Origin of the sequence: Pseudomonas sp. BF-RE-25 (assembly GCF_019956105.1) — a bacterium.
Lineage (GTDB): Bacteria > Pseudomonadota > Gammaproteobacteria > Pseudomonadales > Pseudomonadaceae > Aquipseudomonas > Aquipseudomonas migulae.
Genome location: NZ_JAHBDB010000032.1, coordinates 1 through 56,786 on the forward strand (window position 1 = coordinate 1; position 56,786 = coordinate 56,786).

The window sequence follows — 56,786 nt, forward strand, 5'->3', positions numbered from 1 at the left end:
ACTCGGCCTCTCGAGGGGGCGACTACCGCCACAGCCGCCGAGGCGGCCTGAAAGCCGACCTGGCTCTTTGGTGCGCGCGTTCCCTCATTCCGGATATGTACACCTATCCCCTGTAGGAGCCGGCTTGTTGCGGGCGGCGTTCCGACGATAGCGTCCCTCCAGCCAATACAAACGTCGACTGACCCACCGCCATCGCCAGCAAGCCGGCTCCTACAAGGGATTGGGTTCACACGATTCAAAACTGTAGGAGCCAGCTTGCTGGCGATGGACGTCAACGATAACGCGTACTGTCTGAATGAACGCGTTGTCCAAACGCTTTTCGCCGGCAAGCCGGCTCCTACAGGGGATCGCGTACGCTTTTGATTTCCACCACTCATCAGGTCGAGCGTTAGCTCGCCTTCCGCTTTTGATCTGAGCGCCCCCTCGAGAGGCCGAGAGGAGGTTCTGCGCAGTGGGCAACCCGGCATGGATGCCGGGTTAGCCGCCCCCGGCCATGGATGGCCGATGGCGGCGGGCCCACGGAGCAGGACCGGAGCGAGGGCATGCCGAGCCTTAGCGAGGCACCGAACGAAAGGGGCAAGAGCCCTTTGGTTACTTTGGGGCTTTTCCAAAGTGACTCGCCGTAAGGGCGAAACCAATAGCCGGCGTTACCGCAGAAAACGGATATTCACACCAACCGCAAAAACACCAAACCTCACTCACCCACCCGCCGCCCCGGAAAAAACAACTCAAAACACGTCACCCCCTCACTGCTGCTGACACTGTAAGCCCCGTTATGCAACTGCATGATCGTCGCCACGATCGACAGCCCCAAACCATTGGAATGAGCCGAACGCTCGCGGGATTCGTCAACCCGGTAAAAGCGCTCGAACAGCCGGGGCAGGTGCTCGGCAGGGATGGTCTGGCCATGGTTACGCACGACCACCCGGATACCCTCAGCCGAAGGTATGGCGCGAATGACCAGCTCAGAATGCGCCGCGCCATATTTGATGGCATTGGCGCACAGGTTGGCCAACGCACGGCGCAGCAGCATCGGCTCAGCCCAGATCACGCCGCTGCCCTGGGCATCGATGCTGATCCCGACATCCGCCGCCAGCCCTTCAAAATAGTCGGCCATACGTTCCATTTCGTCAGCGGCATCCAGCTCCTGGCGTTGGCTCAGGGCACTGGCCGGGTCGGTACGCGCCAGAAACAGCATGTTGTCGAGCATCCGCGCCAGACGCTCAAGCTCTTCGACGTTGGAGGCGAGCAGTTGCTGATAGGCCTCGACGCTGCGGTTCTGCTGCAACGCAACCTGGGTTTCGCCGAGCAGGTTGTTGATCGGCGTGCGCAGTTCATGGGCCATGTCGGTCGAGACCTGACCCAATTGCACGAAACCCTTGCCCAAACGGTCTAGCATTGCATTGAGCGCGTCGATCATCGGCAGCAGCTCCCGTGGCGAGCCCTGGCCATCGAGGCGCTCGGTGAGGTTGCCGACACCAATGCCGTGGGCATGCCGGGCCAGGCGTCGCACGGGCAGCAGGCCGCGATGCACCAGCAGATAGCCGGACAGCGCCAGCAGAATCGCCGCCACGCTGGCGAACAGGTACACGTTGAGGCGGTAGCGGGCGAGCACGGCGGTGCGCTCGGTCATCAGGCGTCCGGTGACCACCTGCAAGCTGCCCATATCGTCGGATTCGATGGTCGCCGCGGCGGCCGCGAAAGGGACGCCGTCCACGCCGGGATAGTGCTGCACATCGGCCAGGCTCAACGGATGGTCCATCGACACCGGTGCCAGCGATGGCAAGGCGAGGTTGCCGGGATTGACCACCAGCAGCGGTTTTTGTCCGGCGGCGCCAATGGTCAGCAGGGCTTCGCGATTGCCCAGCATGTTCTGGAACAACGCCGGTTTGGTTCGGATCAGCTCCAGCGTATTGCTGTCGTTGAGGAAGGTGCGCAGTTGATCGATGCGGTTCACCAGGGCCGCGTCGTCGCGGCGGATCAGCTCGCGCTCCAGGTCGCGGTACAGCGCCACGCCCAACAGGGTCAGCGAGACAAACGCGAGCAGGGCAAACACCAGCGCCAGGCGCAGTGTCAGGGAATGGCGAAGACGGCTCATGCCTGGGTGTCGAAGCGGTAGCCGATACCGCGCACGCTGTGGATCAGCTTGAGCTGGAACGGGTCATCGATTTTCAGGCGCAAGCGACGCACGGCGACGTCGACGACGTTGGTGTCACTGTCGAAATTCATGTCCCAGACCCGTGACGCGATCATCGAGCGCGACAAGACCTGGCCTTGATGCGTGGCAAACAAATGCAGCAGGGCGAATTCCTTGTTGGTCAGGGTGATCTTCACGCCTGCGCGGGTGATGCGGCGCTTGAGCACGTCGATCTGCAGGTCGTCCACCTGCAGCTGTTCTTCTTCGCGGGTGGGACCACGGCGGGTCAGGGTGCGCAGGCGCGCCACCAGTTCGGCGAAGGAAAAAGGCTTGATCAGGTAATCGTCGGCGCCCAGTTCCAGGCCCTTGATGCGGTCGGCGATGTCATCCCGCGCGGTGAGAAACAACACCGGCGTGTCGGCTTCCTTGCGCAAGCGGCGCAGAACCTCCCAGCCATCCATTTTCGGCATCATCACGTCCAGAACGATGACATCGAAATCGTGCTCCAGAGCCAGGTGCAGGCCATCGATGCCGTCCCGCGCCAGGCTGACGGAGTAACCGAGTTCCTGCAGGCCGTTGAGCAGGTAATTGCCTGCCTTGGGTTCGTCTTCGACTACCAGGATATTCATGGGGTTTGTGCCTCAGCCAATTGGCGCCAGTGTAGCCGGATCAATGATCGTTGGTGCAGCCCGTACCGTTGACCTGGTAATCGAGGACGTGCTCGCGACCCTGGTGGTCGAGGTAGTCGAGTCGCGCCGGGATCACGCCGCATTGCTGCGAGATGTCGGTACTGGCGAGGACTTTGGCGACGTCCATGTGCACGAAGAAACCGGTCTTGTCGTGGATCACCGGCGCAGTGGTCTGCGTATCGGCAAACGCCGAGCCGGTGGCGAGGAGGGCGGCGAAACCGAGGATTAACATTTTCATGAGGTGTCTCTCTATTCAGGTTGGCTGCCGGGAATGGCCTGACAGTGAGTTCAGGTTAACCAGCCGATCCGGACAGCCGACCAACAGTTCAATGACAAAGTTGTAATGAAACCGGGCCTGGCGTTATGGCTGGCGGCCGGAGGCTTCGAGGATCAGGTCGGCGATTTCTTTGGAATGGGAAACCAGCGACAAATGGCTCGACGGCAGCTCGATGGTGGTCGCGCCCATGCGTTTGGCGAGGAAGCGTTCGAGGTCCGGGTTGATGGTCTGGTCGAGGCTGGAGACCGCGTACCACGACGGTTTGCTGTGCCAGGCGGCTGCGGTGGTGCGATCAGTGAACAGGGTTTTGGCAATCGGTTGCTGCACGGCGAACAGTTGCATCGCCTTGTCGTGGGGCACGTCGCTGGCGAAATATTTGAGGAAGGCATCCTGTTTCAGGCTGACGAAACCGTCGTGTTCTTCGGTGCCCGCTCGCACGGGCATGGTCGGGTATTTGGCTGACAGGGCGACGAAATCTTCCCCGGCGTCCGGGGCGCGGGCCGCGACGTATACCAGCGAGCTGACCTTTGGATTGCCCCCGGCTTCACTGACCACGGTGCCGGCGTAGGAGTGGCCGACCAACACCGTCGGGCCGTCCTGTTGGTTGAGTACACGCTGCGTGGCGGCGACGTCATCGGCGACCGAGGTCAACGGGTTTTGAACGGCGGTGACGTGCAATCCGGCGGCCTGCAACCGCGAAATCACGTCCGCCCAGCTCGAGCCATCGGCCCAGGAGCCGTGTACCAGCACGACGTTGTCGGCCTTGACCGGCGCGATGTCGCCGGCCATGGCGGAGCCGGTGCCGAGCATCAGCAGGCTGGCGGCGATCAGGCAGAGTTTGTTCAGTGGTTTCATGGTATCGACCCTTGTCATCATCAGTGGGAGGCGTCACCCGGTGTGGGTGACTGACGACGCCACTTTAGGAAGCGAGGGTGCTGGCTACGCTGACAACTCGATGACAAGTTTGTAATGCACGGCTATCGGGTTTTTCGGTGATCTTGCGGCCGCCATCGCCGGCAAGCCGGCTCCTACAAGTACGTGGTGTTTGTACCGAATCCTTGTAGGAGCCGGCTTGCCGGCGATGGGGCCGGTGAGGGCAACTAACGCTCAAGCGCTTCCTTTTCAGCCTGCTGCGCAAACCATTGCAGGACCATCGCGCAAGCCGGATGAGCAACGGCTGAAGGCTGCAGATTCAACGCGTAAATACCGCGTGTTGCCAACGGCCGGCCAAACGGGATAACCAGCACCCCTCGCTCTATCGACTCTCCTGCCAGCGTCATATCCGTCATCGCCACACCCAATCCTCTCGCCGCCGCGTCCAGCGCCAGTTCATCGAGGTTGAAGGGGATGTGCCGGTAATCATCCAGCGATTTACCGCCATTGGCCGACAACCACTGAGCCCAATCATTGCGGTCCGCCGAGCGATGCAACAGCGGGAAACTCACCAGGTCTTCCACCGCTGCCAATGGCCGCGTCGAGGTGCCCAGTCCGGGCGCGCACACTGGCACCAACGCTTCCTTGAACAGGGTCAGGCTACCGGGATCAGCGGACGGCTCGGGCAGATAGAGAATGTACGCATCACTGTCGATGGCCGGCTCCACCACTTCTGTCGCCACGGTCTCGATCGACAGCGAAACCTGCGGATGACTTCGATAAAACTCGCTCAACTTCGGCAGCAACCAACGAACCGCCAGCGACACATGCATGCGGATGCGGAAGGGGCGTTCCTGTGGCGAGAGGCGGTCCTCCAGGGTTTTCAGTTGCGCCAGGATATTTCGTGCGGTTGCCAACACCTGTTCGCCTTCCGGCGTCAGTCGCACATGGCGGCTGTTCCGCGCAAACATCGGCACGCCGAAGTGGCTTTCCAACAGCTGAATCTTTCGGCTCACCGCACTTTGGGTCAGGCACAGCTTGGCCGCCGCTTGGGTGAAGCTGCCCGAGTCGGAGACTTCCACCAGCGCCTGCAAGGCCTGGAGCGAAGGAACGTGGCGAATTTTATCCATGCGTTTTTTGAATGGCTCGATGATTTTATAACGTTGGTTGTATCAGTACAGGCCTTATAGATTCTAGCTCTGGCGAGCGTTTTTCGGAAACGTCCATGCGATTACAGCATGTGCTCGCAGAATGACAGTCAATGAGGTGAGGCATGACCAATGAATGTGGCTGGATTGCGCAGGCGGGAAGTTCAGCCGCTCGCGGTCCTCTCAAAGGCACGGTAAAAGCCGACTGGCTGATTATCGGTGCCGGTATCACCGGGCTGAGTGCCGCGCACTCGCTCGCGCAATTGCACCCTCAGGCGCGGATCGTGATCGTCGACCGGCAGCGTGCGGCGCAGGGCGCTTCGGCGCGCAACTCAGGCTTCGTCGTAGGCCACGAACACCCGACCAGAGACGAGTTGATCGGCAACCACGGGTTTGCCGGTTATGAAGTGGACACCGCGATTTCACGGGCTGCCAGCGACGAAGTGCGCCAACGCATCGCCCGTCACGGTATCGAATGCGACTTCAGGGATTGCGGTTACTTCTTCGCGGTCAGCGACCCAGGCAAGTTGACCGATGTCGAGGGCAAACTGGCGACGCTACGCGCCGTCGGCGCCTCTGCTGAATTTCTGCAAGGTGAGCAACTGAGCGAAAAACTCGGCACCCGGCACTACCAGGCCGCGATCTGGTGCGGTCAGGGCAACGCGCTGCTGCAACCGGCGAAATACGTGAAGGGCTTGCTGGATGCACTGCCGGACAGCGTGACCGTGTTCGAGAACACCGACATCACTGGCCTGGAGCGTCTGGGCAAAGGGCGAATTCGCGCCAATGGCATCGCTGGCAGCATCGAGGCGACGCAAGTCATGGTGTGCCTGAATGCGTTCATTCCCCGGTCGGGCATAGAGGACAGCGGAACCTTCCCGATGGAACTCAGCGCCAGCCTTACCCGTCCGCTCAGCGATGAAGAATTTCAGTCCATCGGCGCCGTCGAGCCGTGGGGCGTGCTCTCCACCCGGCCGCTCGGCGCCACGGTGCGCCTGACCCCGGACCGTCGCGTGATGATCCGCAACACTGCGGAGTACCGCTCCCGTGACCTGACCGACAGTGAACTGCTGCACCGGCGCAAACACCATGTGCTCGGCTTGCAACGGCGCTTTCCGTTTTTAGGCGAGCAGGACATCCAGTACACCTGGACCGGACATTTGAGCGCCTCGCGCACCGGGCAACCCTATTTCGGCAAGGTCGAAGAGGGCGTGTTTGCGGTGGCCGGCTGCAATGGTTCGGGCGTTGCGCGCGGCACGCTGTGGGGGCGATTGCTCGCCGAAATGGCCTCGGGCACCTGCTCGCCAATCCTCGAATCGGTCATGCGCAGGGCGCAACCGGGCTGGCTGCCGCCAAAGCCCTTGCTCGATATCGGTGCCATGCTTCGCATGCGCGTGGAGGCGATCAGGGCCAGAACAGAAATCTAGAAACCCCGGCGATCAAAAAACAACAAAAGCTCATCAATAAGGTGATTGAACATGCGCGCGAACACAATTCCCCTGATGGTTGTACTGACCACGTTGTCGGCCGCCACGTACGCCGACGAAGTCGTCAATATTTCCAACTGGAACGGCTACATCGCCGACGACACCCTGACCAGCTTCACCCAGGCAACCGGGATCAAGGCGACATACGACATCCACGACAGCAACGAAGTGCTGGAATCCAAGCTGATGACCGGCAACACCGGCTACGACGTGGTCAGCCCTTCGAACCATTTCCTGTCGCGCCTGATCAAGGCCGGGGCCATTCAGAAACTCGACCGGAGCCAGCTGCCGAACTGGAAAAACCTGGACCCGGCGTTGATGAAAAAGCTCGAGGTCAATGACCCGGGCAACCAGTACGGCTATCCGTACATGTGGGGCACGGCGGGGATCGGTTACAACGTCGAGAAGATCAAGGCGATCTTCGGCAACACCGATGTCACCCATTCCTGGAAGCTGTTTTTTGAAGAAGAAAACATCAAGAAACTCAGCCAGTGCGGCGTGGCGATCATCGATAATCCGACGCAAATCCTGCCAATCACCCTCAATTACCTGGGCCTGCCGCCCCATAGCCACGAGCCGGCGGACTACAAGAAAGCCGAGCAGGCGCTGCTGAAAATCAGGCCGTACGTGCAGTACTTCCATGCGTCCAAGTACATCAGTGACCTGGCGAACGGCAATGTCTGCGCGGTGATCGGCTTCAACGGCGACATCGTTCAAGCTGCCGCCAGCGCCAAGGAAGCGAACAACGGCATCGACATCGCTTACTCGATTCCTGATGAAGGCTCGACCCTGTGGTTCGACATGGTGGTCATGCCCAAAAGCGCGCCGCACGAGAAAAACGGCTACGCCTACATGAACTACCTGCTGACGCCGCAAGTCATTGCCAACATCAGCAACAGCATCCACTACGCCAACCCCAACCTCGCCGCGGATCAATATGTGACCCCGGCCGTGAAGCAGGACCTGGCGATCTACCCGCCGAAGAGCGTGCTGGACAAGCTGTTTACCGTCGAGGAACTGCCGGCGGCGATTGCGCGGTTGAGCACGCGTCTGTGGACCAAGTTGAAAACCAATACTTGAGGGTGATTGCCCCTTCCTTGACTGTGCGAGTCAGGGAAGGGGCAGTGTCAGCGGGTCAATCCCGGTCAACGACGCTCAAAAGCCATCCCGCAACCCTGCAACTGCTCCCACCGCGACGGCCACCACTTTGAGTCCGTGCAACGCGTCGTGCACCCATGCAGGCGTCTTCCTGAAATGAACTGATTCACTGTTGTATGCCGCCATTCAAACCATGGCCTACGCTTATCCCGAGATGGCTGTTCAACGATCCGGATTTATGCCAGGACCGACGTTCAGCCGGCGCCCCATAAAAACAAAAGTCCCGGGAGAAAACGCATGTTCGCATCGTTACGTCGATCCACCCTTTGCCTCGCGGTTGTCGTCACTGCCGCTGTGCTCACAACGCCTGCCTTTGCGCTGGAAACCGTCAAGTTCATGGCCCCAGGTTCCGTGGGTGGCGGTTATGACCAGACCGCTCGCGTGCTGGGCAAAGCCTTGATTGAAGCCAACGTGGCCAAATCCGTCACCTTCGAAAACAAGGGCGGCGCAGGTGGCACGCTGGGGCTGGCGCAGTTTGCCAACAGCACCAAGGGCGATCCGGATGCGCTGCTTGTGATGGGCGCGATCATGGTTGCTGGCATTGAGCAGAACAACCCGCAGATTACCTTGAAGGATGTGACGCCGATTGCCCGGTTGTTCACTGAGTACAACGTAATTGCGGTGCGCAAGGAATCCGAATTCAAAACCCTGGACGACTTGCTGAAAGCCTTCAAGGAAAAACCGACCAGCATTGCCTGGGGCGGGGGCTCCAAGGGCTCGATCGATCACATCGGTATTGCTGAACTGGCCGCGAAAATGGGCGTCCCGGTCAACAAGGTCAATTACGTCGCCTTCGCCGGCGGAGGTGAAGTGGTTGCCCAGGCGTTGGGCGGGCAGATCAAAGTCATCACTGGCGGTTATGCCGAACTTGGCCAATACATCAGGAGCGATCAGTTCCGTGTACTCGCCATCGGCGCACCGGAGCGCGTTGCAGGCATCGACGCCCCGACGCTTAAAGAAAGCGGGTATGACGTGATCATCGGCAACTGGCGTGGTGTTTACGGTGCCGCGGGCCTCACGCCCGAGCAGCGCAAGGAAGTCACCGACGCCGTGGTGGCAGCCGCCAACAGCAAGGTCTGGAAAGACAACATCGAAACCAACAAATGGTCACCCAACATCCTCACTGGTGACGAGTTCGGCAAATTCGTCGATGCGGAGCACGTGCGGCTGCGGGCGATGCTGGTGGAAGTGGGGCTGGTCAAGCCATGAGTCAATCGCGTGCAATCGTACCGGTGCAACTGGCGATTGGCGTCGGTGTGCTCGCCATCAGCGCCATGCTGGGCTACGGCGCCTTCCTGTTTCCCGAGGAGATGGGGTTCGTCATCCTGGGGGCGTACGTCTATCCCTACGCCGTGGCGGTATTCCTCGCGGGCGTGGGGGTGGTTCTGTGCTTTCAAGCGGTCACCGGCGGTTTTCGCGAACTGGCCGATCACGATGACGAGTCCGCCAAAGTGGTGCCTGGCGGCAAAGCGGGGGTGGCCTGGGTGACGGGGGGGCTGCTAGGCGTTGCCGTGCTCATCAATCTCATTGGCTTTGTCCTGTCGGCCGCGCTGTTGTTTGCCTGTTCGGCGCGGGGTTTCGGCAGTCGTCATCCGCTGCGCGATCTCGCCATCGGCATTGCCCTGACGCTCCCGATTTACTGGCTGTTCAATGCAGGGCTGGGGGTTTCCCTTCCGCCGCTTGTCAACGCCTGGATCTGATTCAGGCCGCAGGAGATCAACAGGGTGGATATTCTCGCAAGCCTGGCAATGGGGTTTTCCTCGGCTCTGACGCCGATCAATCTGATGTGGGGGTTCATCGGTTGTCTGCTCGGCACCGCCATCGGCGTCTTGCCGGGCATCGGGCCGGCGCTGACCGTGGCGCTGTTGCTGCCCATTACCGCGAAGGTCGATCCTACCGGCGCGCTGATCATGTTCGCCGGTATCTACTACGGCGCGCAGTTCGGCGGTTCCACGACCTCCATTTTGCTCAATACCCCGGGGGAATCGTCTTCCATGGTCACGGCCCTGGAAGGCAACCTCATGGCCCGCAATGGCCGGGCGGGACCGGCCTTGGCCACGGCGGCCATCGGGTCCTTTGTGGCGGGCACTGTCGCCACGGTTCTACTGACCTTGTTTGCGCCCATTGTGGCGAAACTGGCACTGAAGTTCGGGCCTGCGGAGTATTTCGCGATTCTGGTGCTGTCGTTCACGACGGTGTCTGCGGTGCTCGGGGCGTCGATGTTGCGCGGCTTCGCATCCCTGGGGATTGGCTTGACCATCGGTTTGATCGGGCTGGACTCGACTTCGGGTATCGCTCGTTACACCTTGGGGGTCCCGGAGCTGGTCGATGGCATCGAAGTCGTGCTGGTCGCGGTCGGGTTGTTTGCGGTGGGCGAGGCGTTGTACAGCCTGCTGTATCAGAAAGAAGAGGCCTCCGGTCGACACCGCATGTCCTCGTTGTGGATGACGCGCGCCGACTGGAAGCGCTCGGTTCCGGCCTGGCTGCGAGGGACGCTGATCGGTTTTCCCTTCGGTTCGATTCCGGCTGGTGGTGCGGAGATCCCGACGTTCCTGTCCTATTCGACTGAGCGCAAACTCAGCAAGTATCCGAAAGAATTTGCCGCCAACAAAGGCGAGGGCGCCATCGAGGGCGTCGCCGGCCCTGAAGCGGCGAACAACGCAAGCGCCACAGGTTCGTTGGTGCCGTTGCTGACGCTTGGTATCCCGACTTCCGCCACGGCAGCCATCCTGTTGGCGGCGTTCCAGAACTACAACCTGCAACCGGGGCCGCTGCTGTTTGAAACCTCGGGTGCACTGGTCTGGACCCTGGTGGCCTCGCTGTACATCGGCAACGTCATCCTGCTGGTGCTGAACCTGCCGTTGGTGGGGCTCTGGGTCAAACTCCTGCAAATCCCCCGGCCTTATCTGAATGCCGGGATCCTGGTGTTCGCCACCATCGGCGTGTATGGCATGCGTCACTCATCTTTCGACCTGTTGCTGATGCTGGCGATCGGGTGGGGCGGGGTGTTGATGCGGCGCTTCGACTTCCCCGTCGCGCCGGTGATCGTGGGCATGCTGCTGGGACCGATGGCGGAGAAACAGCTGCGTAACGCGTTGTCGATCAGCGAGGGTGACTGGACGGTGTTTCTGACACAACCGATTTCCGCCGCGTTTCTGGCGTTGACGTTACTGGTGCTGGTGGTGCCGCATTTGCTGCATGCCAGAGGCATCAAGTTGCATGAGGATGATTGAGCCTGTGCGGTGGCGACCTGATTCTACGGATGTACTCGTTCCCCTGTAGGAGCCGGCTTGCTGGCGATGGCGGTGGGTCAGTCAACTATTTATTGACTGGACGGACGCCTTCGCCAGCAAGCCGGCTCCTACAGTTGATTTGTGTAATGGCTGAGTACCGCGTCTGCATGAAGTTGCCGCCCCCCGTTGTTTTTGCTGATGAATACATTCGCATCAACGTTATGTCCGTTAGGCGATATCTACTGGCTTGTTAGCGTTAGTCGGCAATCGGCAAGCGCGTTAGAGTCGACGCAACATTCCTCGCCCCCGCCGGATGACACCGATGACCCGCCCCCGATTCTTACCCGACAACTTCACCCTGACCCTGATCGGCGTGGTGATTCTCGCCAGCCTGCTGCCCGCCAGTGGTCAGGTCGCGGTCGGTTTTGGCTGGCTGACCAACATCGCCATTGCCCTGCTGTTTTTCCTGCATGGCGCCAAACTGTCGCGTGAATCGATCATCGCCGGGGCTGGCCACTGGCGCCTGCATTTACTGGTGTTCAGCCTGACGTTTGTCCTGTTCCCCTTGCTTGGGCTGGCGCTCAAACCCTTGCTGTCGCCGATGATCGGCGCCGACCTGTACATGGGCATGCTCTACCTCTGCGCGCTGCCCGCAACGGTGCAGTCAGCGATTGCGTTCACGTCCCTGGCGCGTGGAAATATTCCGGCGGCGATTTGCAGTGCGGCGGCCTCCAGCCTGTTCGGGATTTTCCTCACGCCGTTGCTGGTGACCTTACTGCTGAATGTGCACGGCGAAGGCGGCTCGACGCTCGATGCAATCCTGAAGATCAGCGTGCAACTGCTGCTGCCGTTCATTGCCGGGCAGATCGCTCGACGCTGGATCGGCGCCTGGGTTGCGCGCAACAAGAGCTGGCTGAAATTCGTCGACCAGGGCTCGATCCTGTTGGTGGTTTACGGCGCGTTCAGCGAGGCGGTGATCGAAGGGATCTGGCATCAGATACCACTCTGGGAACTGGCCGGACTGGTGGGCGCTTGCTGCATTTTGCTGGTGTTGGTCTTGCTGGCGTCCACCGTGCTGGGCAAGGCGTTCGGCTTCAATCAGGAAGACCGCATCACCATCCTGTTCTGTGGTTCGAAGAAGAGCCTGGCCACCGGCGTGCCAATGGCCCAGGTTCTGTTCGCCGGCAGCACCATGGGGGTGTTGATCCTGCCGTTGATGCTGTTCCACCAGATTCAACTGATGGTCTGCGCCGTGTTGGCGCAGCGCTATGCCAATCGCAAGGAAACCATCCCTGAACTCATGGCTCAGGTTGATCCTTGAGCGCCCCAAACAGTGAGCAGCTGAAGCAAATACCTCGACGCTGAAGCTGCGACTTGCCGATCCTCTCGATATCACTTGCCCGATTGAGCCTGGTAAACCAGCAGGTTCGTATAGACCAAGGCCAATATCGGCGCTTCCAGGCCTTTCGCATTGGCCCTTACCAGAAGGTCTCCAATGATCTGATCGGCCTCGATGCCTCGACCCGCCATCAGATCCCGGTACATCGACGATGTCTGTGGAGAGCCTTCCAGTGTGAGAAGACGATAAGCTTGCGTCAGGAACGGTTCGCTCGGTTCTTGACCCACGGCGCGGACAATCGACACCACCTCATCGATCGCACGCATCGCGAATGCATGACCTCCTTTGACGGATGCAACATCGCCAATGCTGCCTCTCATCAGGCAATTTATCGTTCCCATGGCGGCGAGCAGCGTCCATTTTTCCCACATGTCTCTCAAGATTGTCTTCGACGTTGTTGCGTCAAATCCGGCGTCCTGCATGAACGCGTGCACAAGAGTGATTCGCTCAGAGTCGCTGCCGTCCAACTCGCCATAGGCGATATCGTTAAACGTGCCCTGTTGGACGATGTGGCCATGCTCGTCAAGACTCGTCGCTACTTTGCAGACGCAGCCCAGCAGGCGGTCTGCACCGAATTGTTTTGCGATGACGTCCATATGCCGCATTCCGTTCAGCAACGGCAGGATAACGGTGTCAGGACCAACAGCAGCTTCCATGTCGCGTAAGGCCGAGTCGAGCGCATAGGCTTTCACCGCCAGCAGAACGATGTCGAAGGGGCCCTGGATTTGCGCCGATGTGATGAGCTGCGGTTGTATTTCGATGTCGCCGGCCGGGCTTTTTACGCAGAGGCCATGTTGCTCCAGCTGGCTCAGTCGCTGCGGTCGCACAAGGAACGTGACATCTCGACCGGCGCTGGCGAGCTTGGCGCCGAAAAATCCACCGGTCGATCCGGCTCCTACTATCAGAATACGCATGGGTGACTCCGTGGCGCAGCGTTGTGGGCCTGAGCTGAGTATGGGCTCAGTTCAGGAAGGCATTGGCTTGCTGCACGAAATCGTCGGCATATTGGAATAACGCACCGTGCCCCGAGTTTGGATAGATCAGCAGTTTGGCGTTCGGTATGTGCTGTTGCAGCGTGAACGAGTTCTGGGTGGGCACCATGATGTCCTTGCTGCCGTTAACCACCAGGGTTGGCTGGGTAATTTTGCTCAGTTGCGCAAAAGTGCCATCGCCAGGAGCGTTCCACTTGCCCAGCGCGGCCCCTTGGGCTGCGATGACCTTCATCGAATTGAGCTTGTCGAGGCCCTCTGTGCGTTGGTGGCGCCTTTCCCAGAATTCCCGTGCCGCCAATTGGCTGGACGGCGCTGGATCAAAGAACAGGTAAGCCGTTTCTTCCAGCGTGGCGATGGATTCGCGAAGCGCGATTTCGGGAACCCGAGGATCATTTCCTGCAATCCCGCCGCGCGGCGACGTTCCTGCCAGGATCAGCCGGCGCACCAACTGCGGATGACGCAACGCAACTTCCTGCGCCACCATGCCGCCGATTGAAAAGCCAAGTACGTCGACCTGCTTCAAGCCGCGTGCGCGGGCAAATGCGGCGACGTGGTCGGCCATGCCCTCGAACGAATCAGGCGTTTCGCCGCTACTGAGGCCCACCCCGGCATTGTCGAACAGGTAGACCGATCGCTGCTTCGCCAGGCCGTCGGTCACGGCCGGGTCCCAGTAATCCAGATTGCCGCGAAAGTGCTGGAGCAAGATAACGGGAACGCCCGTTTGCGCCCCGAATTGTCGATAGGCATAACGCACGCCGTCAGCCTCGACGAATTGATTGGGAGCGCTGTTGTGCGTGGCAGCCGGCGCCGCGAGGGCGCCGCTGACTGCGATGGCGAAGAATGAAGCCCCGAGGGCCAACCGCTGGAAGAGGTTCACTGTGTGCCCCTTACGCAACGGTCTGGGCGTTGAGGTAAGCCGCTTGCCCGGTAGACAGGCTGGCTTTGATGGCGCGTGTGCCTTCGTCTGCGAGCACTTCCTGTAGTCCCGCTTCCACTCCGTCCAGCGATTGGATCACGACGTCGGATGGCTGGACTTTCGGTACATCAAAACCGTGTGTCAGGTCGGTGTCGATGAAACCCACGTGCAGCCCTTGCACACTTGTGCCTTGGCCATGGAGTTCGATTCGCAGCGAATTGGTGAAGCTCCACGCCGCTGCTTTCGATGCTGCATAGGCGGACAGGAAAGGCGCGGCAATCCAGGTCGCGTCCGACAGTACGTTGACGATCGCGCCACCGCCGTTGGCTTTGAGGATGGGTGCGAAGGCGAGGCTGACGTGCATGACGCCGTAGTAATTGGTTTCGAAGATTTCGCGGGCAGCTTCCACCAGGCCAGGATCCAGCATGGAGGGCAGCACGCGGGCGATGCCGGCATTGTTTACCAAGAGTGTCACGTCGCCAGCCTGGGCCACCGCTGCAGCAACCGATGCCGGGTCGCTGACGTCGAGGCGAATGGCGATCACCCCCGGAATGTCGACGCCTTCAGGGTTGCGCACCCCTGCATAAACCTTGCTCGCGCCACGTGCCACGAGTTCTTTTGCGAAGGCGAGGCCAAGACCACGGTTGGCGCCGGTAACAAAAGCTACGGAATCTTTAATGTTCATGGTGGTGTGCTCTGGCTGGGCGAGCGACTTACGCTCATTGAGATTGCGGTCGCAATCAATGAATTTATAATGGTAGTCGTAATTATTAAAGTCAAGATGGAATGTGATCCTCTGCGACGACCGGTAATTACTGCCATTCTTGTTAATTGCGACTACAACGATAATGTGCGAGAGTGTGCGCGGAGGAGCCTCATTATGAAAATCTCGAAAGAAAAAGCTGAAGAAAATCGCGCGGCACTGATCGAGGCGGCGAGCCGTCTGTTTCGCCAGAAAGGAATCGACGGGGTGGGCGTTGCCGAAATCAGCAAGTCGGCCGGTTTGACCCACGGCGCGCTGTACGCGCACTTCGCGTCCAAGGAAGCACTGGCGGCCGAGGCGCTGGCGTGGAGCCTGGCGCAGGGCAATGCCAAGCTCTATTCGGGCACCGTCGATGGCGAGCCGGACCTGGATCGTTTCCTGTCTGACTATCTATCCGTCGACAAGCGCGACGACTACGCCGATCACTGCGCAATGGCCGCGTCCGCCAGCGAAATCGGCCGTCAGGATGTTGCGGCGAGCGCTACGTTTACCGAGGGTTACATGGTGCTGGTTCGGGCGTTTGAGCGCAGGGTTGCTGCCAACAACCCCGGCGTCGACGCGTTGGACACTGCCATGGCCATCGTTGCCGCCATGGTCGGTGCTCTTTCGGTTGCGCGCGCCACGGCGAAGGCCAGGCCAGAGGTGTCGGCGCAAGTGTTGCGGGGCGTTCGTCTGATGATCGACAACGCACTGGGCAAACCGGTCTAGCTGCAAAGACCGGCGTTTGAAAGCGCGCCATCGTGCTATCGATCGCGATTCTGGCCATTGACTCGCAAGACGTTCAGCGCTGGGTGGCGCCTACTGCCCGTCCACCAGCCGAGGCAGCCCCAGCGGGTTGAAATCACGCAGTGCCTCAGGCAACAGCGCATCCGGAAACCCCTGGTAAGCCACCGGCCGCAGGAAGCGTTCGATCGACGTCATGCCCACCGAGGTGAAGCGACTGTCCGAGGTCGCCGGAAACGGTCCGCCGTGAACAGTGGCGTGCGTCACCTCCTGCGGATGGGCGAAGGCGTTGACGACGATGCGTCCGGTCCTGCGCTCCAGCACCGGCAACAGGCGTCGGGCCAGTGGCAAGTCAGTTGTTTCGAGGTGCAGCGCGGCGCTGAGTTGGCCTTTGAGCGAACGGGCAATGGCGAGCAGTTCGGCCTCGTCCTCGACGGTCACCAGCAGCGCCGATGGTCCGAAGACTTCCTGCGACAGGGCGGCTTCCTCGAGGAAACGTTGGCCGGTGACCTCCAGCAACGCCGATTGGCCGTCAACGTCGGCGCTGGCGGCCGCGCCTTCGGCAATGCGCTGCGCACCGGCGTTTTCCATCGTTGCGAGACCGTTCAGGTATGACGCATGGATCCCCGGCGTCAGCATCGTGCGGGCTGCGGCCTCGCTGACGCGCTGCACCATGGTGGCGCGCAGCGCTTCGAGGCCGGCGCCTTTGATCGCGATCAGCAGAGCCGGTCTGAGGCAAGCTTGCCCGACATTGACCAGCATGCGCTCGGTAAAACCATCGCCGATCTGCGCGCCGCGCTCGGCCAGGGCTGCGGGCAGGATGAACGTGGGGTTGATGCTGGTCATTTCGGTAAACACCGGGATCGGATCGGGCCGCAGTTGCGCGCGCCGATACAGCGCCATGCCGCCTTGCTCCGAACCGGTAAACGTCACGGCTTTAATCAAAGGATGATCGACCAGCGCTTCGCCGATGGTGTTGCCGCTGCCGCGTACCATCGAGAAAACCCCCTCGTGCAACCCGTGCTCCTGCACGGCCTTTTGGATGGCCCGCGCCTGGATTTCCGAAGCCCCCGGATGGGCGTTGTGCGCTTTGAGGATGACGGTCGCGCCGGCGGCCAATGCCGAAGCGGTGTCGCCACCGGCCACGGAATAGGCAATCGGAAAGTTGCTCGCACCGAAAATGGCCACCGGGCCGATGGCCATTTTCTGCAGGCGATGGTCCATGCGCGGGCGAGGCTGACGATCAGGTTGTGCCGGATCGATGGCCAGTTGCAGGAAGCGGCCTTTGCGCACGACCTCCGCGAACTGACGGAACTGGACGGCGGCTCTGCTCGCTTCGCCCTCAAGCTGAGCTTCTGGCAAACCTGTTTCGAGCGCGGCCCGTGCCGCCAGCTCCTTGCGGGTGGCCTCGAGATTGTCGGCAATGCTCTCGAGAAACGCCGCGCGCCGTGCGAGCGACGTATGGCTGTAACTGTCGAACGCTTCGTCCGCGAGCGTTGCTGCCTGGTGGACTTGCGCGACGCCGCCGAGGGCAAAATCCGGTTCGATCAGCGTGTTGGTCGCGGGGTTGAGCGCTTTCATCGTTCCTTCGGTGGCCGCGACATCGTGGGTCCCGATGATCAGGTTTCCTGTCAGTTTCATCATCGGTTATTCCTGCCCTGCGAGGGCGGCGACGAGTTCGTCCGTGGTCACAATCGAATGGGCAAACGTGGGGCCGTTCAACTCGTGGGCGGCGTGCATCATTTCCGGGCGGAAGGCGGCGGTCGCATCGCGCACCAGGGTGACGTGGTAACCCATTTCCGATGCATAACGGGCGGTCGCTTCGATGCAGGTGTTGGCCAGCAGACCGACGATGATCACGTGGGTGATGCCTTTTTGCTTGAGGCGAAAATCCAGGTCGGTGTTGGCGAAACCACTCGAACCCCAATGCTCCTGCACGACGATGTCACCGTCCTTCGGCGCAAAATCCGGATGCCATTCGCCGCCCCATTCCCCGCGAGCAAAGTGGTGCATGTGCATGATCTTGCACTGGGTCGGCGTTGGATGGTCCCAGCCTTCGTAGTCACCGTGTTCCCAGCGATGGTGCGGTACGATGACGACCGGAATGTCGAGGGCGCGAACCGTGCGGTCGAGCGTGCGCAGGTTGTCGAGCAGGCCGACTTGCTCGGCGATCGGCTTGATCAAGGGGAAAACCTTGCCGCCTTCCGAGAGGAAATCGTTGTACGGATCGACCAGCAGATAGGCGGTCCTGTTGAGCGGATAAAGGGCGTTCGACATGACGATGTTCTCCACAAAAGTTGAGTGATCGGTGCCGGGGACTTGCCTGGGCATCTTGTTGATATGATAATCATAGTTACAGCGAAAGAGGCAAGCCCGTATGTCGACCAACATTGCTGCTCCCGACACTCTATGCCCGATTGCGCGGGCCGAAACAGTCGTGGGCGACCGCTGGACCGTGCTGGTCCTGCGTGAGTTGTTCATGGGAAGTCATCGATATGACGAGATCCAGGCGCAGACCGGCGGCACCCCGCAAATGGTCGCTACACGCCTGAAAAACCTGGAAGCCGACGGCCTGGTAGAACGCCGCCTCTACAACGAACGGCCACCGCGCTACGAGTATCACCTCACCGCGAAAGGGCAGGCCTTCTACTCGGTGGTGTTGGCACTGCGCGCCTGGGGCGAAACCTGGTGCAAGTCGCCGGAAGAAGGGTTGGCGGTGGTGTACACCCACAAAACCTGTGGCGAGCCCGCCGGGTTAGGGCCGCTGTGCGCACATTGCGGTGAGCTGTTGCGCCGCGAAGAGCTGATCAGTGAGCAGAGCGCGGCGTACCGCGCAGAGAGGCAGGCGCGGCGTGAGGCGTTCAAGGGCAGTCGAAGCGCGTAGCCACCCGACAGAAAAAGCAGCACGTTGTCGTGCTGCTCTGTGGCGGGTTATCCCGCAGCGAGTGCTGTACGGGCAACTTCGGCGAAATAGTGCGCCCCCGTGGCCAGCACATTGTCGTTGAAGTCATACCTGGCATTGTGAAGCGGAGTCCCCCCTTCATCCGCTGTGTCACCGTTGCCGATAAACACGAAATTGCCGGGTACGACCTGCAGGAACGCGCCGAAATCCTCTGAAATCATCATCGGCTGGATGTCCGCATTCACCCGGTCCTGGCCAACAATTCGGGTCGCCGCCGCGACAGCGATGGGGGTGCACTTTTCCCAGTTCACGGTGGGTGCGAATTCATGGGTGTATTCGAACTCGCACGATGCGCCGTGGAGCCTGCAAATGCCTTCGCAGATTTCTCGCATGCGCCTTTCCAGCATGGCCTGGACTTCGGGCGCGTAGCTGCGCGTGTCGCCCTTGATGACGACGTGGGTTGGAATCGCATTGCGGATGCCGTCGGTGATGAACTCTGTGCAGGAAATCACGGCCGGAACGCTCGGGTCGAGGTTGCGGGAAATCACCGTTTGCAGCGCCAGCACCACCTCGGAAGCGATGACGATCGGGTCAACCCCCATGTGCGGTCGTGCCGCGTGCGTGCCCTGGCCCTTGATCCGGATAACGAAGTTGTCCTCACTGGCCATGATCCCTCCAGAGCGCGTCGCGATTGTGCCGGCAGGCAGCCCCGGCATGTTGTGAGCGCCGTAGATCGCATCCACCGGGAAACGATCAAACAGGCCATCAGCGATCATCGCTTTGGCGCCACAGCCGTGTTCTTCGGCGGGCTGGAAAATGAAGCGTACCGTTCCGTTGAAATCACGAGTGGTGGTCAGCAGCCTGGCGGCGCCGAGGATCATGGACATGTGGCCGTCATGACCGCAGGCATGCATTTTTCCTGCGGTTACCGAGGCGTGATGCCGCCCCGGAGCATCTTCGTGAATGTGCAGTGCATCCATGTCGGCCCGAAGCCCCACCACCGCCGGACTGTCTCCGACCTTCAAACTGGCGACCAGGCCTGTGCCGCCAATGCCCCGATGCACCTCAAGGCCCATCGACGCGAGCGCATCAGCCACGTAGTCGGACGTGTGGATTTCCTCGAAACCGACTTCTGGATGTTGATGGAGGTGGTGACGCCAGCTGACCAGCTGCGCGTGAAACTCGTGGTCGTCGATCACTGCATGGGCTCCTGCGTTCTGTTGATCACACATTTTTTTGTAGCTGCCATTGGTGCTGACGGGCAGTGACCGCTTGCGCGGATTCACCCACCAGACGCTCGTAGACCGACGGGGCCGTCGCACCTTCGGTACTGATGATGAGCACTCGGGAGTCTCGGTCGATGCCGACTGTTCTGGCTGTTGCCGAATCGCGTAGCAGGATTTGAAGCGCTGCCAGGCCGGCCACCGCCGACTCACCGGCCACCACAGGAATGTCGGTCGGACTGCCGTGAGCCAGCTGCTGCATGGCAGACACGGCGTCGTCGTCGCTGATGGTCATAAAAAAATCTACGCACGGTTCGAGGAATCGCCAGGCGAGGGGAGAGGTTTCGCCGCAGGCCAGGCCCGCCATGACCGAGTCCACCGAGCCTGTTGCTTTGGCGGGCAGGCCCTGAACCGCACTTTGGTACAGGCAATCCGCTTGCCGGGGTTCGACCATGACGAAGACGGGACGCTGTTCCTGGTAAATTTCCCAGAGGTAACTGCTGATGCCCGCTGCCATTCCTCCCACCCCCCCTTGCAGGAACACGTGGGTGAAAGGGCAGGCCGCCTGGGCATTGCCCGTGGTTTGCTCGATCAACTCGGCGGCGATGGTGCCGTAGCCTTGCATCACATCGCGAGGGACGATCTCATAACCCTCATACGAGGTGTCCGACACCACCGGCCAACCGTTTTGTTCTGCCACGGCGGCGGTATGTTCCACCGACTCGTCGTAGTTACCTTCAACCCGGATGATGCGGGCGCCATACGCGGCAATGGCCGCCTCGCGCTCCGTACTCACGTTGGCATGCAAAACGATGACGCATTGGCAGCCGACGCTTTGTGCCGCAGCCGCCAGGGCTCGCCCGTGATTGCCGTCAGTGGCACTGATGACCGTGAAATCATGCAGGCGCTGCCGATATTGGCCGGTGATGAGCCCTTTGGGATCAAAGGATTCATGGGGCATCAGCCGCAGAATCAGCCTGATCAGCGCGATCGGTGCGCCGAGTGCCTTGAAGCTGCCCAGGGGTGAACGTGTCGATTCGTCCTTGACCCAGAACCCGGCCACGCCGAGTTCTTCAGCCATGCCCGGAAGTTCCCACAGCGGTGTCGCCTTTTGGTTCAGGTGTTTCCAACTCGATAGCCAGTCTCGTGACTCATGGGCCGCGTCGACACTCATGATGTCCTGAAGGTGTTTTGGGTAGGTGCTGCGAGAGGCGCGTGGGTTAGCGAAAAACATAGCGGTTCCTTGTAACGCTGGAGAAAAGGCGTGCGCGTTTTGGCGAGTTCCAGGGGCAGTCATGCCGTGGTCGTTCTGTAACGCCCTAAAAACTGCCGAACGCGTTCACTGTCTGAGTTGGTAAAGAATTTTTCCGGTGCCGCTCTTTCAATGATCTGTCCTTTTTCAATGAACACGACCTCGTTGGAGACGGCGCGGGCAAATTCCATTTCATGGGTCACGATGACCATCGTGAAACCGTCTTCGGCCAGTGAACGCATCACCGCCAGGACTTCCCCGACCAGTTCTGGATCGAGCGCAGACGTTGGCTCATCGAACAAGATGACTTGCGGGTTCATCGCCAAGGCTCGCGCAATGGCAACCCGCTGCCGTTGGCCTCCTGACAGCGACCAGGGATAAGCATCGTGCTTGTGCGACAGGCCGACTTTCTCCAGCAGCGCAACCGCCTGATCATTGGCCTCTTTGCGACTGACACCCATGACATGAATGGGCGCCTCGGTGACATTCTGAAGCACGGTCAGATGGGGCCAGAGATTGAAGCTCTGGAATACCATGGCGGTTCTTGCACGCATCGCCGCCAGTTCGCGATTGGACATGGCTTTGCCGCCGCCACTTTTAACGCCCATGCGATCACCGCCGATGTAAATTTCACCGGTATCAGGCACTTCCAGCCAGTTGATGCAACGCAACATGGTGGATTTGCCTGAGCCGGAAGAGCCCAGAATGCTGACAGTCTGTCCTCGCTCGACCTTGAGGTTGATGCCGCGAAGCACCTCAATGCCGGCGAAGTGTTTATGCAGGTCGCGGATTTCAACGACCGGGGCGGACTTATTCATGGACCAATCCTCTTTTCTGCGCTCGGCGACCCAGGCGACGAAGTAATGCCTCAACCAACAGGGTGATGGACCAATACAGTGCGATCACGAATATGAAGGGCGGCAACGGAACAAAATATTTGGCTTGTACAGCAGAGGCCGCAGCCGTCAGATCCATCAATGTGATGATCGACAGGAAGGCGGTGTCCTTCAGCAGGCAGACCAATTGGTTGCCAAAGAGCGGCCCGGAACGCATCACCATTTGCGGGAGGAGAATCCTCCAGTACATGTTTGAGTTGACGAAGCCGTGGGCATAGGCCGCTTCCGCCTGGCCTGCGGGCAGCGCGGTTCTCGCCGCCCGCAGGATCTCGGCGAAATAAGCACCGTGATACGTAATCAGGGCAATGAAACCCGCCGACCATACATCCAGGCTGATACCCAGGTTGGGAAGCCCGTAGTAAAGGAGGTACAGGAAGATCAGGAAGGGCAGCATTCGCATCAGGTCCAGCGCCCAGCGAACAAGCCGTCGAAACAGGTTGTCCTGTCCTTCCAGCAGGAAAGCGATAACGCAGGCCAACATAAATGAGCAGGCCGACGACACGCCAAAGAGTATGAGTGTGTTCTGCAGCCCGGCCGCGAACACGTCGAGGTTGTCCCACAGCATTTCAATTCCGTTCATGGGAGCCCCTACATGGCCAGGCGCTTGGCGCGCGAGTCTGCAATTCTCTGGAAGCGGACAAGTCCACCGATGATCACGATGTAAAGCAGGCCCGCCGCGAGGATGGGAGGAAGCGGATCGTAAGTGACGGCCGCGATCCTATTCGTCACGCGCGTCAGGTCCACAATGCCGATCATGGCGATCGCGGGACTGCTTTTGACCAACAGGGACATTTCGTTCACAAGCCCGGGAAGGCTGGTGGTCAACATCTGCGGGAGCATGATGCGGCGAAGTGTCAGCCCCGTGGTCATGCCGGCGGCTTTTGCCGCTTCCAGTTGTTCGCGCGAGAAACTGGTCAGGGCGCTGCGCCAGATCTCGGCGTTGAACGCCGTGGTGTTGAGGGTCATGGCCGCAATGGCCACCACCCGGGCGTCGACTTCCCAGCCGATGGAGGGCGCAATCACAAACAGAAACAGCACCAGCGTGACCATCGGTGTCGCCCTGATCAAACTGACATAGACGGCGAGGGCCTGGCTCAAGACCGGGATTTTTGCCGCCCGCAACATGGCAACAACCAGCCCCAGAATGATGCCAAGCACGATAGAAATGCCGGACACCCAAAGGGTCGTCCAGGCCGCGTACACAAGCGTGATCCAGTCACTGCTTTGCATTGAAAACATCCTTCGAACAAGTCTTTTGGCTGTCGGCTACCTGCCGGGTCAAAAGAACGATCTACTGACCTGACCATCGCTGACACTTCTTGCGCCAACGATGGCGGCTCTCAGGTTATTTCGCGGTCAGTTGAGTGAACTGTGGCGCAGAAGTAATCGGCTCGCGAGGCAGGTCATCGAACGACTGTCCGAGCCATTTTTTCTGTAGTTCGGCGAGCTTGCCGGTGTCACGCAAGTGGTTCACAAAACCACTCAGGTAATCGAGCAGTTCCTTGTTGCCCTTGGCCACTGGCCAGGCGATGTAGCCCATGCTTGAAGTGGCCTCGCCAACGGCAAACACCTGTGGACGTTCCTTCACCAGCATGTTGGCGGGCACGATCGAGTTCACAACGTAGTCGAGTCGGTGGTTCGCCAGATCGGCATACGCCTCCGGGTAGGATTGGTACTGCACGATCTTGCCAATGGAACCGCCGGAGGCTTTGAGCTTTGCATCCAGCTGCGTCAGTCGGGCCAGTTGCGCACCACCGGCCTGCACGCCGACGATCAACCCGGAAAGGTCCGAGACGCTTTTGATGCGGTCATCGTTTGCGCGCTTGATGTAATGCGAGACCTCAGGGGCGACCGGTGCCACGAAGTCAAAGGCGCCCAGGCGTTCCTCAGTAACACCGGCGCCGGTGATGGCGGCGTCGTACTTCCCGGAGGTGATACCCGCCAGCAGGCCGGTCCAGGGCATGATGTCCTGATTCACTTTGAATTGAGCGTACTTGCGCAGCTCCGCGATAACGTCCTTATGGAAACCCTCGGACTCACCGTCCTTTATAAATTCGAAAGGGTAATAACTGTCTTCGGTTGCAACGTTAAGTGTGCCGCGAGTGTTTATCTCTGCCAGGCTGGCTGCACTCGCTGCGCCGGTAATACCGAGGCTGAAGATAAGACTGGCTGCGCCAACGATAAGAAAACGACCGGCCTTTGAAATGATACGGCGGTCAACTCGACTTTCTTGAGCACTGTTCATCGTGAAACTCCCATCGGTTAAGTGGTGGGGCAGTACCAAACTAAAAGCTGCGATTGGGGGTGAGATGGCGTTAGTCATGCTTTCTCCGTTTTTATTGTTTTCGGCGGGTGGAGCGCAGCCCTTGCCTGACAAGCAGGTGGGATAAAACGATGCTAATGCTCAGGGGGCGCACGATTGCTCGAAAATCGCGGCGTCAAACGCACCATCGTTGCGTTTTCAGCATTTTGTTGCGCGGCGGTCAGTCCATGTGCGTTGGTACAAGGGCTTGTGCGCAACGAATGAGCGTCCAGGTGCCTTTTCTGCTGTAATGGCTGGGCCCCAGGTGAAGGAGTTTTCCCATGCAGCTAGATGCCTATGACCGCAAAATTCTCAACTTCCTTCAGGAAAACAACCGGATTTCCCAGCGGGAACTGGCTGAGGGCGTGAACCTGTCTCCCTCGGCAGTCAATAGAAGAATCGCCGCCCTCGAAGCGGCGGGAGTGATCAGATATAACGTGAGTATTGTCGACCCGGCAGCGGTCGGCCGACCGATTACCGTTATCGTCGAAGTTAAACTAGAGAATGAAAGACTTGATTTGCTGGATGAGATAAAGCGGCGCTTTGTGAGTTGTCCGCAAGTTCAGCAGGTTTATTATGTGACGGGGGATTTTGATTTTTTGCTGGTGTTGAATGTACGAGACATGAGTGAGTACGAACAATTAACCAGAGAGTTGTTTTTCTTCGGAAACATCAAGCAGTTCAAGACGTTTGTCGCGATGCAGAATAATAAAAGAACGTTTGCGATACCGTTGGAAATTGAATGACCCTGAAACGGCCCTCCCTGCGACAGCAGCCGGAAGGAGGGCGTTGATGGTCGAACGGTGGTGTTAGAACTCCGGCGTGTATTTCACGCTGAACATCACGTTGCGTGGTTCACCGTAGTTGTTGTTGCCGTTGATCTGGTTGTAGGCCGCTGTGTAGTAAGTCTTGTCGAACAGGTTGTTGGCATTCATCGCCAGCTCGATCTCCGAGGAGAGCTGGTAGCCGACACGGGCATTCCAGACGGTGTAGCCCGGTACGTTGACGACGTGGTCGTAACCCAGCGTATGGCTTTGGGTCGTGAAGCCCAGGCCGGTACTCACACGGCTCCAGTCGCCACCCAACTGGTAGTTGCCCCAGACACGCAGCATGTGTTTCGGCGTCCACCAGCTGAAGACTTTGCCTTCGTTGTCCGGGTCCTTGAGGTACTTGGTGGTGTTGTAGGTATAACCGGCAAACAGTTGCAGACCGTCCAGCACTTCGCCGCTGATTTCGGCGTCGAGACCCTGGCTGCGTACTTTGCCGGATGCTTTCGAGCAGTACCAACCGTCGCAGTTTTGCCCTCCGTCCATATCGAGCGTGGCGCGGTTTTCCTGGTCGTAACGGAACAACGCCAGGGACGTATTGACCCGACCCTCCATCAGCTCGCCCTTGAGACCCACCTCGTAGTTCGTACCGATGATCGGTTTGACTACCGAGCCGCTTGTAGTGCGTTCGGTTTGCGGTGTGAACACGTTGGTGTAGCTGGTATAGATCGCCCATTCGCGGCTCAAGTCATAGACGATACCGGCGAAGGGGGTGACTTCACCGTTTTCGTTGCTGGTGCTTTCAGGATCGGCGGTAATGCTGGTCGCGTCCTGGCGCCACGATTTATAGCTGTAGTCGTACCAACTGACCCGTGAGCCGAGCACGAGGGTCAGCGGATCAATCGGCTTGACCCGCCAGCTGCCGTAGAGGCCTTTTTGGCGGATGTCATACTTGCTTGGTGTCCCACGGCCACCGGGGCTATTGAGCAAACCCTCGTAGCTGATTTCGGGACGGTTGTGATCAATGTCGAAGATGGTGTCGGCACTGTTATTGAAGGTTCGGGCGAATTTGTCGTCTGACGTGTATTTGGAATAGTTGCCGCCCACCATGATTTCCTGCTGCATGGACAAGGCTTCGAATTTGCCGTTGAGGTTCATGTCCAGAGCAACTTTGGTGGAGTCCATGTCCGTCACGAAGTCAGCGTACTGCACGCCGCTGCCATCGGCATTGATGCCGTTGCCACTGGATTGCACCCGTTGGTTTTTCGCTTTATTGGTTTCAGTCATGCGCACGGCGCCGACCTTGAAGGCCCAATCGTCGTTGAAACGGTGTTCCAGGTCGGTGTAGAGCGTGGTGACATCGATGTCCGAATGGTTCCACTTGGCCCCGGTGTACGTGCTGCGCGGCAGGTCGATGGGCTTACCGCCGGCGTAGCGGGGGAAGCCGCGGACATTCGAGCGCGATTCGCCGTCGGACTGGCTGACTGCCAGGCCCAGGGTGGTGTCTTCACGCAGGTCGAAGTCCAGCGCGCCGTACAGCGAGGTGGTCTTGTACCATTCGGAATCGACGAACGAGTGGCTGTCGTCCTGGTCGGCAATGAAGCGCCCGCGCACGGTGCCGGCCTGGTTCAGCGGCCCGCCGGCGTCCAGTTGCAGACCGTAGTGGTCCCATGAGCCGGCCTTGCCGGTGAGGGTCACTATCGGTGCGGCCTGGCCGCGTTTGCGCACCAGGTTGACCGCGCCGCCAGGGCTGCCGGTGCCTTGCAGCAGGCCGGACGCGCCACGTAGCACTTCCATGCGATCGAAGAAAATCAGGTCCTGCGTGGCCCAGTTGCCCAGCGAGTAATAGTTGCGCGGAATCGGCACGCCGTCGTACTGCCAGTCATCGATCTGGAAACCGCGCGAGCTCAGAATCAGGCCTCTGCCGACGCCTTGGGCACCGACCAGGCCGGTGGTCTTGTTGGCCGCGTCCTTGAGATCGACGATATCCTGATCGTCCATTTGCTTGCGGGTCATCACCGTGACCGACTGCGGGATTTCCTTGAGGGTGTGGGTGCCCTTGCCGATGGTCACCGCCCGCGCAGCGTAGGAGCCTGAGCCTTCGGTGGTGGCGTCGGTGCTGCGTTCGACGATGTTGGTCACGCCCAGCTGCAACGCCGCGCTGTTGTCCGGGGCTGGCTCGACGCTGAAGTTACCTTGCCCGGTCACTCGCAATTGCAGGCCGCTGCCCGACAACGCCTTCTGCATCGCCTGTTCCGCAGGCATCTGGCCGACCACCGCCGGTGCTTGTTTGCCCTGCACCAGCGAAGGCTCCAATGAAACGATATGGCCGCTCTGACTGGCGATGGCATTCAGCGTGCTGGCGAGTGGGCCGGCCGGCAGGTTGAACATCAGGTCTTGCGCCTGCGACAGGGCAGGGCTCGCCAGGGTTGCCAGGGCGACAGCGGCGGAAAGGGCATGGGGCCACGGGTTGAACACAGCGTTCTCCTGAAAATGTGGAAGTGTCAGGAGATAGGTGGGACGAGAAATGAAAACCGGACACGAATGAGAGTTATTTTCAAAAAAATTTATCAGCGCGACTCTTTTGCACGTATCAGCGTCAACCATGGGCTGTAGCGATCCACGCGAATCGGCAGGGTTTCCGCCAGGGCCGTGAACACCCGATCGGGATCGTTCAACGGGAATACGCCCTGGACGCGCAAGCCGCGAACCTCGGGAGCCACGCGGACAAAACCCCGGCTGTACGGGCGCAGCGCATCGACGACGTGTTCCAGGGGATCGTCCAGCACGTTCAATCGCCCGCTGAGCCAATCGGCGCGATGAAGCTGATCGCCGGCCACCGGGACAATGTTCCCTGCATACAACAAGGCCGATTGACCTTCCTGCAGGTCAAGTGTCGTGCCGTCGAACAGTCGGGCTTCGATCGAGTGTTGCAGCACCACAACGCGAGTCGCGTCTTGTTCCTGAGCCACCAGGAAACGGGTGCCCAGCGCCCGTATTTCACCTTGAGCGGTGCGCACCCGCAGCGGCCGCAGGGGGTCGGCCGCCACCTGAATCACCAGCTCGCCGTGGCGCAGAATCACCAGCCTTTGTTTGTCATCGAAGCGCAGGTCCACCGCGCTGTTCGCGTTCAGACTCAGGCGGCTGCCGTCGGCCAGCGTGAAGTCCTGACGCTGGCCACGGCCGGTGTGCAGATCCGCCAGCAGCGAGTCACCCAGCGGGCTGCGAATGCCGAGCCACGCGCCGCCGCCCAACAGACCCAGGCCCGCGATCACGCGGAGCGCATCGCGGCGTGAACCGTGGGGCTGCAACAGCAGTTGCCGCGCTTCGTTGGCTTGACCGGGCAGGCGCCGATCCAGGGCACGAATCGTGTTGAAGGAACCGCCAAGGCGTTCCTGCAAGGTGGCCCAGGCCCGGGCGTGTGCGGGGTCCATCGCCAGCCATGCGTTGAACCGTTCTTGCAGTGCGGCATCGGGCTTGCCGGCACGAAGGCTTACCATCCAGTCGATGGCCTGCTCGCTGATCGGGTCAAGGCGCGGCTTGCTCATGGCGTCAACTCGCTCAGGTAGCACTGACGCAATGCCTGTTTCATGTAGCGGCTGACCGTGCGTTCCGAAAGCCCCATTTTGTGAGCAATCGCCACGTAGCTCAGACCGTCCAGCTGGCTGTAGAGGAACGTGGCTTTGACGACCAGTGGCAAGCCGTCGAGCGCCCGGTCGATCGCGACCAGGGCTTCGATCAGTTGCAACTGTTCTTCAGGGGAGGGGGCGAACGATTCAGGCAGCGTGGACAGGCGTTCGAGGTAGGCCAGTTCCAGCTTGCGCCGGCGATGACGGTCAAAGATCAGTCGTCGGGCAATGGTCGACAGGTACGCGCGAGGTTGTTCGATGCTGTCGGGGTCTACCCGGGCCACCAGCATCTGGCAAAACGTATCGGCGGCGGTGTCCTCAGCGTCCGCGTGATTGCGCAGGCGCCGCTGGATATGCTGCAGCAGCCAGCGATGATGGTCGCTGAAAAAGAAGCCCAGCTTGCTGGTCGGAGGAACTTGCACCGGTTGGCTTTCCAGATGTTAGTGTGAATCGTTCTCAATACTACCTTTGAGAGGATCGCCACTGCAATCTCTGACTTCGCCGGATGCCATTCGGCCAACGCTGCCTCGACCTGAATAGGGAGGGCGGCGAGGTGTACGCGTCTTACGATCTGGGCGATGTAGAAGACGGCTCAATCATCAACCGGATCTGTTTGCTCAGAAGGCCGCAAGTTATCAGGCCCGGTGGCCGTTTCTGCGCTTGGTCGAAGCTTGAACCGACAGACGTTACCGCCGCGCACCATGCATTCCGTGTGATCGACTTCTGCGCCGCCCAGCGTGCCGATCAAGGCCAGGTCCAGTTCACAGACCACCGGATGGGCCTCTGCGAGTCGGTGAAAAACGCAGTTGTGCGCGACGATTTCCGGGTCACCGCTGGAGCGAAAGAACACCTCCGACTGGTATCCCGCCTGGTTCATGTGCTGCACGATCCTGGCTTCGTCGACCACCTGCGATTCACGATCCCGCGCCAGTTTTCGGCCCATGCTGCGCATCAGCGTGGCCAGCGCTTCGGGACCGATGATGCCGGCCACTTCATCGATCAGCACACTCGCCAGCATTTGATACTGGCGAGGAAACTGCTCCTTGGCATGGTCGGTGAGCCGGTACAGTTGCTCTGGACGCCGGCCCGTCGGCCGGGTTTCGCCCCGCAACACCAGGCCGTCACGCTCAAGCGCCGCCAGATGCTGGCGAATCGCAGTGCGCGTGACGGCCAGTTGTTCGGCCAACTCGTCAATGCTCATGCCGCTCGCATGGTGCAGCAGCGCATTGAGCAGGTCTTGCTGTGTCCGGCCCAGTCCTTCCAGCATGGTGTGTCCTCGCCCGACGTCAGAACTTGTCCGGGAACTGCTTGACCAGTGCCGCCGTCAGCGCATCGGCCAGCGCCAGGATATGGCCGCGCATCATGTGCCAGGTCCGCGCTTCGCCCGCGTAATCGTGTGCGGCGAGTTCATCGATCTGTGCGACATGATGACCCCCGTGAGCACCGAGCATGGCAACCAGCGTGTCTTCAGGCAAGTTGGGGTTGGCTTTGGCCAGGAACGCGGCAATCGCCTTGGCATTGCCGGTCAGGTCCGCGACTGCGGCTTGCTTGCCTTTGCCGTCTTTGGCGACCGTTGCATCGCTGTAGTGCTTCACCGCGCCCCAGTGGCCGGCCAGCAATTTGAGCAACTGATCGGCAGCGGGCTGACCGTAGAGCGGGGCGATGCTATTGGCGATTTTGGTTGCGTTGTCGACCACCTGATCGGCGGCGACTTTGGCTTGCTGCTTGTCGGCAGCCTGATTGGCGATGGCGTAGTTTCTGATCCAGAACACATGTTCGACCCACAGGTCGCGCAAGGTCAGCCGTGTGGTCAATGCAACGCTGTCAGGCGCAGCCGTTGAGGCGGGCGGCGTCTGACTCCAGACCGGTTGAGCACAGAACGCCAACAACATTAAAGCCAGGATCTTGATATTCATGACGGCACCCTCGGGAAGTGGGATTGTTCGACAATATCAATTTAAGCATAAAAATATGTTTTTATCGAGCCGACGCCCCGCGCGCAGATCAACGGTCATTGTAGGAGCGAGCCCGCTCGCGATGAGCGTCAACGATGACGCAGTTTGCCTGAATCAACGCGGCGCTTATGGGGCCATCGCGAGCGGGCTCGCTCCTACACAACCCAAATCAGAACTTGAACGCCTGACGCCCGACCAGCAGCCAGTGGCCTTTCTGTTTCTGCCAGATCTGGAAGTTCTCGATTTCAGTCGGAATCACTTCAGTGCCTTTCAGCGCCTGTGCCGAGAAATGGTTGCGAACCAACGCCACGTCACCGGACAGGGTGATGGTCTGGTTTTGCATTTCGAGGGTCTTGAAAGCGCTCCGACCGGTTTCGATGTCGGCGATGTATTCCTGCTTGTTCTGGATTTTCCCGCTGGAGTGCCCGTAGGTCAGGTTTTCGGCGGTCAGAGCGTTCAGTTCGGAAATGTTCTTTTTCAGCATGGCCTGGGTCAGGTGGTCGACAGCCTGGGCCACGTCTTTTTCAGCGGCGGACGGGGCGGCCGCGACATAGCCACTGAACAGGCACAGAAATCCAACCAGCAATTTCGCTTTTTTCATGGGTGTTTCCTTGTTGTTGTGGGTGATCGAGTGATGAACATAAAGATCATTCATCAGTCGTCGTACAACCTAGCATGCGCTGAGAAAAAAACGAACATGGCCTGGGGGAATTACCGCATGTCGTAAAAACCGCACGAACGCAAATAGCCCTTCAATTGCACTGTGACGCAGTCGATAACCTGTTCAGAAGTCATGCGCGAATGGCCGCACCCACTGACAGGAGACCCACAGAGTGTCGATAAAATTACGCTTGCTCTTGCTGATCGGCACCGGCCTGCTCACGGCCTTGATCATGAGCCTGGTCAGTTACCTGGGAAATTCGCAAATGGCGACCGCGGTGAATGACAACGAGGTCAGCATGACCGCGCTGCGCAATCACCTCGAAGCCGACATGATGCATGACGCGTTACGCGCGGATGTGCTGTCGGCGCTGGCGGGGAAATTGTCGCAGTCGGTGGATCGGTTTCGCCTCTGAAAATAAACACGAACCTGTAGGAGCCGGCTTGCTGGCGATAGGAGCAACGCGGTTTGACGGGATACCGCGTTGTTAGCATCGCCAGCAAGCTGGCTCCTACAGGTATTTGTCGGTGACGGCACCCTCGGAGGCGGATGACCTGTCGGCGCTGGCGGGGAAATTGTCGCAGTCGGCGGATCGGCTTCGCCTGTGATATCCATTCAACATTGATGTTGCCAGACCGGACCCCATCGCGAGCAGGCTCGCTCCCACATTGATTGCGTCAACGCGAAGATCAACTGTGGGAGCGAGCCTGCTCGCGATGGCAATCGCTCAAACGAGGCAGAATCAAAGCATTAAAGGTATTTATCGGTGACGGCACCCTCGGAGGCGCTGGACACCGTCTTCGCATACTTCGCCAACACCCCGCGTTTGTACCTGGATTCCGGCCGCACCCAGCGGGTTTTGCGCTCGGCCAGTTCTGCATTGGAAACGCCGACCGTGATCTGCCGGGTTTCGGCATCGATAGTGATTTTGTCGCCGTCTTCGATCAACGCAATCGGCCCGCCATCAAAGGCTTCCGGCGTAATATGCCCCACCACAAAACCATGGGAACCCCCGGAAAAACGGCCGTCGGTAATCAACGCAACATCCTTGCCCAACCCCTTGCCCATGACCGCCGATGTCGGCGAGAGCATTTCGCGCATGCCCGGGCCGCCCTTGGGTCCTTCGTAGCGAATCACGATCACGTCGCCCGCTTTCACTTCGCCATTGAGAATCCCGGCCAGCGCACCTTCTTCGCCGTGGTAGACCCGCGCCGTACCTTCAAAGCGCAAACCTTCCTTGCCCGTGATCTTGGCCACCGCGCCGGTGGGCGAAAGGTTGCCGCGCAGCACCACCAGGTGCGAGTCCTTTTTCACCGGCTGGTCGAAGGGCAGAATCACGTCCTGGCCTTCGGGGTAATCCGCCACGTTTTCGAGGTTTTCCGCGAGGGTCTTGCCGGTCACCGTCATCGCATCGCCATGCAACATGCCGGCCGCGAGCATGCGCTTCATCAGCGGTTGAATGCCGCCGATGGCGACCAGTTCGCTCATCATGTATTTGCCGCTGGGGCGCAGGTCGGCCACCACCGGCGAGACCTTGCCCAGCTCGACGAAATCATCCAGCGTCAACTCGACGTCCACCGCATGCGCCATGGCCAACAGATGCAGCACCGCGTTGGTCGAGCCGGCGAGGGCGATGACCACGCGGATCGCATTTTCAAAGGCTTTGCGGGTCATGATGTCCCGCGGTTTGAGGTCCAGCTTCAACAACTCCATGACCTGCTGGCCGGCGCGGAAACTGTCCGAGGCCTTGTCGCTGCCGACAGCGTCCTGAGAGCTGGAACCGGGCAGGCTCATGCCCAGCGCTTCAATGGCCGAGGCCATGGTGTTGGCGGTGTACATTCCGCCGCAGGAACCGGGGCCGGGAATCGCCACTTCCTCGATCTGCTTGACCTGGATTTCGTTGATGTCGCCACGCGCATTCTGGCCCACGGCTTCGAACACGGAAATGATGTCGGTGTGACCGGCACCGGGCCGAATCGTCCCGCCATAGACGAAGATGGAAGGGCGGTTCAGCCGCGCCATGCCGATCAGGCAGCCCGGCATGTTCTTGTCGCAACCGCCCACAGTCACCAGGCCGTCGAAGCCTTCGCAACCGGCCACGACCTCGATGGAATCGGCAATCACCTCGCGTGACACCAGCGAATACTTCATGCCTTCCGTGCCGTTGGCGATGCCGTCGGAAATGGTGATGGTGTTGAAAATGACGCCCTTGGCCCCGGCGGCATTCGCGCCTTTTTCGGCTTCGACCGCCAGCTTGTCGATGTGCATGTTGCACGGCGTGACCATCGCCCACGTCGAGGCGATGCCGATCTGCGGTTTCTTGAAGTCCTCGTCGGTGAAACCCACGGCACGCAGCATCGAGCGACCGGGCGCGCGCTCGACGCCATCGACCACTTGAGAGGAATATTTGCGCAGATCGTTTTTATCGCTCATGACTGCTCCTCACCGGTTCATCGAAAAAACAGGTTGAGTATAGTGGCCCCGGCGCGCGTGTTCGGACTATCAGGTCGGGAACAGACGCGCGGGTTTGCTCCGGCGTGATATTCTTCACCTCAACTTGGTTTGACCTATTCAGTTTGCGTGTCCTCGAGACGCGCCAACAGAATCACTGTCGCTCAAGTAGCTGAAGCCAATAAAGATAAAAAGTCAGTTCAGTAGGGACATATAAACTGAGGTCGATGGATCACGTCGGCCTTGTGTGCCCACCCTCCGGATCTCATGTGCGAGCCCCCACGACATTTGCCTGAATGCCGTGTGAAACAAGGGTTTCGTCGTGAGGATGGAAGGGCGGATGACGTTTTATCAAAGGTGCTACAAGATGTTTAAGAAAATGAACACGGCCCTGCTGGGGCTGGCTTTGTCGATGGGGATCACGTCCGTTCACGCGGAAGAGGCAAAGAAAGTCGATGTGCTGCTGATCGGCGGCGGCATCATGAGCGCGACCCTGGGTGTATGGCTCAATGAGCTGGAACCTGGCACCTCGATGGAAATGATCGAGCGCCTCGACGGCGTCGCCCTGGAAAGCTCCAACGGCTGGAACAACGCCGGTACCGGTCACTCCGCCCTGGCCGAGTTGAACTACACCCCGGAAGACGACAAGGGCAATGTCTCGATCCCGAAAGCCGTTGAAATCAACGAAGCGTTCCAGATCTCCCGTCAGTTCTGGGCCTGGCAGGTTCAGCAAGGCGTGCTGAAAAACCCGCGTTCGTTCATCAACTCTACACCGCACATGAGCTTTGTGTGGGGCGATGACAACATCAAGTTCCTGAAAAAGCGCTACGAAGCCCTGCAAGCGAGCCCGCTGTTCGCTGGCATGCAGTACTCGGAAGACCCGGCGCAGATCGCCAAGTGGGTTCCGCTGATGATGGAAGGGCGCGACCCGAACCAGAAAATCGCGGCCACCTGGTCCCCGATCGGCACCGACGTGAACTTCGGCGAAATCACCCGCCAGTTCGTTGCGCACCTGCAAACCACCCCGAAATTCGACTTGAAACTGTCTAGCGAAGTGCAAGACATCACCAAGAACGAAGACGGTAGCTGGCGCGTCAGCTACAAAAACCTGAAAGACGGCAGCAAGTCCGAAACCGACGCCAAGTTCGTGTTCATCGGTGCGGGCGGCGGTGCCCTGCACCTGCTGCAGAAGTCCGGCATTCCTGAAGCCAAGGAATACGCAGGCTTCCCGGTCGGCGGCTCGTTCCTCGTCACCGAAAACCCGACCATCGCCGAACAACACTTGGCCAAGGCCTACGGCAAAGCCTCCGTTGGCGCACCGCCAATGTCGGTTCCGCACCTGGACACCCGTGTCCTGGACGGCAAGCGCGTGATCCTGTTTGGCCCATTCGCGACCTTCAGCACCAAGTTCCTCAAAGAAGGCTCGTACCTGGACCTGCTGACCACCACCACCACGCACAACGTGTGGCCGATGACCAAGGTCGGCATCAAGGAATACCCGCTGGTCGAGTACCTTGCCGGTCAGCTGATGCTGTCTGACGAAGACCGCCTCAACGCCCTGAAAGAATACTTCCCGAACGCCAAGGCTGAAGACTGGCGCCTGTGGCAAGCCGGCCAGCGCGTGCAAATCATCAAGCGTGATGAAGCTGCCGGTGGCGTGCTGAAACTGGGCACCGAAATCGTTGCTTCCGCTGACGGCACCATCGCCGGTCTGCTGGGCGCATCGCCAGGTGCTTCGACCGCTGCGCCGATCATGCTGACCGTGCTGCAGAAAGTGTTCAAGGACAAGGTCGCTTCGCCAGCCTGGCAGGAAAAACTGCACCAGATCGTGCCAAGCTACGGCACGCAGCTGAATGGCAGTCCTGAGAAGGTTGCACAAGAGTGGGCTTACACCGCCAAGGTCCTGCAACTGACCCCGCCACCGGCGATCGGTCAAGTAGCGGCCCCGGCAGCTGCCCCGGCTGAAGCGCCAAAAGCGCCGAAGGCAAACGCTGCAACTGATATGGCTCTGTAACCAGACGCCCAGTCAAAAAGCCCACTGCACCGGTGACGGTCAGTGGGCTTTTTTGTGCCTGGAATACAGGGCAGGTGGGTAGTTTTCGCTTACCCTCACGCAACTTGCAAAAGCACTGCGAATGGGGCTAGATCGCCTGCAAACGGCCATTCACCACAGGGATCTGTCTATGTCGCTGAGTTTCCATAAGATGCACGCCAATGGCGACGACTTCGTGGTCGTGGACGCGCGAAACTCGGCTAACCCAGTGACAAGTGCCCTGGCTCGGCGAATGGGAGATCGCCACCGCGGCATCGGTTTCAATCAACTCGCGGTGGTGCTCGATTGCGAAGACGCCGATGCGCGGTTGATGTTCTGGAACACCGATGGCTCCACGCTGGATGTGTGTGGCAGCGCAACGCGGGGTGCTGCGGACAGACTGATGCGCGAATCGAATTCGACGTCGATAACGCTTCGGACCAACCGAGGGCTGCTCACTTGCCAACGAACCTCCAACGGCAACATTTCCGTCAGCATGGGGCAGCCGTTGTTTGGCTGGTCGGATGTTCCCCTGGCTCAGGAAATGGATACGTTGGTTCTGCCCCTTGATGGCGGCCCGGCGGCGTGCAGCATGGGCAATCCGCACTGCACCTTTTTTGTGGATGACCTGACGGCGATTGATATTGCGGCCATCGGACCCGCCCTTGAAACCCACCCGCTGTTTCCGCTCAGGACGAATGTGCATTTCGTTCAGATCATTGACCGCAAGCATATTCGACTGCGCATTTGGGAGCGTTGGGGCGGTATTCCGCTGGGTTCAGGTTCGTGTTCTTGTGGCGCTGCGGTTAACGGGATTCGACGGGGGTTGTTGGACGATACTGTTGAGGTTGAATGTGATGGCGGGAGTGTTACGGTTCAATGGGATAGTGTGGGTTCGGTCTTTTTGATTGGGCCGGTAGAGGCAGTTTTTTCAGGGACAGTTGCGGATAGCTTGTTGAAAAATTGATTACTGCTTTGTCGTGAAAAGCGGAGGAGCCCCCGTTGGCTTCGAAGTAGGCCTTAATGAACCCATTCACTCATCGTCATACATGAGCTCCAGGGCCTTGATCCGCTCGTCCGTAGCCTCATATCTTGCGTAATATGCCTGTCTTTCTGTGTCACTCAATTGAGTGAGAAAGGGAAGGAAATAGTTGTCGTTGTAGTAACCCTGGGCACCCTGCATATGGCCTCCCCACCAAGAAGCGTTGTAGCCCTTGAACGCTACCCATGGAGGCGCTACGGAGAATTTTTCGCCAGCGATGGTATCCAACAAACCAGCGCTATTGGTGACCAGTCGTATATTAGACGGCTGCACCGATCATGCTGGCCGTGCTGCAGAAAGTGTTCAAGGATAAGGTCGCTTCGCCAGTCCGGCAGGAAAAACTGCACCAGGTCGTGCCGAGCTACGGCACCCAGCTGAATAGCCGTCCTGAGAAGGTTGCAGAAGAGTGGGGTTATGACTCAGTTACTAGCGATCGCTTAGGTAGCAGCCCCCGGAAAACACTAAACTACGAAACACCCGCTGAACGATTTAGCCAATCTGTTGCATCGATCGGTTGAATCCACAGCCAAAAGCTGCCGTTCGTGAGTGACCGTCTCCGGCCATAGGTGGGCGCTTAACGTATAAGGTAAAAATGTATTTTTTAGTTGGAATCGTGGCGCTCTTTTGGTCTCACTCTACATTCATCCACTTGGTCGGATCCACTTGATGCCATTGCTGTGCTTCGCGATCAAATTCCGTCCACACGGCTACCAGCTTGGCACGATCACCAGTGAACATCGGACTCTCCAGATGCTTGAATTGGTCGAACTGTGCGACGGGTAATACAGTACCTGCGCCGCTATAACAAAACCAAGTACCCACTACATGCGCAACCTCAGCAATTTCACGCATAGCCTGCTTGGCGTCAGTCAAGCCCCAGCGTTCCAGAACTCGCCCTTGACGGCTTGCCTCTGTGGCAGCGTGGGCAATGTCGACGTTGACGTGATCAATCACGGACGATAGCCGCTCCAAACGGGACTCAAGCATGTCGAATATTTCCACCCGAATGAGATCATCAGGCCTAGAGAGGTTCGCAGTCACGCCGCTGAGCCAATCAAATTCCTCGTGCCGTTTCATCGCAAGCTCATGGTGGAATTCAATCGGTACCCAGTAATTGCGGTTCCCCTGTCGAAGCTGCTCTATGGCGTAGGCGTCGCTCGCGGCGCGAGTGCGGAGGTAGTTGTACTCCAGGCAGGCAATATCTCTGACGTAGGCCTCGCGCGTGAGCTTCCCACGCGAAGCGCGAACATCGGCAATCAGACCACCGAGAGAGCACACGCTTTTGGGGCCGCGAATAGGTTCCTTCTCGACCAGTCGCCGGATTCCCTGCATCGTTCCTGCCCAGAAACCGGACGCCAACATGTCCATTACCAAGCTATTGAGCTGCTTTTCGCCACCGACCTCTGGAGCTTGGCGCACCATTTCAACCACGCACGAAAATGCGGCAACATCCCAAGCCATTCGGGTTAGGGCTTTAGTAATGGCATTCTCTTCTAAATCAAAAATCCTTTTCCACTCTTCGATGCGCTTGAGCACTGACGCCTCCTAAATTCTTTTTGTAAATCATCATCATCGGCGGCGTGCCGATTGCAATGCTGAGCAGTCCCTGTGCTGATGCTCGATAGAGTTAGTTAGATCGGCATTTGGGTGTCGCTCAGCCCTTATGATGAGTGCGTTATGGCTCATACCTCAAGCCACACTTGCCATTTGCCATTTGCCATTTGCCATTTGCCATTTGCCATTTGCCATTTGCCATTTGCCATTTGCCATTTGCCATTTGCCTCCGCCGACAGGTGGCGACTCGCTCATAAGCGGTAGCTGCTGGCCTAAAGTAGACCTCGGCAGGAAGGAGGTGCAGGGTGATCATTGAATGCGGCCTATGGCAAATTTAGGGCCGCTCGGAGGTCGCAACAGGTCGTAAAGCACCGAAGGGCTGAGCTTGGATGTCCGTATTTTATGGCCTGAAGCGGTCTGTAGTGATCCTAGTTCGAATCCTATGCAGACGATCACATGACTAACATTGGCCGAGTGTACGCGCTCTCTGGAACTGCTTGGGGGGGGAGAACACGCTGGTCTAATTTTTAGATTCAATCAATAGGGAAGATATCAGTAAGTGATTTCCAAATTGATTGTAAATAGTCATCAATTTTTTTTCTGTTGTCACTTTCGTTGAAAATCTGTGTTATAGACATATATGGATGAAAGTCGTCATGAAAATTTGTAACATGTTCGCCATCTTTGAGGTATGTATCAGCTGAAGCACCTACCCATCCGATCGGAAGAGGAATTATCGCATTTGGATTGTGAAAAAAAATGGTTCCTTGATTCCAAGTTTCTTTTTCAGATTGATAGGTGCCGACTTCATACATGAATGGTGCGGGGAGGGTAGCGTTTTTGTCATGGCGATAGGATGTCCCATATCGAATCATTCTTAAAGCTGGATCATTCCCTTTGCCTGCATGACTAATGCGATTAAATGTGGCTATGGTGCCGGCATTGCAAAAAAGAATACCAGATATATTTTCCGCGCCCGGCAAATCAAAAAAGCCAGATGGAATTATTTTTGATCCTTTTACATGCTCTTTAATGGGTTTGTGAAGAACAATCAAGTTGCCGGACTTGTCCTTCATGGCATTATATTCAACACCATAAAGATATTGAGCAAGTGCAGACGAAGAAGAGGTCAAGGAGCCTGGACGGCTAAAATCTTGAATTGCAATTACTAACGATTTTCCTTTAACTTGAGGCAAGGTCCAATATTCTTTTTTTAATTTTGAGAATAAGGGGCTGCCTAGGCGTATCGGGATTTCATGACGATAAAGTTCACCTAGCTCACTATCCGTGCTACCAAGATCAGGGAGCATTGAGTAGGGAATAATTCCGCTGTTGTTTGATGGGTTCGCGGTAACCGCTTCTAATGCTATCGTGCGGTCACCTTTGCTCAAAAGAAAATCAGGGCGATCATGTTTTCGGTCAATTTTGAAACTGTGTGACTTGAATAATTCGTTTAAAAATAATTCAAATGTTCTCTGGTCAAAACCAGTGGTCTGAAATTGCTCGACAAAATTCCCATCTGGATCTACGAATTTTTTTTGAATAGCTCTCAAAATAGTTCGGGCGGGTTTAAAGCCGGGGCTGTTTTTGAGCTGGATATATTGAGGGTGCAGCTTCTTTTTATTGTTGCTTGGGTCTTTAAAGAAATCTATTTTCATCATCCGTATCCATCGGCTAGCTTAACTCAACAGTATAACAGTCACTGATCACAGCTAGTCCACTTGTACCAAGGCTGTATGATTCGAATAGTCCAATGTCCGCTTCTGGACGGGGAGCGACGGTGAAGCTGCTACCGTCGCTCTCCGGGGCTCAAACCTCTGTCTGCTCAGCCATCTCTAGAGCGTCGTCGACCTCAATCCGCAGGTACCTGACAGTGCTTTCAAGCTTCGTATGACCAAGCAGGGGTTGGACAGCTTTCAGGTTCTTCGTCCTGCGATAGATCAACGATGCCTTGGTTCTTCGTAGTGTTTGAGCACCATACATGGTTGGATCAAGGCCGTAGTAAGATCTATTGATTGATTTTATAGTCTACAGTAATGCTGTCAGAATGAACCGGCAGCCCCGCAATGTAAATTATACGGCGCTGTTTTGTTTCTTTGTCGGGGTGTCTTTGTTCGTTATTTTAAGCAGCTTAAGGTTGGATAAGTGGATATCCAAGTCGTCTAGCTCAATGTGTTTCAAGCAGAGAAGAAGTAGCGAAAGGTAGAAGTATCCAAATAAAAAATTCCATGTTGCGGCCGTAATGGTGTCAGCGTTGGAGAATATGCTGTTTACGCGGGACGCCACATTTCCATGGATGTTATTATTTCTAGATGCGTACAACAAGCTAAATACTAAAAATTCTACCCTCTGAATCTCAGATGTAAATGAAATCGCCTGAGGTAGCGAATTCCCTTTTGTGTCGAATTGATCTAACATTGGGTTATTTACTAAAATTCTTTGAAGTTCTTTTCTCATTGCGCGGGTTATTTCTCGAGAGGTGTCCGCATTCCCCTTGCTGATGCCAAAATCGACGCTGGTTTTATCTGATGATTCTTTAATGGAGCAGATTTTTGAGTAGTTTCGTCCAAAATTCCAATATAGATGATTGTGGATTGTTTGAAATCTATTTGCGAAAGTTTGATACGAAGATGAGATGTGGATTTCTCTTATCGTCGTTGGGTTTTGGTTGTCGTTGTGCCTTGTAATGGCCATGCCTTTCAAAATGTATGAGGCTAAAAAATTAAGAGTCTTATCCGGCAAGCGCTTTGCAAATTCAATAGTAATTTCATTTATTGTCTTGCTCTCATGTTCTTCTGGGGTGCTTGCTTTGTTTTCAATGCTTGATTGAAGGGTGTTGGAAATCAACTCTAGTGACTTGTCGATCGCCTTGGTATCACCAAGTCTTTTGCTGCTGGTGTTGTGTATAAGGAATAAATCATTGTAACTATTGTTGATGGCCGTCCAAAGATATGTAAATGCCATATCGGGGCGGCGAGGAAGGCATGAGTACGAGTCTACAAGTGTGGTAGCGGCAATGTAAGGGATTTTTTTGGGGTTTGCAGTCCAAGAGGTTGGATTCAGAAACTTAAAACTTTTAAACCATTGGAGCTTTTCGCTTTCCGGCGCTGGCAGTATTTTTTCATGCTCTTTAGAAGTGTAGTTCGTTACAAGCTTGTACAGGTCAGTTAGGCGTTGGTCTTGCTGATTCATGATGCTCCCTGCTAATCGAGATTGATTTTTGGACGAAATCTACCATGCCGTCTTGTCGTTCGCATCTAGTGCGATCTTGGTCACTAGGGATACGGGGCGGTAGCGCCAGCAGAGACAAGAGATAAATTCGCCTTCTGAAAAATCGCTAAGGCGGTCTGATTAAGTTGTTTATAGCTTCAGAAGCGATTGAAAAGGGTATGTCCCGGCGAGCTCCCAACCTTCACCACTTATGAGGTATAAGTTCACCCAGTCTAACCAAAACATCTCGGGGGTCGTCACGACGAGTGCTTGCACCAACCTGATACTTGACAACCCCATCTTCGACTTCAACGGCTTTGACTACATGCGGATAGTCCCACCCTTGCAAGGTCACAACCTGCCCTATCAATGGTGGCCACACTAGATTTTCATTCTCGGGTCGGTCCACCACCTCCAAAATATGATTCGAGACTTCGGAGATTGAATCCAATGACTTATTTACGACATCTAAATCGAGATCATTTGTCTTAGGTTCTGGCTTTTCACGAAGATAGTCTGACAAGGCTTGTTGAAAATCATAAAATTCGCCTTTTACAACAGTATCAACCTTATCAATTTGACTAGCTAAGGATTGAATCTCCGATTTTATATCGTCTATTTCTCGGCTTAAATTTAAATTTGCCAACAGCCAATAGACGTCATCCGCGTTGTAGTGCATGAGCGCACCTCCCAAAGCGCCCACTCTATCTGAGAACCCACCAGCTAATCCATAGTGAGGAGGACGATTATCGCTATGGTCATTCCTCTTCCAGCATGTCGGTGGTGATTGATCCGTCGCCTACGAATCCCAGCAGTTCAGCCTCCCAGTTGAAACAAGACTGCACGAACTCGCGCACCTGCGAGGCTAGTCCGATAACCTGATCACGGTTCAGGTCGACAAAGCCTGTCGCCGCCTTCCATTTGATCTGGTAGTCCGGGTTGAGGGATGCGGTAAAGGCTGCGCCGATCATCAGCGCCTAGCTATCGCGCTCGGTGTTGACCTAGATGCCCTCAACGATGACCCGCCGGTTTCCAGTTGGTAACGCCGCGCGGCAACCCAATCATTTCAGCCATTGCTGACCGGCAGCAATGGGTCGAAAGTAGTCGGCCAGGAACGACAGCTTTCGACATTGCAGTCATTGATACTGTGGCCACTGATCATGAATGTCATACCAGGACGCCTTGGGCGCCAGTTCGATCAGAGTTCGTTCATTCCGTTGTCACAGCTGGCTCGACCTCGAATGCGTTGGGCGATTGCCTGGAGATCGTGTCGATGGAGGATTGCTGCGGTTCGGCCTCGATGAATAGCTCGTTAGTCCGCAACTCCATCGTTGTTAAATGGGTTAGGTCACCTTTTTGGCTTTGAAAATCGAAGCAGGTTGCAGAGTTTTTACACGCTCTAGCCCGATAGGAGCTTAGGGCTTGCATCAACCTTCGGGGATTTTCGACGGGCCAATGCACTTGCTCTTCGGAACACACCTCGCTAACCTGCCCCCGTCGCTGCCAATTCAGCGAACGGGTGTGGTAGCCCGGTTACTTCATAGACCCAGAACGCCTCAGGGCGTTTTTTTTGTGCTGGCTGCTTTGTGGCGGCTGTGCATGGGAGGCTTCGGCCTGCCGGGTTTCTATGACCGGTCTACCACCCTGTGTACAGCCGTCTCCTTATTTTGCGTGGTAGCAAATTTGGAGAGGTCCACTTCATAGAGGCTCCACAATGATCAAAGAAACCCCGAATCCCCCCGATGCAGATGACTGCACAGAAACCGATTTCGAATCCCCACCCCGCAAACCCGCCGAGGCCGAGCGCCGTCCCAACCCCATTTTCACCATCGCCCCCAACGTCAATAACGAAACCCTCCTGGTTCACGCCTGCGAAACACTCGCTTCTGCAAGCGTTATGGCCAGTGAACTGGCGTTCATACTCGAAGGTCCCAAATGCAATTTGGCACTGGGCATTCAGCAAATGATTGCGTTAGCGGAATTGACGGTGAATCGGGTGCTGGATCAGGTTGACCCGCAGGAGTAGGCAAGGGCGTTGATATAACGTGATGCGCCAACAGAAGCTCTGCCCCATTTAGTCGGGGCAGGGCTTTTTTTTGTTTTGGGATTGAAGCCACAGCATTAGAGATCGCCAACCCTGCGTCTTCATCACTCGGAAAAGAATGAGTTAGGATCATCAAAGCCTAAAAACGGAACCTCTCAACCCAAGGATGCGACATTCATGGAAACCCCCTTTTCTCAAATCAGCGAGCGTTTGAACAATCGCCGGTTTACCGTCGCGAATAACGCTCAAGGGCTGTCCGGTGCCGGCACCGTGTTTCACTACCACGTCGAGGGGAATGCCATTTCGAGCACTTACCAGGGCGGACGGATACGCATCGGTCATCAAGTCGGGCGTGTGACAGGCCCCGATACTATTGAGCTACTTTTTCAGTGTTTGACGGCGGATGGCGAGATGCTTGCCGGCTGGTCTCGTGGCACGGTGGGCGTTGATCACGCAGGGCGTACCACTCTGGCCTTCGTTTGGGGTTGGTTGTCGGGCGCGACGGGTGGTGGGGAGTCGAACTACGTCGAGCTTACGGCGTAGCGGTTAAGGTTTATGATCATTGCGTCGACACCCGTGCGGCAGTCGCTTCGACCCGTTCAACAGTCCGATCCGTAATCAATAACGCGCCACTTTCATTGAGGAGAATGACCGTTCATGACGACGCAAACCGAAACCGCCATCCTGGCCGGTGGTTGCTTCTGGGGTATGCAGGATTTGCTGCGACGTTACCCCGGCGTGCTGTCCACACGGGTGGGTTACTCGGGAGGCGATGTGCCGAACGCGACTTATCGCAACCACGGCAATCACGCGGAAGCCATCGAGATCGTGTTCGATCCGCAACAAATCAGCTATCGCCAGATTCTCGAGTTCTTTTTCCAGATTCATGACCCGACGACTCAGAATCGCCAAGGCAACGATGTCGGCGCGAGCTACCGATCTGCGTTGTTCTACCTCAGCGATGAGCAGAGAGAGGTTGCCGAAGACACCGTGGCCGACGTCGAAGCTTCCGGCCTTTGGCCCGGCAAGGTGGTCACCGAAATCACCCCGGCCGGGCCGTTTTGGGAAGCGGAACCGGAACACCAGGATTACCTCGAACGGCTTCCCGACGGTTATACCTGCCACTTCATCCGACCCAACTGGAAATTGCCCAAACGCGGGTAATCAAGTACAGGGGCGGCTCGAATGAGCCGTCTCTGTTCAGCCGCTTTGAGGCAGGTTCAAACCCGCTTCAACACACTATCCCCCGCATCCTTGGGCAACCTGATCACATCAACCAACGCCAACAACCCCAACACCGCCACACCCACAAACGCCACTCGAAAGTCAGCCACCAGCGCCTGCAACTCATGGCCTTGCACCGACATCGACGCCCGCAACAACAACGCAGCAACCGTCACCCCCAGCCCCATGGCCAGTTGAAAAAACATACTGAATAACGCCGACGCTTCGCTCATCCGCGCCTTGGGTACGTCGGCAAAGCCGATGGAGTTGTAGCAGGTGAATTGCATGGATCGCGACAAGCCGCCGATAAATAGCACAGCGGCAATCACGGCAAAGGGTGTCTGTGGGGTGAAGAAGGCGCAGGCGACAATCGAGATCACGCCGATGACGCCATTGATCAGCAAGACTTGGCGGAAACCATAACGCTGCATGATTGCCGTGGTGAACGGCTTCATCGCCAGGTTGCCGGCGAACACCGCGAGCACCAGCAGGCCGGCTTCGACGGGCGATAAGCCGAAGCCGACCTGGAACAGCAGCGGCAGCAAAAACGGCAAGGCGCTGATGGCCAGGCGAAAGAGTGATCCGCCGAAGAGGCTGACCCGGAAGGTGTTGATGGAAACGGTGCCGAGCGGCAAAAGCGGGTGGGTGTGATGTCGGCAGTGGTCCACGGCCCACACGGCGAGGATCATGCCGGCGATCACTAGCGCGAGTCCTGAGTACATGGCGTTGCCGTGCTGGCTGCCCAGCCATTCCAGACCGCCCAGAAGAGAGGCGCAGGCGCCGGCCAGCAGGGCGAAGCCTTTGCCGTCGAATGGGCGGACGTTGTCTTCTCGTCCTTCCGGCACGAGCCACAGTGCGGCAAATAGCGCCAACGCACCGAGCGGCAGGTTGACGTAAAAGATCCACGGCCATGATGCGTGGGTGACGATCAGGCCGCCCACGATTGGCCCGAGAATGGGCGCTACCAGGCCGGGCCAGGTAATCACCGCGATCATTTTTACCAGGTCTTTTTTGTCGGTGTTGCGCAGCACGGCCAGGCGTCCCACCGGCACCATCAGCGCGCCGCCGATGCCTTGGAGCACGCGGGCGAAAACGAACATTTCGATGTTCTGGCTGAGCCCGCAAAGAAGCGAGGCGAGGGTGAAGACGATGATTGCGCCGGCAAACACTTTTCGCGCACCAAAGCGGTCGGCGATCCAGCTGGACAGCGGGATGAAGATCGCCACGGCAAGAATGTAGGCAGTGATGCCGATGTTCATGTCGACCGGCGTAATGCCAAATGCGCTGGCCATGGTGGGCAGCGCGGTGGCGATGACCGTCGCGTCGAGGTTTTCCATGAAAAAGGTCACCGCCACCACCAGCGCGATCAGCCGGGTTTGCAGGCTCAGGCCAGACTCGGCTGTGACACTTGAATCTGGCGTGGCGGGTGACTTCACCGATGTGATCCTTTTTCGAGGCCATTCAAACAAAAAACAACGCCACGAGTTTTACCATTCCGGGACCACTCAGTCTCTAGCTCCGAGGCTTGAGACGCTCGACGATCGCCTTGCCCACGTCCAGCGCGGAACCTGGGTTTTGGCCGGTCACCAGTTCGCGGTCGATGACGACGTTGGAGGCCCACGGCGAGGTGTTGCTGCGATAGACGCCGCCCGCTTGTTCCAGCGCCGTTTGCGGATAGAACTTCATCGCGCCGCCATTCAACAAGCCCTTGGCCAATCCCTCTTCCTGATTGCTGATGACCGTGAATTTGTAGCCGGCGTAGGTCCAGCCTTTGGTGGAGGCTTTGCCAGCGGTTTCGAGTTGTCGGGTGAACGCGACGGGATCGGCCAGGGTCGACAGCAGGGCAATCGGGCCGTGGCAGACGAGGGCGGTGGTCTTGCCGTTGTCATGGAAGTTGTTCAGCAGTTTTCCCAGCGCGGCGCTGTGCAGCAGGTCTTGCATCGGCGCGTGGCCGCCGGGGACGTAGACGGCATCGAAATGCTCGTAGCCGATCTGTTCGACCCGCGCCAGGCTGATGACCGGCGACTCGCCTTTTGAAGTGACTTTTAGCTGATCCAGCAACGCCTTGTGCGCCTGTAAGGCCGCCAAGTCATTGTTGAAATACATCTTGTCGTTGGACGATTGGTCCAGTGTCGGCGCCTTGCCGGTCGGCGTGGCGAAGGTGACCGAGTGCCCGGCATCGAGCAGCAGTTTCACCGGTTGCATCAGTTCGTTCAGGTAGAAACCGGTGGCGAAAACCTTCTGGTCCTTGAGGTCGAGGTGGTCGGAATCGGACAGCACGATCAGGACATTGCTGGCCTGTGCGTTGAAGGCAGCCGCGGAAATGGTCATGGCGAGGGCGAGTCGGGCGATAGGGCGCATGGGAGCTTCCGAACAGTGAGGTGATCGATCGGCGGTCGCCGGATCGTTGATTCACTATATTCATGCCTGTATGGGCGATAAACTCGCTGCGAAGGAAAGCACTTGTTCTTTGGAGGTAAGAGTGACCCGTCGATTCGATTATCTCGCGGACGTTGAAGTGTTCGTCACCGTGGTGGAAAAGGGCTCGTTGAGCGCCGGGGCGGTGTTTCTGGCGACCACGCCGTCGGTGGTCAGCCGGGCGATTTCGCGCCTGGAAGCGCGCCTCGGCGTCCAGCTGTTGCGGCGCACGACCCGGCGTCTGAGCCTGACCGAGGCGGGCCTGCTTTACCTTGAACAATCCCGCGCGGCGTTCGGGTTGATCGATGATGCCGAACGAACGATCCAGGGGCAGGAAGGCGAGTTGACCGGGCGTGTGCGGCTGAGTGTGCCGACGACCTACGGGCATTACCGGTTGCCGCCATTGCTGTGCCGTTTTACCCGGCAGTACCCGCAGGTGCGCATCGAGTTGAGCATCAGCAATCGCAATGTGGACCTGGTGGCGGAAGGGTATGACCTGGCGATTCGTCTGGGGCAATTGCCGGACAGCGGCCTGATCGGACGCAAGCTGGAGGACGCGGGTTTGCGCCTGGTCGCCGCGCCGGACTACCTGAAACGTGCCGGTACCCCGCGCAGTGTCGACGAGCTGGCGGCGCATGCCTGCCTGCCGTTTGTGATGCCCAGCAGCGGCCGCGTCGGGCCCTGGCTGTTTCGTGAACAGGGGGTTGATCGGGAGTGGATACCCGAGGCGAATGTGCAGGTGTCCGACGACGTGCTGGGCATTGTGTCCTTGGCCGAGCACGGCATGGGGATCTGCCAGAGCTACGATTTCATCGTCCGCGAGCGCATTCAAAGTGGACGCCTGGTGCCGCTGCTTGAGCAGTCGGGCGAACGCTCCCGACCGTTCTCGGTGATCTATCCGCCCCATCGCCAATTGTCAGCGACCGCGCGGGCCTTGATCGACTTTCTGACCCGGGAAGTGGCCGAGCCGGCCAGCGAGCCGTCCCGGTAGGTGTCAGCGTACTTGATGCACCGCAGCGCCTGGATCGCCAGCAAGCCGGCTCCTACAGGTTGGGTGGTGTGTCAGGTAAGCCCGGGTTTCTGTAGGAGCCGGCTTGCTGGCGATTCAGGCGGCGCGGTGTGCCTGAACAGACGCCATCGCCGGCAAGCCGGCTCCTACAGGTTCGGTGGTGTGTCAGGTAAGCCCGGGTTTCTGTAGGAGCCGGCTTGCTGGCGATTCAGGCGACGCGGTGTGCATGAACAGACGCCATCGCCAGCAAGCCGGCTCCTACAGGTTGGGTGGTGTGTCAGGTAAACACCGATTTCTGTAGGAGCCGGCTTGCTGGCGATTCAGGCGACGCGGTATGCCTGAACAAATGCCATCGCCGGCAAGCCGGCTCCTACAGGTTCGGTGGTGTGTCAGGTAAGCCCGGGTTTCTGTAGGAGCCGGCTTGCCGGCGATTCAGGCGACGCGGTGTGCCTGAACAGCCGCCATCGCCAGCAATCCAGCTCCTACAGCTTTTTATGAAAAATATTCACAAGTTCAATGAATATTGACCCGCATATTCCGGCGTATCGAGGGGTGTCGCCTGTGATATTTTTTCACTAATCAATGAGCGGGAGACAGACGTGGATAACAGAGCGGGCGAGATGCAGGTTTTTGTGCGGGTCGTCGATGCCGGCAGCTTTTCACAGGCAGCGCGGCAGATGCTGATGACACCTTCCACGGTCAGCAAGCTGATCGTTCGCCTGGAGCTGCGCCTGGGTGTTCGTCTGCTCGAGCGCTCGACCCGCAAGCTGTCGTTGACCGATGAGGGCCGCATTTACTACGAGCGCAGTAACGCTTTGCTGGCCGAGCTCGACGACGTCGAAAGAGTCTTGGCCCAAGGTGCACAGAAAGCCCGTGGGACCGTGCGCATCAATGCCTCGGTGGCGTTTGGCACGCTGGCGATCGAACCGAATCTGCCGGCGTTCTGGGAAGCCCATCCGAACATTCAGATCAACCTGTCCCTGTGCGATGACATCGTCGACATGTACCTGGACCGCACCGACGTTGCCTTCCGGGTCGGCGTATTGACCGACTCGACGTTGCGCGCACGGCGTATCGGTGTTGCCCGGCGCAAGATGGTGGCGTCCCCCGACTACCTGGAAAAGTACGGCGTGCCCCAGACCCTTGAAGACCTCGCCGAGCATAATTGCCTGAGCTTCAATTTCCGCCGCTCCAGTCCGGTCTGGCCGATGCATCAGAGTGGTCGCATCGTCGATCGCATCGTCCAGGGCAACCTGCAAGCGAACAATGGCGAGACGGTTCGGCGCATGGCCATCGCCGGGGTCGGGATTGCCCGATTGGCTGATTTTCACATTGATGAGGACCTGGCCTCGGGGCGTCTGGTCGAGGTGCTTGCGCAGACCGGGCATGATTGCGAGGAAGTCCATGCGCTGTATCAGGGCGGGCAGCATGTGCCCCAGCGTATCCGGACGTTCCTCGACTTTATGGTGCCGCGTCTGCAGGCCTTCATGAACCGGGGATGAGACTTTTTCGGTGCTCAGTCCATGGTTTCGACGATGGCTTTGAGGCGCTCGAGACCAGTGCGGTAGAGCGCCTCGAGACGCGCGACGACCTGCGCTTCGTCGGCCTCCAGGACCTGGAAAGTGCTTGACCAGGAGGCCAGCGTTCTACCGTTGCCATCGCTCTGGGCTGACATCGTGCCGACATAGTCGGTGACCGGTGAGGGGCCTTCGAGCAGGGCGTAGCTGTAGTATTTTTCATTTTCGTCGAACGTGAGCAAGCGCTCGACAATGACGGCACCGTCCGTGGTTTTCAGATGGCGCAGGCGGCCGCTGTCGCTGAGACGGCTGCTGGCGATGACCTCGACCCAGCGCGGGAGCCAGTCAAAGCCGCCCAGTAGCGACCAGACCTGTTCGATGGGGCGTTCAATGGCAATCCAGATGTGGACTTCACTCATGTTTTCACCTGTGTGGGAGGAGAGTGTTTTCAGGGTGTTTTGATAATGGTTTGTGGTGTGATCGGGTGATGTCGTTGTTGGCGATGCTCCGGCGGCCAGCCTGATGCATCGGATGTACATGTCTCCTGTAGGAGCCGGCTTGCTGGCGATGCGTCCTTTCAGTCGACAAATATTTCATCTGACCCACCGCTTTCGCCGGCAAGCCAGCTCCTACAGTTGATAGGGGGCGGCAGAAATCAGGCTCACGCCCTTCATTCACCGGCGAATCACCCTGCCAATTCGCGGCACGCAAGCCACCAGCAAGGCATGAACAAACAGCAGAATCCCGGCAACCGAAAGCATGTCCCGCAGGTCTCCACGCAGACATTGCGCCAACAGCAAACACACCAGCGCTGCCAATTGAGTCAGCAAACGATGCGCCAGAGAGACCCTCGGCCCCTCGAACATACAACCGGGCCAACGGTCCGGACCGCCCCGCGAGAGCGCTGCCGCCGCGAGCGCCACCGCGGCATAGATCCATACGCCGGCACTGACATCCGCGAGCGCCAGGCCAATGGCGCTTACCGTCAACAGCAGCGCAATGACAACAGACCGGATGCTCATGGCGCTTCGCTCAACCCCATCGGTGCATCCACCCGCAAACGCAGAACATGGAAGGGCGGCTGGCTGGCGTCTTCACCCGCATTGAGCAGCGGGTGTCGGTGCAACTGGTTCGCTGTGATGTACAGCCATTTTCCTTGCGCATCGAGCTCGACCCCGTCCGGCCAGGCAAGAAGTCGGTCGTCCTGGGCCAGGATGCGATAGCCCGCAGGAGAGGCCAGCCCGATCGCACTGTTGGCGATGTCCGTCACATAGACGTTGCCTTGTGCATCGACATCAAACCCGTCGCAATGCGGCTTCTCGCACCAGTATTCCACCGCCTCGCTCAACGGCGCGTCGGCGGCAGGTTGCGCGAGGATTTCGGTGGCGATGCGGTAGACCTTGCGCGCCGACATCGAACCGAAATAAACCCAGCGGCCCAACGGGTCGATGGCGATAGGGTTCAGCCCGTACTGGTAAGCAATGACCTCGCCATCCGGTGTACGCAGCGACAGCGGTTTGCCGGCGACCATCAGCGGCACATCGCCGGGCATCAGGCCCGGGTAGCACTCCAGCGAACGCCACGAAAGACCGCTTTGCAGGTCGACCACGACGATGGCCGGATAGTCGCTCGCACCGCTGGGGTTCATCGTCATGTCGGCGATGTAAATGCGTTGGCGGCGCCAGTCGATGACGAAGTCCTGGGTGAAGGAACTCGGGCGAAGTACGTTCTGCGGCAACACGATCAGGCGGTGCAGGCGTTGTTCGCGATCATTCCAGGCGATGAGCCGGGGCTGTTGCTGCGGGCTGCCCATGTCGAGGATCCAGACGATCCCTTGCGGGTCCGTGCGAATGCCGATCACGGCAGACATGCCACGGCCGTCGACGCCGGGTTTGCCGGCCCAGACCTCATCGGGATAGGCCGCATGCTCGCCGTTTTCGGACACGGCGCGCACCGAGATCGACGGCGCGATGATCGCCGAGACCGATACCAGCACGCGCCCGTCCGGCATTACGGTCGGATTGCCGGGGCGCTCGACTGGAAAGGTCGCGAAAACTTCCAGCGCGCTGCTGTTCATGGCTTTGCCTGCACGAACGATTCGGCGGTGCCGCTGGATGGATCGACAAAGATGATGTCGCTTGGATCGCGACGCGGAGTGTCGACCGACACCATGAACAGCGGGTGTTCGAGAATCTTCGGCATGCCGTGGATGGTGAACTTCTTGAAGAACAGCATCTCGCCCGGACCGACCTCGAATTCTTCGCGGTCCCCCATGAAAAAGGTCGCGCGCCCGGACAGCACAATCAGGTATTCGTCGCAGGTGGCGTGATAGTGCGCAGGCGTCGGGTGATAGACCCGGAAGACCCGCGCACTGGCTTCGTCTTCGTCAGTCAGGCGCGTATCGACCAGCAGTGTTTCGGCGGTTTCGGGGAATGTCTTGACGATCTCGTCGAGATTGAACGAGGCATGGGGTGCGGCCTCGACCAGTTTTTTACGGGTGCTTGCTTCGGTCATCTTGAAACCCTCATTCAGGCGCCTCTGGGGACGCAGTGATGTTGTTTGCGGGTTCAGGATAAGCAGTGGATGGGTGGCCGGGAACGCGGTGGCCGAGCACAAGATTTGAGAACCGAAATAACAATTCGAGCCGAATGCGTGCCCGCCGGGACAGCGTGCTTTTGCGAATTCAATTCCAAACAGCTACGCCTGGCGATGCGTTTCTGAGGTGGGCGGGCTGCGGCATAGTGATGAGTACTCACTATCGAGTCCAGCTGCGTCGGAGACGAAAGATGCAAGTCAGAGCTGCTGTTCTAAGACATATGAATGTTGCGCCGCCTTATGCACAGAGCAAGCCGATCGCAATTGAAACCATCGAGCTGGCGCCACCGGGGCCGGGCGAAGTGCTGGTGCGTATCCGTGCCGCAGGCTTGTGCCATTCCGACCTGTCGGTGATCAATGGCGACCGTCCGCGACCAATGCCCATGGCGCTCGGCCACGAAGCGGCGGGCGTGGTCGAAGCACTCGGCGATGGGGTCAGTGACCTTGAGCCAGGCGACCATGTAGTGATGGTGTTCATGCCCAGTTGCGGCCACTGCCTGCCGTGCGCAGAAGGTCGGCCGGCGCTCTGTGAGCCGGGGGCAAAAGCGAATGCCGCCGGCACGCTGATCAATGGCTCGGTGCGTTTAAGCAGTGCTGCCGGTCACGTCCATCACCATCTCGGCGTTTCGGCGTTTGCCGAATACGCGGTGGTGTCGCGCAACTCGGTGGTCAAGATCGACCGCGATCTGCCCTTTGTCGAAGCGGCGCTGTTTGGTTGTGCAGTGCTGACGGGGGTTGGCGCTGTGGTGAATACCGCGCAGCTGCGGGTGGGCTCGACCGCCGTGGTGATCGGGCTGGGCGGTGTTGGCCTGGCATCGGTGTTGGGGGCGAGGGCGGCCGGGGCGAGCAAAATCATTGCCGTCGACCTGTCACCCGAGAAGCTCGCACTGGCTAAAGAAGTCGGGGCCACTGCGGTGGTCAATGGCGGCGACCCGGACGCCGTGGAGCAGGTGCGGCAACTGACCGGGGGCGGCGCGGACTATGTGTTCGAAATGGCCGGTTCGATCCGCGCACTGGACAACGCTATGCAAATGACCAAACGCGGTGGCATGACCGTGACCGCCGGTTTGCCGCCGCCCGGTTCGGCGCTGCCGGTCAACGTCGTTCAACTGGTGGGTGAAGAGCGCACGCTCAAGGGCAGCTATATCGGCACCTGTGTGCCGCTGCGCGATATTCCACGCTTCATCGAGCTCTATCGCGATGGCCGCCTGCCGGTGGATCGGCTGCTCAGCGGCCGGCTGAAACTGGACGACATCAACGAAGGTTTCGACCGCCTGCACGATGGCAGTGCGGTCCGTCAGGTGATTGAATTTTGAGGAGTGACAGCAGCATGGCCGATTCAAACTTCCTGTCGACGCTCGACGATCCCTCGCTGTTTCGCGAGGCCAACTACATCGATGGTCAATGGCTGGCGATTGGTGAAGGTCGCAGCATCAACGTCATCAACCCGGCCACCGGCAATGTACTGGGGCGCGTGCCTTCACTGGGGGCGAGCGAAACCGCGCGAGCCATTGCCGCCGCCAGGCGCGCACAACCGGCATGGCGTGCGCTCACCGCCAAGGAGCGTGCGGCAAAGCTGCGGCACTTGTTCGAATTGATGATCACCCACCGCGAAGACCTCGCGCGGATCATGACCGCGGAACAAGGCAAGCCGTTGGCCGAGAGTCGCGGCGAGATCACCTACGCCGCGTCGTTCATCGAGTGGTTCGCGGAGGAGGGCAAGCGTGTTTACGGCGACACCATCGCTTCGCACTCGCCGAACAGCCGCATCATCGTGCAGAAAGAACCCATCGGCGTGTTTGCCGCGATTACCCCGTGGAATTTCCCGTCCGCGATGATCACCCGCAAGGCAGGGCCAGGCTGGGCGGCGGGGTGCACCGGTGTGTTGCGCCCGGCCAGCCAGACGCCGTTTTCGGCGATCGCGATTGCCGTGCTGGCCGAACGTGCCGGACTGCCTGCCGGCGTGTGCAACGTGATCACCGGACCGGGCAGTGAAATCGGTGGCGAGCTGACCTCCAACCCGGATGTGCGCAAGCTGTCGTTTACCGGCAGCACCGAGGTCGGCGCAACACTCTTGGCCCAATGCGCACCCACGATCAAAAAGACCAGCATGGAACTCGGTGGCAACGCGCCCTTCATCGTGTTCGACGACGCCGATCTCGATGCGGCAGTGCAGGGGGCGCTGGCGTCCAAGTACCGCAACGCCGGGCAGACCTGCGTCTGCGCCAATCGCTTGCTGGTGCAGGACGGCATCTATGAGGCGTTTGCGGCCAAGCTGAAAACTGCCGTCGAAGCGCTAAAGATTGGCGACGGCTTTGAAGACGGCGTGACGATCGGTCCGTTGATCGACGACAACGCGGTGCGTAAGGCCGAGGAGCATGTCGCCGATGCCGTCGAGCGCGGTGCGTCGGTGTTGACCGGTGGCGAGCGTCATCCTCTGGGGGGCAGTTTCTACCGGCCGACGATCCTGGTGAATGTGCCGCGCGAATCGAAGGTGTTTCGTGAGGAAACCTTCGGCCCGGTGGCGCCGTTGTTCCGTTTCAGCACCGAGGCGCAAGCCATCGAAATGGCCAACGACACCGAGTTTGGTTTGGCCGCGTATTTCTACAGCCGCGATATCGGCCGGATCATGCGCGTGGCTGAGGCGCTGGAGTGCGGCATTGTCGGGATCAACGAAGGGTTGATTTCTACGGAAGTGGCGCCGTTCGGTGGCGTCAAATCGTCGGGACTTGGCCGTGAAGGTTCCAAGTACGGCATCGAGGATTATCTTGAGATCAAATACCTATGTCTGGGAGGAATTAATCGCTGATAGTTTCGGGGGGATGGCCGCCAGGTCATCTCCTTATTTATTGAAAGTTAATTACCCCTACCTGCTTTTAATCTTCTTGTTATTAGTCCTGTCTCCATAATTGGCAATCGCCAAATCATCAGTGAATGCGCTTCACAAGTCATTGTCCCGTGATGTCGGATCGGTGCGATGGTGCTTGTGTGATCCTCGTGTTAGAGCGTTCGTTCGTGTCTTTTAGTCAATATTGTTTTCGTATTCCTGCGGTTTATCTTCGGTGGGTGGTGCTGGAAAATCCTTTCCATCCTGATCACTACCGAGATTTTCCATCATGACTTATTTCAAAAAAATCGTTGCCTTGTTTGCCACCGTGGCTGCTCTTTCTGGATCTTTAGCAGTTCATGCAGAAGAGTCGGGTGCTTTTGTTGAACGCAATAAAACACTGGATGAGCGCGCTGTCGGAAGTTGATTAAACCAGTTCTGGATAAATGAACTGATGTTTTAGTTTTACCCACTTCGGAGAGCACAAAAGTGAACTTGCACACCACGGGGAAACCGGCAGCATCCCCAGTCAAATCAAAGGTAATAAAAGGCGCGGCGTTGTCCGCGATCAGCCTTGCGCTGGTGGCTGCCTTGAGCGGATGCGGTCCGGAAAAGGCCAGCAGCGCGCCGGCGGCACCGAGCGTTACGGTCAGTCAGCCGGTCAAGTCGGTGATCACCGACTGGGACAGTTTTACCGGGCGCTTCGAGGCCACCGATTCGGTGGAAGTTCGTTCGCGGGTCAGCGGCTATCTGGAGAAAGTCGCGTTTCAGGATGGGGCCATCGTCAAGAAGGGCGATTTGTTGTTCGTGATTGACTCGCGCTCATTCCAGGCCGCCGTGATCCAGGCGCAAGGCAAGCTGGCGCAGGTACGCTCGCAACTGGCCCTCGCCGAGCAGGAGTTCGCCCGCGCCAACGTCTTGATCGAGTCCAAAACCATCGCCCGCAGCCTCTACGACCAGCGCTTGCAAGCGCGTCAGGCGGCACAGGCCGAAGTCCTCAGTGCCGAAGGCGCGTTGAGCGCAGCGAAGCTGGACCTGGAATTCACCCGCATCACCGCGCCCATGAGCGGGCGGATCAGCCGCAAGCTGATCAGTGAAGGCAACCTGGTGAATGGCGGCAACAGCAGCGCCACGCTGCTGACCACCATCGTCTCGATTGACCCGATTGATATCTACTTTGATATCGATGAACAGAGCTACCTCAAATACCGTCGCCAGGCGAACGCCGCCGGTAAACAGAGTCAGGTGCGCATTGCCTTGCCCGGCGAAGCCGAGCCGAGCATGACCGGACGCATGGACTTCATCGACAACCGCCTCGATCCGTCGACCGGGACCTTGCGGCAGCGAGCCCGGGTCAGCAATCAGAACCTGCAACTGAGCCCAGGGCAATTTGGCCGGGTGCAGTTCTCCAGTCAGGCACCGTACCCGGCGCTCCTTCTGCCGGACACTGCGATCAGCGTCGATGCGACCCGCAAAGTCGT

The 56,786-nt window shown here is 58.5% G+C and carries 54 protein-coding genes and 3 pseudogenes (1 of these 57 running past the window's edge); 22 read left to right on the plus strand and 35 right to left on the minus strand.

All coding sequences use genetic code 11. From position 1 onward, the window contains the following. Window positions 1–694: 694 nt before the first annotated feature. The 5 genes from KGB24_RS15530 to KGB24_RS15550 all read right to left on the minus strand — a co-directional run bounded on the left by KGB24_RS15530 (window position 695) and on the right by KGB24_RS15550 (window position 5,106). Window positions 695–2,098 (minus strand): heavy metal sensor histidine kinase, encoded by a 1,404-nt coding sequence (locus KGB24_RS15530; protein ID WP_223414142.1) that lies wholly within the window; start codon window positions 2,096–2,098, stop codon window positions 695–697. Further along, window positions 2,095–2,766, minus strand: coding sequence for a heavy metal response regulator transcription factor (locus KGB24_RS15535; protein ID WP_008043704.1), 672 nt, complete (start codon window positions 2,764–2,766; stop codon window positions 2,095–2,097). Before KGB24_RS15535 ends, KGB24_RS15530 begins: the two co-directional genes overlap by 4 nt. Window positions 2,767–2,806: 40 nt before the next feature. Further along, a complete protein-coding gene (locus tag KGB24_RS15540; protein WP_008032450.1) occupies window positions 2,807–3,064 on the minus strand; it encodes a DUF2790 domain-containing protein in 258 nt (85 codons plus the stop codon). 123 nt (window positions 3,065–3,187) lie between these two features. Further along, complete coding sequence (locus KGB24_RS15545) at window positions 3,188–3,958, minus strand: alpha/beta hydrolase (RefSeq protein WP_223414143.1); 771 nt, start codon at window positions 3,956–3,958, stop codon at window positions 3,188–3,190. A 245-nt stretch (window positions 3,959–4,203) separates the two neighbouring features. Then, window positions 4,204–5,106 carry a LysR family transcriptional regulator gene (locus tag KGB24_RS15550; RefSeq protein ID WP_223414144.1) on the minus strand — a complete coding sequence of 301 codons (903 nt, stop codon included), beginning with the start codon at window positions 5,104–5,106 and terminating at the stop codon, window positions 4,204–4,206. Window positions 5,107–5,249: 143 nt separating this feature from the next. Between KGB24_RS15550 and KGB24_RS15555 the strand changes: the two genes are divergently transcribed. The 6 genes from KGB24_RS15555 (at window position 5,250) to KGB24_RS15580 (ending at window position 12,323) form a co-directional block, all read left to right on the plus strand. Further along, window positions 5,250–6,551 (plus strand): NAD(P)/FAD-dependent oxidoreductase, encoded by a 1,302-nt coding sequence (locus KGB24_RS15555; protein ID WP_223414145.1) that lies wholly within the window; start codon window positions 5,250–5,252, stop codon window positions 6,549–6,551. A gap of 51 nt (window positions 6,552–6,602) precedes the next feature. After that, a complete protein-coding gene (locus KGB24_RS15560; protein WP_223414147.1) occupies window positions 6,603–7,691 on the plus strand; it encodes a polyamine ABC transporter substrate-binding protein in 1,089 nt (362 codons plus the stop codon). Window positions 7,692–8,006: 315 nt separating this feature from the next. Then, complete coding sequence (locus KGB24_RS15565) at window positions 8,007–8,978, plus strand: Bug family tripartite tricarboxylate transporter substrate binding protein (protein WP_008032440.1); 972 nt, start codon at window positions 8,007–8,009, stop codon at window positions 8,976–8,978. Beyond that, entirely contained in the window at window positions 8,975–9,469 is a 495-nt protein-coding gene (locus tag KGB24_RS15570) for a tripartite tricarboxylate transporter TctB family protein (protein WP_008032439.1), read from the plus strand. Before KGB24_RS15565 ends, KGB24_RS15570 begins: the two co-directional genes overlap by 4 nt. Window positions 9,470–9,493: 24 nt before the next feature. Next, the gene (locus KGB24_RS15575; protein ID WP_008032438.1) at window positions 9,494–11,002 is read left to right on the plus strand and encodes a tripartite tricarboxylate transporter permease; all 1,509 of its coding nucleotides are present in this window, start codon (window positions 9,494–9,496) and stop codon (window positions 11,000–11,002) included. 322 nt (window positions 11,003–11,324) lie between these two features. Next, window positions 11,325–12,323 carry a bile acid:sodium symporter family protein gene (locus KGB24_RS15580; RefSeq protein ID WP_223414148.1) on the plus strand — a complete coding sequence of 333 codons (999 nt, stop codon included), beginning with the start codon at window positions 11,325–11,327 and terminating at the stop codon, window positions 12,321–12,323. 71 nt (window positions 12,324–12,394) lie between these two features. On the opposite strand, the gene KGB24_RS15585 is transcribed toward KGB24_RS15580, so the two are convergent. The 3 genes from KGB24_RS15585 to KGB24_RS15595 form a co-directional block, all read right to left on the minus strand. After that, window positions 12,395–13,315 carry a ketopantoate reductase family protein gene (locus KGB24_RS15585; protein ID WP_223414149.1) on the minus strand — a complete coding sequence of 307 codons (921 nt, stop codon included), beginning with the start codon at window positions 13,313–13,315 and terminating at the stop codon, window positions 12,395–12,397. 46 nt (window positions 13,316–13,361) lie between these two features. Then, window positions 13,362–14,147 (minus strand): alpha/beta fold hydrolase, encoded by a 786-nt coding sequence (locus tag KGB24_RS15590; RefSeq protein WP_223414150.1) that lies wholly within the window; start codon window positions 14,145–14,147, stop codon window positions 13,362–13,364. Between the two features lie 133 nt (window positions 14,148–14,280). Further along, on the minus strand, window positions 14,281–14,994 hold the full coding sequence (locus tag KGB24_RS15595; protein WP_008032433.1) for an SDR family oxidoreductase: 714 nt from the start codon (window positions 14,992–14,994) through the stop codon (window positions 14,281–14,283). Between the two features lie 195 nt (window positions 14,995–15,189). On the opposite strand from KGB24_RS15595, the gene KGB24_RS15600 reads away from it, so the two are divergent. Beyond that, the gene (locus KGB24_RS15600; RefSeq protein ID WP_008032432.1) at window positions 15,190–15,780 is read left to right on the plus strand and encodes a TetR/AcrR family transcriptional regulator; all 591 of its coding nucleotides are present in this window, start codon (window positions 15,190–15,192) and stop codon (window positions 15,778–15,780) included. A 90-nt stretch (window positions 15,781–15,870) separates the two neighbouring features. Here KGB24_RS15600 and KGB24_RS15605 read toward each other — a convergent pair whose 3' ends face one another. Both KGB24_RS15605 and KGB24_RS15610 read right to left on the minus strand, forming a co-directional pair. After that, window positions 15,871–17,436: an aldehyde dehydrogenase (NADP(+)) gene (locus KGB24_RS15605; RefSeq protein ID WP_223414194.1), complete on the minus strand. Its 1,566-nt coding sequence runs from the start codon at window positions 17,434–17,436 to the stop codon at window positions 15,871–15,873. Window positions 17,437–17,442: 6 nt separating this feature from the next. Then, window positions 17,443–18,072, minus strand: a complete 630-nt coding sequence (locus KGB24_RS15610) for an isochorismatase family cysteine hydrolase (protein WP_223414151.1) — start codon at window positions 18,070–18,072, stop codon at window positions 17,443–17,445. Window positions 18,073–18,172: 100 nt separating this feature from the next. On the opposite strand from KGB24_RS15610, the gene KGB24_RS15615 reads away from it, so the two are divergent. Then, complete coding sequence (locus tag KGB24_RS15615; protein ID WP_008042728.1) at window positions 18,173–18,679, plus strand: winged helix-turn-helix transcriptional regulator; 507 nt, start codon at window positions 18,173–18,175, stop codon at window positions 18,677–18,679. A 47-nt stretch (window positions 18,680–18,726) separates the two neighbouring features. Here KGB24_RS15615 and KGB24_RS15620 read toward each other — a convergent pair whose 3' ends face one another. The 6 genes from KGB24_RS15620 to KGB24_RS15645 all read right to left on the minus strand — a co-directional run bounded on the left by KGB24_RS15620 (window position 18,727) and on the right by KGB24_RS15645 (window position 24,391). Then, window positions 18,727–19,896, minus strand: a complete 1,170-nt coding sequence (locus KGB24_RS15620; RefSeq protein WP_223414152.1) for a M20 aminoacylase family protein — start codon at window positions 19,894–19,896, stop codon at window positions 18,727–18,729. 25 nt (window positions 19,897–19,921) lie between these two features. Further along, window positions 19,922–21,154, minus strand: coding sequence for a diaminopropionate ammonia-lyase (locus tag KGB24_RS15625; protein WP_223414153.1), 1,233 nt, complete (start codon window positions 21,152–21,154; stop codon window positions 19,922–19,924). A 59-nt stretch (window positions 21,155–21,213) separates the two neighbouring features. Continuing rightward, a complete protein-coding gene (locus tag KGB24_RS15630) occupies window positions 21,214–21,990 on the minus strand; it encodes an amino acid ABC transporter ATP-binding protein (protein ID WP_008032422.1) in 777 nt (258 codons plus the stop codon). Continuing rightward, a complete protein-coding gene (locus tag KGB24_RS15635; RefSeq protein ID WP_192229076.1) occupies window positions 21,983–22,648 on the minus strand; it encodes an amino acid ABC transporter permease in 666 nt (221 codons plus the stop codon). Before KGB24_RS15635 ends, KGB24_RS15630 begins: the two co-directional genes overlap by 8 nt. A gap of 8 nt (window positions 22,649–22,656) precedes the next feature. Next, entirely contained in the window at window positions 22,657–23,298 is a 642-nt protein-coding gene (locus KGB24_RS15640; RefSeq protein ID WP_008042731.1) for an amino acid ABC transporter permease, read from the minus strand. 115 nt (window positions 23,299–23,413) lie between these two features. After that, window positions 23,414–24,391, minus strand: coding sequence for a transporter substrate-binding domain-containing protein (locus tag KGB24_RS15645; protein WP_223414155.1), 978 nt, complete (start codon window positions 24,389–24,391; stop codon window positions 23,414–23,416). Between the two features lie 260 nt (window positions 24,392–24,651). Between KGB24_RS15645 and KGB24_RS15650 the strand changes: the two genes are divergently transcribed. Then, entirely contained in the window at window positions 24,652–25,116 is a 465-nt protein-coding gene (locus KGB24_RS15650; protein ID WP_008032416.1) for an Lrp/AsnC family transcriptional regulator, read from the plus strand. Window positions 25,117–25,179: 63 nt separating this feature from the next. Here the strand turns inward: KGB24_RS15650 and KGB24_RS15655 are convergent, their stop codons facing one another. From KGB24_RS15655 to KGB24_RS15680, 6 genes are all read right to left on the minus strand, one after another. Beyond that, entirely contained in the window at window positions 25,180–27,615 is a 2,436-nt protein-coding gene (locus KGB24_RS15655) for a TonB-dependent siderophore receptor (RefSeq protein WP_223414156.1), read from the minus strand. A 92-nt stretch (window positions 27,616–27,707) separates the two neighbouring features. Beyond that, window positions 27,708–28,685 (minus strand): FecR domain-containing protein, encoded by a 978-nt coding sequence (locus KGB24_RS15660; protein WP_223414157.1) that lies wholly within the window; start codon window positions 28,683–28,685, stop codon window positions 27,708–27,710. Then, the gene (locus tag KGB24_RS15665) at window positions 28,682–29,188 is read right to left on the minus strand and encodes a sigma-70 family RNA polymerase sigma factor (protein WP_008032410.1); all 507 of its coding nucleotides are present in this window, start codon (window positions 29,186–29,188) and stop codon (window positions 28,682–28,684) included. Before KGB24_RS15665 ends, KGB24_RS15660 begins: the two co-directional genes overlap by 4 nt. Before the next feature lie 170 nt (window positions 29,189–29,358). Beyond that, on the minus strand, window positions 29,359–30,033 hold the full coding sequence (locus KGB24_RS15670) for a helix-turn-helix transcriptional regulator (RefSeq protein ID WP_223414158.1): 675 nt from the start codon (window positions 30,031–30,033) through the stop codon (window positions 29,359–29,361). Window positions 30,034–30,052: 19 nt separating this feature from the next. Then, window positions 30,053–30,682: a hypothetical protein gene (locus KGB24_RS15675; RefSeq protein ID WP_223414159.1), complete on the minus strand. Its 630-nt coding sequence runs from the start codon at window positions 30,680–30,682 to the stop codon at window positions 30,053–30,055. Between the two features lie 208 nt (window positions 30,683–30,890). Beyond that, window positions 30,891–31,322 (minus strand): nuclear transport factor 2 family protein, encoded by a 432-nt coding sequence (locus KGB24_RS15680; protein WP_008032405.1) that lies wholly within the window; start codon window positions 31,320–31,322, stop codon window positions 30,891–30,893. A gap of 232 nt (window positions 31,323–31,554) precedes the next feature. On the opposite strand from KGB24_RS15680, the pseudogene KGB24_RS15685 reads away from it, so the two are divergent. Then, window positions 31,555–31,776: pseudogene (locus tag KGB24_RS15685) on the plus strand (hypothetical protein); the annotation flags it as partial. A 356-nt stretch (window positions 31,777–32,132) separates the two neighbouring features. Here the strand turns inward: KGB24_RS15685 and ilvD are convergent. Further along, a complete protein-coding gene (ilvD, locus tag KGB24_RS15690) occupies window positions 32,133–33,815 on the minus strand; it encodes a dihydroxy-acid dehydratase (protein ID WP_223414160.1) in 1,683 nt (560 codons plus the stop codon). Window positions 33,816–34,200: 385 nt separating this feature from the next. Between ilvD and mqo the strand changes: the two genes are divergently transcribed. The 3 genes and pseudogenes from mqo to KGB24_RS15705 all read left to right on the plus strand — a co-directional run. Further along, the gene (gene mqo / locus KGB24_RS15695) at window positions 34,201–35,847 is read left to right on the plus strand and encodes a malate dehydrogenase (quinone) (protein ID WP_032828550.1); all 1,647 of its coding nucleotides are present in this window, start codon (window positions 34,201–34,203) and stop codon (window positions 35,845–35,847) included. A 169-nt stretch (window positions 35,848–36,016) separates the two neighbouring features. Beyond that, a complete protein-coding gene (gene dapF / locus KGB24_RS15700) occupies window positions 36,017–36,832 on the plus strand; it encodes a diaminopimelate epimerase (protein WP_223414161.1) in 816 nt (271 codons plus the stop codon). 338 nt (window positions 36,833–37,170) lie between these two features. Continuing rightward, window positions 37,171–37,425: pseudogene (locus KGB24_RS15705) on the plus strand (malate:quinone oxidoreductase); the annotation flags it as partial. 112 nt (window positions 37,426–37,537) lie between these two features. On the opposite strand, the gene KGB24_RS15710 reads toward KGB24_RS15705, so the two are convergent. The 6 genes and pseudogenes from KGB24_RS15710 to KGB24_RS15735 form a co-directional block, all read right to left on the minus strand. Next, window positions 37,538–38,443, minus strand: coding sequence for a hypothetical protein (locus KGB24_RS15710; RefSeq protein ID WP_223414162.1), 906 nt, complete (start codon window positions 38,441–38,443; stop codon window positions 37,538–37,540). A gap of 551 nt (window positions 38,444–38,994) precedes the next feature. Continuing rightward, window positions 38,995–40,119 (minus strand): hypothetical protein, encoded by a 1,125-nt coding sequence (locus tag KGB24_RS15715; protein ID WP_223414164.1) that lies wholly within the window; start codon window positions 40,117–40,119, stop codon window positions 38,995–38,997. A 151-nt stretch (window positions 40,120–40,270) separates the two neighbouring features. After that, window positions 40,271–40,459: pseudogene (locus KGB24_RS15720) on the minus strand (integrase); the annotation flags it as partial. 75 nt (window positions 40,460–40,534) lie between these two features. Continuing rightward, the gene (locus KGB24_RS15725; protein ID WP_223414166.1) at window positions 40,535–41,653 is read right to left on the minus strand and encodes a hypothetical protein; all 1,119 of its coding nucleotides are present in this window, start codon (window positions 41,651–41,653) and stop codon (window positions 40,535–40,537) included. A gap of 220 nt (window positions 41,654–41,873) precedes the next feature. Next, a complete protein-coding gene (locus KGB24_RS15730) occupies window positions 41,874–42,350 on the minus strand; it encodes a hypothetical protein (RefSeq protein WP_223414167.1) in 477 nt (158 codons plus the stop codon). 79 nt (window positions 42,351–42,429) lie between these two features. Continuing rightward, entirely contained in the window at window positions 42,430–42,642 is a 213-nt protein-coding gene (locus KGB24_RS15735; protein ID WP_223414168.1) for a DUF4376 domain-containing protein, read from the minus strand. A gap of 743 nt (window positions 42,643–43,385) precedes the next feature. Between KGB24_RS15735 and KGB24_RS15740 the strand changes: the two genes are divergently transcribed. From KGB24_RS15740 to msrA, 3 genes are all read left to right on the plus strand, one after another. Further along, window positions 43,386–43,697, plus strand: coding sequence for a DUF6124 family protein (locus KGB24_RS15740; RefSeq protein WP_223414169.1), 312 nt, complete (start codon window positions 43,386–43,388; stop codon window positions 43,695–43,697). A 195-nt stretch (window positions 43,698–43,892) separates the two neighbouring features. Continuing rightward, on the plus strand, window positions 43,893–44,258 hold the full coding sequence (locus KGB24_RS15745) for a hypothetical protein (protein WP_223414170.1): 366 nt from the start codon (window positions 43,893–43,895) through the stop codon (window positions 44,256–44,258). 114 nt (window positions 44,259–44,372) lie between these two features. Next, a complete protein-coding gene (gene msrA, locus KGB24_RS15750) occupies window positions 44,373–44,879 on the plus strand; it encodes a peptide-methionine (S)-S-oxide reductase MsrA (protein ID WP_192228409.1) in 507 nt (168 codons plus the stop codon). 56 nt (window positions 44,880–44,935) lie between these two features. Here msrA and KGB24_RS15755 read toward each other — a convergent pair whose 3' ends face one another. Beyond that, window positions 44,936–46,375: a DHA2 family efflux MFS transporter permease subunit gene (locus KGB24_RS15755; RefSeq protein WP_223414171.1), complete on the minus strand. Its 1,440-nt coding sequence runs from the start codon at window positions 46,373–46,375 to the stop codon at window positions 44,936–44,938. 76 nt (window positions 46,376–46,451) lie between these two features. Then, a complete protein-coding gene (locus KGB24_RS15760) occupies window positions 46,452–47,300 on the minus strand; it encodes a type 1 glutamine amidotransferase domain-containing protein (protein WP_223414172.1) in 849 nt (282 codons plus the stop codon). Between the two features lie 121 nt (window positions 47,301–47,421). On the opposite strand from KGB24_RS15760, the gene KGB24_RS15765 reads away from it, so the two are divergent. After that, complete coding sequence (locus tag KGB24_RS15765) at window positions 47,422–48,348, plus strand: LysR family transcriptional regulator (RefSeq protein WP_223414173.1); 927 nt, start codon at window positions 47,422–47,424, stop codon at window positions 48,346–48,348. 617 nt (window positions 48,349–48,965) lie between these two features. Continuing rightward, window positions 48,966–49,868 (plus strand): LysR family transcriptional regulator, encoded by a 903-nt coding sequence (locus tag KGB24_RS15770; protein WP_008024148.1) that lies wholly within the window; start codon window positions 48,966–48,968, stop codon window positions 49,866–49,868. 14 nt (window positions 49,869–49,882) lie between these two features. On the opposite strand, the gene KGB24_RS15775 is transcribed toward KGB24_RS15770, so the two are convergent. The 4 genes from KGB24_RS15775 to KGB24_RS15790 all read right to left on the minus strand — a co-directional run bounded on the left by KGB24_RS15775 (window position 49,883) and on the right by KGB24_RS15790 (window position 52,397). Then, complete coding sequence (locus KGB24_RS15775) at window positions 49,883–50,302, minus strand: SRPBCC family protein (RefSeq protein ID WP_192228405.1); 420 nt, start codon at window positions 50,300–50,302, stop codon at window positions 49,883–49,885. 255 nt (window positions 50,303–50,557) lie between these two features. After that, window positions 50,558–50,905 (minus strand): hypothetical protein, encoded by a 348-nt coding sequence (locus KGB24_RS15780; RefSeq protein WP_223414175.1) that lies wholly within the window; start codon window positions 50,903–50,905, stop codon window positions 50,558–50,560. After that, window positions 50,902–51,960, minus strand: a complete 1,059-nt coding sequence (locus tag KGB24_RS15785) for a major royal jelly family protein (RefSeq protein ID WP_223414176.1) — start codon at window positions 51,958–51,960, stop codon at window positions 50,902–50,904. The genes KGB24_RS15780 and KGB24_RS15785 overlap by 4 nt, the downstream gene beginning before the upstream one ends. After that, window positions 51,957–52,397 carry a cupin domain-containing protein gene (locus KGB24_RS15790; protein WP_008024140.1) on the minus strand — a complete coding sequence of 147 codons (441 nt, stop codon included), beginning with the start codon at window positions 52,395–52,397 and terminating at the stop codon, window positions 51,957–51,959. Before KGB24_RS15790 ends, KGB24_RS15785 begins: the two co-directional genes overlap by 4 nt. Window positions 52,398–52,669: 272 nt before the next feature. On the opposite strand from KGB24_RS15790, the gene KGB24_RS15795 reads away from it, so the two are divergent. The 4 genes from KGB24_RS15795 to KGB24_RS15810 all read left to right on the plus strand — a co-directional run. Next, a complete protein-coding gene (locus tag KGB24_RS15795; RefSeq protein WP_223414178.1) occupies window positions 52,670–53,794 on the plus strand; it encodes a zinc-dependent alcohol dehydrogenase family protein in 1,125 nt (374 codons plus the stop codon). Between the two features lie 14 nt (window positions 53,795–53,808). Then, the gene (gene gabD, locus KGB24_RS15800) at window positions 53,809–55,287 is read left to right on the plus strand and encodes an NADP-dependent succinate-semialdehyde dehydrogenase (RefSeq protein WP_008033504.1); all 1,479 of its coding nucleotides are present in this window, start codon (window positions 53,809–53,811) and stop codon (window positions 55,285–55,287) included. 307 nt (window positions 55,288–55,594) lie between these two features. Beyond that, entirely contained in the window at window positions 55,595–55,732 is a 138-nt protein-coding gene (locus tag KGB24_RS15805) for a hypothetical protein (protein WP_223414179.1), read from the plus strand. Between the two features lie 62 nt (window positions 55,733–55,794). Next, window positions 55,795–56,786, plus strand: partial view of an efflux RND transporter periplasmic adaptor subunit gene (locus tag KGB24_RS15810; protein WP_411736631.1) — the 5' portion only. The gene runs 217 nt beyond the window's last position; only the first 992 of its 1,209 coding nucleotides appear in the window; the start codon lies at window positions 55,795–55,797; the stop codon falls past the right edge of the window.

Bases quoted from the DNA above. Each gene is read 5' to 3' on its own strand.
- KGB24_RS15595 (WP_008032433.1), bottom strand. From the start codon at position 14,994: ATGAACATTAAAGATTCCGTAGCTTTTGTTACCGGCGCCAACCGTGGT.
- dapF (WP_223414161.1), top strand. From the start codon at position 36,017: ATGTCGCTGAGTTTCCATAAGATGCACGCCAATGGCGACGACTTCGTG.
- KGB24_RS15745 (WP_223414170.1), top strand. From the start codon at position 43,893: ATGGAAACCCCCTTTTCTCAAATCAGCGAGCGTTTGAACAATCGCCGG.
- KGB24_RS15670 (WP_223414158.1), bottom strand. From the start codon at position 30,033: ATGCTGGAAGGACTGGGCCGGACACAGCAAGACCTGCTCAATGCGCTG.
- KGB24_RS15600 (WP_008032432.1), top strand. From the start codon at position 15,190: ATGAAAATCTCGAAAGAAAAAGCTGAAGAAAATCGCGCGGCACTGATC.
- KGB24_RS15785 (WP_223414176.1), bottom strand. From the start codon at position 51,960: ATGAACAGCAGCGCGCTGGAAGTTTTCGCGACCTTTCCAGTCGAGCGC.
- KGB24_RS15780 (WP_223414175.1), bottom strand. From the start codon at position 50,905: ATGAGCATCCGGTCTGTTGTCATTGCGCTGCTGTTGACGGTAAGCGCC.
- KGB24_RS15565 (WP_008032440.1), top strand. From the start codon at position 8,007: ATGTTCGCATCGTTACGTCGATCCACCCTTTGCCTCGCGGTTGTCGTC.
- msrA (WP_192228409.1), top strand. From the start codon at position 44,373: ATGACGACGCAAACCGAAACCGCCATCCTGGCCGGTGGTTGCTTCTGG.
- ilvD (WP_223414160.1), bottom strand. From the start codon at position 33,815: ATGAGCGATAAAAACGATCTGCGCAAATATTCCTCTCAAGTGGTCGAT.
- KGB24_RS15740 (WP_223414169.1), top strand. From the start codon at position 43,386: ATGATCAAAGAAACCCCGAATCCCCCCGATGCAGATGACTGCACAGAA.
- KGB24_RS15790 (WP_008024140.1), bottom strand. From the start codon at position 52,397: ATGACCGAAGCAAGCACCCGTAAAAAACTGGTCGAGGCCGCACCCCAT.
- KGB24_RS15730 (WP_223414167.1), bottom strand. From the start codon at position 42,350: ATGCACTACAACGCGGATGACGTCTATTGGCTGTTGGCAAATTTAAAT.
- KGB24_RS15630 (WP_008032422.1), bottom strand. From the start codon at position 21,990: ATGAATAAGTCCGCCCCGGTCGTTGAAATCCGCGACCTGCATAAACAC.
- KGB24_RS15725 (WP_223414166.1), bottom strand. From the start codon at position 41,653: ATGAATCAGCAAGACCAACGCCTAACTGACCTGTACAAGCTTGTAACG.
- gabD (WP_008033504.1), top strand. From the start codon at position 53,809: ATGGCCGATTCAAACTTCCTGTCGACGCTCGACGATCCCTCGCTGTTT.
- KGB24_RS15635 (WP_192229076.1), bottom strand. From the start codon at position 22,648: ATGAACGGAATTGAAATGCTGTGGGACAACCTCGACGTGTTCGCGGCC.
- KGB24_RS15550 (WP_223414144.1), bottom strand. From the start codon at position 5,106: ATGGATAAAATTCGCCACGTTCCTTCGCTCCAGGCCTTGCAGGCGCTG.
- KGB24_RS15645 (WP_223414155.1), bottom strand. From the start codon at position 24,391: ATGACTAACGCCATCTCACCCCCAATCGCAGCTTTTAGTTTGGTACTG.
- KGB24_RS15605 (WP_223414194.1), bottom strand. From the start codon at position 17,436: ATGAAACTGACAGGAAACCTGATCATCGGGACCCACGATGTCGCGGCC.
- KGB24_RS15675 (WP_223414159.1), bottom strand. From the start codon at position 30,682: ATGAATATCAAGATCCTGGCTTTAATGTTGTTGGCGTTCTGTGCTCAA.
- KGB24_RS15760 (WP_223414172.1), bottom strand. From the start codon at position 47,300: ATGCGCCCTATCGCCCGACTCGCCCTCGCCATGACCATTTCCGCGGCT.
- KGB24_RS15540 (WP_008032450.1), bottom strand. From the start codon at position 3,064: ATGAAAATGTTAATCCTCGGTTTCGCCGCCCTCCTCGCCACCGGCTCG.
- KGB24_RS15545 (WP_223414143.1), bottom strand. From the start codon at position 3,958: ATGAAACCACTGAACAAACTCTGCCTGATCGCCGCCAGCCTGCTGATG.
- KGB24_RS15640 (WP_008042731.1), bottom strand. From the start codon at position 23,298: ATGCAAAGCAGTGACTGGATCACGCTTGTGTACGCGGCCTGGACGACC.
- KGB24_RS15650 (WP_008032416.1), top strand. From the start codon at position 24,652: ATGCAGCTAGATGCCTATGACCGCAAAATTCTCAACTTCCTTCAGGAA.
- KGB24_RS15625 (WP_223414153.1), bottom strand. From the start codon at position 21,154: ATGTTTTTCGCTAACCCACGCGCCTCTCGCAGCACCTACCCAAAACAC.
- KGB24_RS15715 (WP_223414164.1), bottom strand. From the start codon at position 40,119: ATGAAAATAGATTTCTTTAAAGACCCAAGCAACAATAAAAAGAAGCTG.
- KGB24_RS15555 (WP_223414145.1), top strand. From the start codon at position 5,250: ATGACCAATGAATGTGGCTGGATTGCGCAGGCGGGAAGTTCAGCCGCT.
- KGB24_RS15615 (WP_008042728.1), top strand. From the start codon at position 18,173: ATGTCGACCAACATTGCTGCTCCCGACACTCTATGCCCGATTGCGCGG.
- KGB24_RS15660 (WP_223414157.1), bottom strand. From the start codon at position 28,685: ATGAGCAAGCCGCGCCTTGACCCGATCAGCGAGCAGGCCATCGACTGG.
- KGB24_RS15610 (WP_223414151.1), bottom strand. From the start codon at position 18,072: ATGTCGAACGCCCTTTATCCGCTCAACAGGACCGCCTATCTGCTGGTC.
- KGB24_RS15680 (WP_008032405.1), bottom strand. From the start codon at position 31,322: ATGAAAAAAGCGAAATTGCTGGTTGGATTTCTGTGCCTGTTCAGTGGC.
- KGB24_RS15775 (WP_192228405.1), bottom strand. From the start codon at position 50,302: ATGAGTGAAGTCCACATCTGGATTGCCATTGAACGCCCCATCGAACAG.
- KGB24_RS15585 (WP_223414149.1), bottom strand. From the start codon at position 13,315: ATGCGTATTCTGATAGTAGGAGCCGGATCGACCGGTGGATTTTTCGGC.
- KGB24_RS15535 (WP_008043704.1), bottom strand. From the start codon at position 2,766: ATGAATATCCTGGTAGTCGAAGACGAACCCAAGGCAGGCAATTACCTG.
- KGB24_RS15735 (WP_223414168.1), bottom strand. From the start codon at position 42,642: ATGATCGGCGCAGCCTTTACCGCATCCCTCAACCCGGACTACCAGATC.
- KGB24_RS15570 (WP_008032439.1), top strand. From the start codon at position 8,975: ATGAGTCAATCGCGTGCAATCGTACCGGTGCAACTGGCGATTGGCGTC.
- KGB24_RS15560 (WP_223414147.1), top strand. From the start codon at position 6,603: ATGCGCGCGAACACAATTCCCCTGATGGTTGTACTGACCACGTTGTCG.
- KGB24_RS15795 (WP_223414178.1), top strand. From the start codon at position 52,670: ATGCAAGTCAGAGCTGCTGTTCTAAGACATATGAATGTTGCGCCGCCT.
- KGB24_RS15805 (WP_223414179.1), top strand. From the start codon at position 55,595: ATGACTTATTTCAAAAAAATCGTTGCCTTGTTTGCCACCGTGGCTGCT.
- KGB24_RS15530 (WP_223414142.1), bottom strand. From the start codon at position 2,098: ATGAGCCGTCTTCGCCATTCCCTGACACTGCGCCTGGCGCTGGTGTTT.
- mqo (WP_032828550.1), top strand. From the start codon at position 34,201: ATGTTTAAGAAAATGAACACGGCCCTGCTGGGGCTGGCTTTGTCGATG.
- KGB24_RS15580 (WP_223414148.1), top strand. From the start codon at position 11,325: ATGACCCGCCCCCGATTCTTACCCGACAACTTCACCCTGACCCTGATC.